At 56.2% G+C, this 57,671-nt stretch carries 52 protein-coding genes, 3 tRNA genes and 1 pseudogene (2 of these 56 cut by a window edge); 38 read left to right on the top strand and 18 right to left on the bottom strand.

Going from position 1 to position 57,671, the window contains the following annotated elements:
- The 4 genes from entS to fes all read right to left on the bottom strand — a co-directional run.
- Positions 1-850: the 5' portion of an enterobactin transporter EntS gene (gene entS, locus HC757_RS02275; protein WP_169562671.1), read on the bottom strand. The gene continues 485 nt to the left of window position 1, outside the view; only the first 850 of its 1,335 coding nucleotides appear in the window; it begins with the start codon at positions 848-850; the stop codon falls past the left edge of the window.
- A 129-nt stretch (positions 851-979) separates the two neighbouring features.
- On the bottom strand, positions 980-8,458 hold the full coding sequence (locus HC757_RS02270) for a non-ribosomal peptide synthetase (RefSeq protein ID WP_211164227.1): 7,479 nt from the start codon (positions 8,456-8,458) through the stop codon (positions 980-982).
- A gap of 99 nt (positions 8,459-8,557) precedes the next feature.
- The gene (locus HC757_RS19105; RefSeq protein ID WP_169562668.1) at positions 8,558-8,833 is read right to left on the bottom strand and encodes an MbtH family protein; all 276 of its coding nucleotides are present in this window, start codon (positions 8,831-8,833) and stop codon (positions 8,558-8,560) included.
- A gap of 77 nt (positions 8,834-8,910) precedes the next feature.
- Positions 8,911-10,260, bottom strand: coding sequence for an enterochelin esterase (gene fes, locus HC757_RS02260; RefSeq protein ID WP_169562667.1), 1,350 nt, complete (start codon positions 10,258-10,260; stop codon positions 8,911-8,913).
- A 311-nt stretch (positions 10,261-10,571) separates the two neighbouring features.
- On the opposite strand from fes, the gene HC757_RS02255 reads away from it, so the two are divergent.
- The 7 genes from HC757_RS02255 (at position 10,572) to dhbA (ending at position 19,451) form a co-directional block, all read left to right on the top strand.
- Positions 10,572-12,512, top strand: coding sequence for a TonB-dependent receptor domain-containing protein (locus HC757_RS02255; RefSeq protein ID WP_169562665.1), 1,941 nt, complete (start codon positions 10,572-10,574; stop codon positions 12,510-12,512).
- A 386-nt stretch (positions 12,513-12,898) separates the two neighbouring features.
- Positions 12,899-13,183, top strand: coding sequence for a hypothetical protein (locus tag HC757_RS02250; protein WP_169562663.1), 285 nt, complete (start codon positions 12,899-12,901; stop codon positions 13,181-13,183).
- Between the two features lie 5 nt (positions 13,184-13,188).
- Positions 13,189-14,856 carry a PepSY-associated TM helix domain-containing protein gene (locus tag HC757_RS02245; RefSeq protein WP_169562662.1) on the top strand — a complete coding sequence of 556 codons (1,668 nt, stop codon included), beginning with the start codon at positions 13,189-13,191 and terminating at the stop codon, positions 14,854-14,856.
- Between the two features lie 82 nt (positions 14,857-14,938).
- Positions 14,939-16,129 (top strand): isochorismate synthase, encoded by a 1,191-nt coding sequence (locus tag HC757_RS02240; RefSeq protein ID WP_169562660.1) that lies wholly within the window; start codon positions 14,939-14,941, stop codon positions 16,127-16,129.
- Positions 16,126-17,811 carry a (2,3-dihydroxybenzoyl)adenylate synthase gene (locus HC757_RS02235; protein ID WP_342343027.1) on the top strand — a complete coding sequence of 562 codons (1,686 nt, stop codon included), beginning with the start codon at positions 16,126-16,128 and terminating at the stop codon, positions 17,809-17,811. Before HC757_RS02240 ends, HC757_RS02235 begins: the two co-directional genes overlap by 4 nt.
- A 9-nt stretch (positions 17,812-17,820) precedes the next feature.
- Positions 17,821-18,699, top strand: a complete 879-nt coding sequence (locus HC757_RS02230) for an isochorismatase (protein ID WP_169562658.1) — start codon at positions 17,821-17,823, stop codon at positions 18,697-18,699.
- Positions 18,696-19,451, top strand: a complete 756-nt coding sequence (gene dhbA, locus HC757_RS02225) for a 2,3-dihydro-2,3-dihydroxybenzoate dehydrogenase (RefSeq protein ID WP_169562656.1) — start codon at positions 18,696-18,698, stop codon at positions 19,449-19,451. The genes HC757_RS02230 and dhbA overlap by 4 nt, the downstream gene beginning before the upstream one ends.
- 239 nt (positions 19,452-19,690) lie before the next feature.
- On the opposite strand, the gene HC757_RS02220 is transcribed toward dhbA, so the two are convergent.
- The 4 genes from HC757_RS02220 to HC757_RS02205 form a co-directional block, all read right to left on the bottom strand.
- Positions 19,691-20,047, bottom strand: coding sequence for an NfeD family protein (locus HC757_RS02220; protein ID WP_169562654.1), 357 nt, complete (start codon positions 20,045-20,047; stop codon positions 19,691-19,693).
- Between the two features lie 234 nt (positions 20,048-20,281).
- Positions 20,282-20,358 (bottom strand) — tRNA-Val (locus HC757_RS02215).
- 42 nt (positions 20,359-20,400) lie between these two features.
- Positions 20,401-20,477 (bottom strand) — tRNA-Val (locus HC757_RS02210).
- Between the two features lie 179 nt (positions 20,478-20,656).
- Positions 20,657-22,042 carry an MATE family efflux transporter gene (locus HC757_RS02205; RefSeq protein ID WP_169562653.1) on the bottom strand — a complete coding sequence of 462 codons (1,386 nt, stop codon included), beginning with the start codon at positions 22,040-22,042 and terminating at the stop codon, positions 20,657-20,659.
- A gap of 565 nt (positions 22,043-22,607) precedes the next feature.
- Between HC757_RS02205 and HC757_RS02200 the strand changes: the two genes are divergently transcribed.
- The 5 genes and pseudogenes from HC757_RS02200 to HC757_RS02180 all read left to right on the top strand — a co-directional run bounded on the left by HC757_RS02200 (position 22,608) and on the right by HC757_RS02180 (position 24,891).
- Positions 22,608-22,901: a DUF2933 domain-containing protein gene (locus tag HC757_RS02200; protein ID WP_169562651.1), complete on the top strand. Its 294-nt coding sequence runs from the start codon at positions 22,608-22,610 to the stop codon at positions 22,899-22,901.
- Positions 22,901-23,545 (top strand): annotated as a pseudogene (locus HC757_RS02195) (methyltransferase family protein). The gene HC757_RS02200 and the pseudogene HC757_RS02195 overlap by 1 nt, the downstream one beginning before the upstream one ends.
- A 14-nt stretch (positions 23,546-23,559) precedes the next feature.
- Positions 23,560-24,039: a hypothetical protein gene (locus HC757_RS02190; protein ID WP_169562649.1), complete on the top strand. Its 480-nt coding sequence runs from the start codon at positions 23,560-23,562 to the stop codon at positions 24,037-24,039.
- Between the two features lie 93 nt (positions 24,040-24,132).
- A complete protein-coding gene (locus HC757_RS02185) occupies positions 24,133-24,501 on the top strand; it encodes a cation transporter (RefSeq protein ID WP_169562647.1) in 369 nt (122 codons plus the stop codon).
- Between the two features lie 135 nt (positions 24,502-24,636).
- Entirely contained in the window at positions 24,637-24,891 is a 255-nt protein-coding gene (locus tag HC757_RS02180) for a DUF5676 family membrane protein (RefSeq protein WP_169562645.1), read from the top strand.
- Between the two features lie 158 nt (positions 24,892-25,049).
- Here HC757_RS02180 and HC757_RS02175 read toward each other — a convergent pair whose 3' ends face one another.
- The gene (locus HC757_RS02175) at positions 25,050-25,250 is read right to left on the bottom strand and encodes a CPXCG motif-containing cysteine-rich protein (RefSeq protein WP_169562643.1); all 201 of its coding nucleotides are present in this window, start codon (positions 25,248-25,250) and stop codon (positions 25,050-25,052) included.
- Between the two features lie 217 nt (positions 25,251-25,467).
- Here HC757_RS02175 and HC757_RS02170 point away from each other — a divergent pair, with 217 nt between their 5' ends.
- On the top strand, positions 25,468-25,644 hold the full coding sequence (locus tag HC757_RS02170) for a hypothetical protein (RefSeq protein WP_169562641.1): 177 nt from the start codon (positions 25,468-25,470) through the stop codon (positions 25,642-25,644).
- A 7-nt stretch (positions 25,645-25,651) separates the two neighbouring features.
- Here HC757_RS02170 and HC757_RS02165 read toward each other — a convergent pair whose 3' ends face one another.
- A complete protein-coding gene (locus tag HC757_RS02165) occupies positions 25,652-25,882 on the bottom strand; it encodes a hypothetical protein (RefSeq protein WP_169562640.1) in 231 nt (76 codons plus the stop codon).
- A gap of 298 nt (positions 25,883-26,180) precedes the next feature.
- On the opposite strand from HC757_RS02165, the gene thrS reads away from it, so the two are divergent.
- From thrS to rplT, 4 genes are all read left to right on the top strand, one after another.
- Positions 26,181-28,109: a threonine--tRNA ligase gene (thrS, locus tag HC757_RS02160; RefSeq protein ID WP_169562638.1), complete on the top strand. Its 1,929-nt coding sequence runs from the start codon at positions 26,181-26,183 to the stop codon at positions 28,107-28,109.
- Between the two features lie 3 nt (positions 28,110-28,112).
- A complete protein-coding gene (infC, locus tag HC757_RS02155) occupies positions 28,113-28,655 on the top strand; it encodes a translation initiation factor IF-3 (RefSeq protein WP_169562812.1) in 543 nt (180 codons plus the stop codon).
- A gap of 85 nt (positions 28,656-28,740) precedes the next feature.
- Positions 28,741-28,935 carry a 50S ribosomal protein L35 gene (rpmI, locus tag HC757_RS02150; RefSeq protein WP_011496149.1) on the top strand — a complete coding sequence of 65 codons (195 nt, stop codon included), beginning with the start codon at positions 28,741-28,743 and terminating at the stop codon, positions 28,933-28,935.
- 16 nt (positions 28,936-28,951) lie between these two features.
- Complete coding sequence (rplT, locus tag HC757_RS02145) at positions 28,952-29,308, top strand: 50S ribosomal protein L20 (protein WP_006081652.1); 357 nt, start codon at positions 28,952-28,954, stop codon at positions 29,306-29,308.
- Between the two features lie 140 nt (positions 29,309-29,448).
- Here the strand turns inward: rplT and trxB are convergent, their stop codons facing one another.
- Both trxB and ald read right to left on the bottom strand, forming a co-directional pair.
- Complete coding sequence (gene trxB / locus HC757_RS02140) at positions 29,449-30,402, bottom strand: thioredoxin-disulfide reductase (RefSeq protein ID WP_169562636.1); 954 nt, start codon at positions 30,400-30,402, stop codon at positions 29,449-29,451.
- A 152-nt stretch (positions 30,403-30,554) separates the two neighbouring features.
- A complete protein-coding gene (gene ald, locus HC757_RS02135; protein ID WP_169562635.1) occupies positions 30,555-31,667 on the bottom strand; it encodes an alanine dehydrogenase in 1,113 nt (370 codons plus the stop codon).
- A 181-nt stretch (positions 31,668-31,848) separates the two neighbouring features.
- Between ald and lrp the strand changes: the two genes are divergently transcribed.
- The 7 genes from lrp to HC757_RS19100 all read left to right on the top strand — a co-directional run bounded on the left by lrp (position 31,849) and on the right by HC757_RS19100 (position 39,090).
- The gene (gene lrp, locus HC757_RS02130; RefSeq protein ID WP_169562633.1) at positions 31,849-32,361 is read left to right on the top strand and encodes a leucine-responsive transcriptional regulator Lrp; all 513 of its coding nucleotides are present in this window, start codon (positions 31,849-31,851) and stop codon (positions 32,359-32,361) included.
- 312 nt (positions 32,362-32,673) lie between these two features.
- Positions 32,674-35,274 (top strand): DNA translocase FtsK, encoded by a 2,601-nt coding sequence (locus tag HC757_RS02125; RefSeq protein WP_169562631.1) that lies wholly within the window; start codon positions 32,674-32,676, stop codon positions 35,272-35,274.
- Between the two features lie 15 nt (positions 35,275-35,289).
- Positions 35,290-35,949 (top strand): outer membrane lipoprotein periplasmic chaperone LolA, encoded by a 660-nt coding sequence (gene lolA, locus HC757_RS02120; protein ID WP_425313939.1) that lies wholly within the window; start codon positions 35,290-35,292, stop codon positions 35,947-35,949.
- On the top strand, positions 35,946-37,277 hold the full coding sequence (locus HC757_RS02115; protein WP_169562627.1) for an AAA family ATPase: 1,332 nt from the start codon (positions 35,946-35,948) through the stop codon (positions 37,275-37,277). The genes lolA and HC757_RS02115 overlap by 4 nt, the downstream gene beginning before the upstream one ends.
- Complete coding sequence (gene crcB, locus HC757_RS02110; RefSeq protein ID WP_169562625.1) at positions 37,270-37,644, top strand: fluoride efflux transporter CrcB; 375 nt, start codon at positions 37,270-37,272, stop codon at positions 37,642-37,644. The genes HC757_RS02115 and crcB overlap by 8 nt, the downstream gene beginning before the upstream one ends.
- A gap of 18 nt (positions 37,645-37,662) precedes the next feature.
- Positions 37,663-38,949 (top strand): serine--tRNA ligase, encoded by a 1,287-nt coding sequence (gene serS / locus HC757_RS02105; RefSeq protein WP_169562623.1) that lies wholly within the window; start codon positions 37,663-37,665, stop codon positions 38,947-38,949.
- Positions 38,950-38,967: 18 nt separating this feature from the next.
- On the top strand, positions 38,968-39,090 hold the full coding sequence (locus HC757_RS19100) for a hypothetical protein (RefSeq protein WP_280520970.1): 123 nt from the start codon (positions 38,968-38,970) through the stop codon (positions 39,088-39,090).
- Between the two features lie 82 nt (positions 39,091-39,172).
- On the opposite strand, the gene HC757_RS02100 is transcribed toward HC757_RS19100, so the two are convergent.
- The 6 genes from HC757_RS02100 to punR all read right to left on the bottom strand — a co-directional run bounded on the left by HC757_RS02100 (position 39,173) and on the right by punR (position 42,386).
- Entirely contained in the window at positions 39,173-39,520 is a 348-nt protein-coding gene (locus HC757_RS02100; protein ID WP_169562621.1) for a TusE/DsrC/DsvC family sulfur relay protein, read from the bottom strand.
- Positions 39,517-39,798, bottom strand: a complete 282-nt coding sequence (gene tusB, locus HC757_RS02095; RefSeq protein WP_169562619.1) for a sulfurtransferase complex subunit TusB — start codon at positions 39,796-39,798, stop codon at positions 39,517-39,519. Before tusB ends, HC757_RS02100 begins: the two co-directional genes overlap by 4 nt.
- A complete protein-coding gene (gene tusC / locus HC757_RS02090; protein WP_169562617.1) occupies positions 39,798-40,154 on the bottom strand; it encodes a sulfurtransferase complex subunit TusC in 357 nt (118 codons plus the stop codon). Before tusC ends, tusB begins: the two co-directional genes overlap by 1 nt.
- 1 nt (position 40,155) lies before the next feature.
- Entirely contained in the window at positions 40,156-40,545 is a 390-nt protein-coding gene (tusD, locus tag HC757_RS02085) for a sulfurtransferase complex subunit TusD (protein WP_169562616.1), read from the bottom strand.
- A 121-nt stretch (positions 40,546-40,666) separates the two neighbouring features.
- Positions 40,667-41,326 carry a Bax inhibitor-1/YccA family protein gene (locus HC757_RS02080; RefSeq protein ID WP_169562614.1) on the bottom strand — a complete coding sequence of 220 codons (660 nt, stop codon included), beginning with the start codon at positions 41,324-41,326 and terminating at the stop codon, positions 40,667-40,669.
- A gap of 157 nt (positions 41,327-41,483) precedes the next feature.
- Positions 41,484-42,386, bottom strand: coding sequence for a DNA-binding transcriptional activator PunR (gene punR / locus HC757_RS02075; RefSeq protein WP_169562612.1), 903 nt, complete (start codon positions 42,384-42,386; stop codon positions 41,484-41,486).
- Positions 42,387-42,528: 142 nt separating this feature from the next.
- Here punR and punC point away from each other — a divergent pair, with 142 nt between their 5' ends.
- The 14 genes from punC to HC757_RS02005 form a co-directional block, all read left to right on the top strand.
- Positions 42,529-43,740 (top strand): purine nucleoside transporter PunC, encoded by a 1,212-nt coding sequence (gene punC, locus HC757_RS02070; protein ID WP_244623001.1) that lies wholly within the window; start codon positions 42,529-42,531, stop codon positions 43,738-43,740.
- A 108-nt stretch (positions 43,741-43,848) separates the two neighbouring features.
- Positions 43,849-43,939 (top strand) — tRNA-Ser (locus tag HC757_RS02065).
- 490 nt (positions 43,940-44,429) lie between these two features.
- A complete protein-coding gene (locus HC757_RS02060; protein WP_169562610.1) occupies positions 44,430-45,089 on the top strand; it encodes a GntR family transcriptional regulator in 660 nt (219 codons plus the stop codon).
- Positions 45,090-45,134: 45 nt separating this feature from the next.
- Positions 45,135-46,013 carry a methylisocitrate lyase gene (gene prpB / locus HC757_RS02055; RefSeq protein ID WP_169562608.1) on the top strand — a complete coding sequence of 293 codons (879 nt, stop codon included), beginning with the start codon at positions 45,135-45,137 and terminating at the stop codon, positions 46,011-46,013.
- Positions 46,014-46,108: 95 nt separating this feature from the next.
- Positions 46,109-47,233 carry a bifunctional 2-methylcitrate synthase/citrate synthase gene (gene prpC, locus HC757_RS02050; protein WP_169562606.1) on the top strand — a complete coding sequence of 375 codons (1,125 nt, stop codon included), beginning with the start codon at positions 46,109-46,111 and terminating at the stop codon, positions 47,231-47,233.
- Between the two features lie 135 nt (positions 47,234-47,368).
- On the top strand, positions 47,369-49,978 hold the full coding sequence (gene acnD, locus HC757_RS02045) for a Fe/S-dependent 2-methylisocitrate dehydratase AcnD (protein ID WP_169562605.1): 2,610 nt from the start codon (positions 47,369-47,371) through the stop codon (positions 49,976-49,978).
- A gap of 99 nt (positions 49,979-50,077) precedes the next feature.
- On the top strand, positions 50,078-51,268 hold the full coding sequence (prpF, locus tag HC757_RS02040) for a 2-methylaconitate cis-trans isomerase PrpF (protein WP_169562603.1): 1,191 nt from the start codon (positions 50,078-50,080) through the stop codon (positions 51,266-51,268).
- A 252-nt stretch (positions 51,269-51,520) separates the two neighbouring features.
- Positions 51,521-52,078: an NAD/FAD-utilizing enzyme gene (locus HC757_RS02035; RefSeq protein WP_169562602.1), complete on the top strand. Its 558-nt coding sequence runs from the start codon at positions 51,521-51,523 to the stop codon at positions 52,076-52,078.
- A gap of 267 nt (positions 52,079-52,345) precedes the next feature.
- Complete coding sequence (locus HC757_RS02030) at positions 52,346-53,704, top strand: c-type cytochrome (protein WP_169562600.1); 1,359 nt, start codon at positions 52,346-52,348, stop codon at positions 53,702-53,704.
- 50 nt (positions 53,705-53,754) lie between these two features.
- Positions 53,755-55,554: a cytochrome c oxidase subunit I gene (locus HC757_RS02025; RefSeq protein WP_169562598.1), complete on the top strand. Its 1,800-nt coding sequence runs from the start codon at positions 53,755-53,757 to the stop codon at positions 55,552-55,554.
- Positions 55,538-56,218, top strand: coding sequence for a cytochrome c oxidase subunit 3 (locus HC757_RS02020; protein ID WP_169562596.1), 681 nt, complete (start codon positions 55,538-55,540; stop codon positions 56,216-56,218). The genes HC757_RS02025 and HC757_RS02020 overlap by 17 nt, the downstream gene beginning before the upstream one ends.
- An 8-nt stretch (positions 56,219-56,226) precedes the next feature.
- A complete protein-coding gene (locus HC757_RS02015; protein WP_169562594.1) occupies positions 56,227-56,904 on the top strand; it encodes a heme-copper oxidase subunit III family protein in 678 nt (225 codons plus the stop codon).
- An 8-nt stretch (positions 56,905-56,912) separates the two neighbouring features.
- Positions 56,913-57,233, top strand: coding sequence for a cytochrome C oxidase subunit IV family protein (locus HC757_RS02010; protein ID WP_169562593.1), 321 nt, complete (start codon positions 56,913-56,915; stop codon positions 57,231-57,233).
- Positions 57,234-57,290: 57 nt separating this feature from the next.
- Positions 57,291-57,671 carry the 5' portion of an SCO family protein gene (locus HC757_RS02005; protein WP_169562591.1) on the top strand. It continues 294 nt past the right edge of the window, so the window shows 381 of its 675 coding nt (coding positions 1-381); its start codon is at positions 57,291-57,293; its stop codon lies off the right edge, out of view.

Below are 57,671 nucleotides of genomic sequence, written 5' to 3'. Positions count from 1 at the left end.
CGGACATTCTGCCGCTGGTGAAGGCGAACAGGCTTGCTCCCAGAGGGACGGCCGAAAACAGCAGGCCTAATTCGAAGGCGCCGCCACCGAATTGGCCGATGGCGAGTGCCGGAAACAAGACTCGCACGCCTTTGCTCACGGCATCCAACAGGCCGATGGCCGCCACGCCGCAGACTAGGTTGTTGCCATAGATAAACGTCAGGCCACCGACGAAGGAGGCTAACGGCGACTCGCCCGCCACCTTGGGAGCTTGCATCTTGGGCAAACGCCGCAAGGGGATCAGAGTGAGAAAAGTTCCTATGGCGGCGGCCGTATAGTTCCAGCTTATGTCTGCCATGGCGATGATCATGCCGCCAATCAGGGGGGATACTACCGTCCCTATGCGCACCGTCAGCATGCTCAGGGCGCCGGCCTTAGCCAGGTTTTCCCGGCCAACCAGCAGGGGAATGGCGGCCATGAGTGCCGTGATGCCTATGGCGCCGAAGAAGCCGCTCCACAGCGAGAGCAGATAGAGCGCCAACAGTGAAGGGCTGGCGAAGTAGCAGTTGATGGCCAAGGCACTGAAACCCAGGGCGCAGGCGATACGGCCGGTGAGGATCAGTTGCCGCCGTTCATATCGGTCGGCCAACACGCCCCCGAGCAATAAGCCAACCAGCATGCCGGCACCGTCCAGCGCCAGTATGATGCCTACGTGAAAGTTTGACCCTGTGAGCGAGTGCACTTGCAGGGGCACTGCCACTGTGAGCATTCCAAGTGCGAGAAGGGAAAACAGCCTGGCGATAAACACCATGCGAAAGTATGGGTTGCTTTTCAGCAGGCTGACATCGACGAAAATAGTGTGTTTTTTCATAATTTCTATAACTAGCGCCTTAATAAGACTCGTTGTAAGGAGTGCCTTTGCAGCAAGGCCTTGCGGTGCCGGGTTTGCCGCCGTGGAACCGCGGCAAACCCGAAACCTTCATCTGGACACGGAGCCATCTCAGTCTTGATCTGGCCGCTCCTGCTGCGCTTCCATGCCGAGGGTATCCACCTCGGCCAAGATGGCGTTGAGCAGGGGGCCGAGCCGAGTGAGGGAGCCGGCCGAGAGTATGTCGTCGTGGGCAAAGGGCAAGCCATGCTGGACCAACTTGCCGACATAGGGTGCCCAGGACTGCGCCACATCCCACCCCGGCGGCAGGGATTTTTCGGCGACAAACAGCTCGACCCGGCCCGAATAGGCCGTGGTGCTGGCCTGTGACAACAGCCTCACTGTATCGTCATAGTTACCTAAGATGTCGTTGAACATCTTGGTCTGCTCCTCACGACTGGAGGCATCGGCAAAGTCTCCTTCTGCGGCGTTGAGGAACTGATGCCTTTCGCGTTCCACTTCGGCCATGGCTTCCTCCTTGGTGGGGCGTTTCCATTCCTGCCCCTCCGGCGGATAGGTATCGAGCAGACCGACGAAGGCGACGGTTTCTCCCCTGGCCGTCAATGTGGCCGCCAGGGCCATGGCAATGGTGCCGCCGAAGGAGTAACCCAGGAAATGGTACGGCCCTTGGGGTTGCACCCGTTTGAGCAACTCCAGGTAATGTTGCACCGCCTGCGTCATGTCGGCACTGACCGCGACGGCGCCATCCGGCCGCGGCGATTGCAGCCCTATGATGGGCCAGCGGCCCTCAAGGTATTTTGGCAGCCCTGTGTATTGCCAGGAGAAGCCCGAACCTGGATTGATGCACACCAAGGGCAGTCCCCGGCCGCGGCGAACAGGCAGTATCTGCCCGAAGCCCGCCTTGTCGGGATCGGCCCTGAGCCCTTCATCGCCGAGGATCGCCGCCAGCTCGGCGACCGTCGGAGACACCATTATCTGTCCGACGGATACCTGGAGCTGCAGGCTGCGGCGCAGCTCGGTGGCCAGTTGCATCGCCAACAGTGAATGGCCTCCCAGGTTGAAGAAGCTATCCTCGGCATTGACTGTGTTGACCCCGAGCAGCTTGGCGAACGCCGCGGCGATCCGGGTTTCCATGCCGGGCTTGGGCGCACGCCCCATGCGGTTTGAGTGGTTCCTGGGATCCGGCAGGGCCTTCCTATCCAGCTTGCCGTTGGCGCTCAGTGGGAAAGCCGCCACCTGCATCAAGACAGTGGGCACCATATGGGCCGGCAGCAAGCGTGAGACCTGGGTGAGCAGGCTTGCCAGCTCCAGTTCGGTTGCCGCCTGTCCGTCTGTGCCGGATTCATCGGCTATGACATAGCCAACCAGTTGCCGCTGGTCGCCGGTTTTGGCACCGGCTTTGACATCGGCGCCGCCCAGCACTCTGGCATGTACGGCCGCCTGTTGGACCGAGGGCAATTGCAGCAAGGCTTGCTCTATTTCACCTATTTCTATGCGTTGCCCGCGAATTTTCAACTGATCGTCGCTGCGGCCCAGGTATTCCAGGTTGCCGCAGGGCAACCAGCGGACCATGTCGCCGGTACGATACATGCGTTCGCCCGCGCTGAAAGGACTGGCGACGAAACGCTCGGCGGTTAAGGCGGGGCGGTGCAGATACCCTATGGCCAGCTGGGCGCCGCATAAGTACAGCTCTCCCGATACGCCTATGCCGACTTCACGCAACTGATGATCCAGCACCCGCACTTGGGTATTCCACACGGGTTTGCCTATGGGCACTCCGGCACCCTGGCGTACGATATCCGGCGCCGCTGACGCCGGCAGAGCCGTGGCCGGGAAGTAGGTCACATCGACGGCTGCCTCCGTGGGACCGTAGAGGTTATGCAGGGGAGCCGGGTAATAACGGCGGTAATCTGCGGCCAGTTCGGCCGACAGCGCCTCGCCACTGCAAAATACCCGCCTCAATCCCGTCCCTAAGCCAGTTCTTGGTGCCTGCTCTTTGGCCAGCGTCTCGGTATGCAACAGGAACGCCGCCAGCATGGAAGGCACAAAGTGCAAGGTGGTGACCCGATACTCTTCCATGAGCTGCAGCAAGAGTGCCGGATCTTTATGGGCCTCGGGCGGCGCCATGACGAGACAAGCCCCCTGGAGCAGGGGCCAGAAAAACTCCCACACCGACACGTCGAAACTGGCGGGGGTCTTCTGCAATATGACATCGTCATGGGCCAGGGGGTAGGCGTGCTGCATCCAGGCTAAACGATTCACTATCGCGCCATGGGACACCAAGACCCCCTTGGGACGGCCCGTTGAACCTGAGGTATAGATGAGATAGGCGGGATCGCTCGCCTTAAGTGTGCCGATGGGCTCGGCCTCGAGCGGCGCTGCGGCCCCTCGTCCGGGAGTGGCTCCCTGGATATCCGCCAACAGGCTGTCTATCGGCAAGATCTGCACCTGGATCGGCGCCGATTCAGCGGCAATCCGGGAAAAACGCGCCGCCTGGGATTGGCAGGTCAAGATGAGCTTGGGTCTGGCATCCTGCAACATGAAATCCAGGCGCGAGTCCGGGTTGCCGATATCCAGCGGCAGGTAGGCTGCCCCCGCTTCAATGGTCGCCTGCAGCGCCAGGCTCAGGCTGATGCTGCGCGGCAAGGCGATGGCAATGATGTCGCCCGCATTCACGGCATTCGCCCTGAGCACCTCGGCAAGCAGACGCACCTGGCGGCGCATCTCGCTGTAACTCAAAGCCTTGTCTGTGTCGCGCAGGGCTATCTGCCCCGGTGTTTTCCTGGCCTGGAGCTGCAGCAAGTCCCTCAAGGTTGGCGTTTGCCCCTTATGGCTGGGCAAGGCGCTGAAGGTGTGGTTCACCCGGGACAGCAAGTCGCGCTCGTCCAGCGTCTGCAGCTGGAGTCGACATAGGGGCGTGGCAGGCGCGCGCACCAGCTGCTCGAGCAGGCCTACGAAGCGCCGGGCGAGACGCTCTGGCTCAGGCACCTCGGCCCTGTACTCGAACAAGATGCGTATCCTGTCGCCAGGCAGCACCAGGATGGTCAAGGGGTAGTGGGTAAAGCCCCGATTTTGCACATCATTCAGGCGTAGCCCGGCATAATCCGCTCCAAGCAAGGCCTGAGTGGCAGGATAATTCTCCACCACGAGCAAGGTATCGAACAGTGTCTCTGTGCCGGCCAGGCGCTGAATTTCGCCCAGGCCAAGAGCATCATGTTCCAGCAGCGCTATCTGTTGCTGCTGTATCTGACTCAGCTGCTCGAGCAGCGAGATGTCCGGGCGCAAGCCGATCCTGACGGGCAGGGTATTGCTGAACAGGCCTATATGCTGCTCCAGGCCGTCGATGTCACTGAAGCGTCCGGATACTGGGCTGCCGAACACCACATCGTCGCGGCCCGTCATGGAACCCAGCAGCAGGGCCCAAACCCCTTGCATCAGAGTATTGAGGGTGAGGCCCTGGCGACGGCATAAACGGCCAAGCCCCTCCGAGAGCGACGCCTCGAGCCGCAATTTGAGCTCTCTCACCTCAGGCTGTCCGGCCGGCACAACCGCGCCGGCCTGGTCAAACACCAGGGTCGGGGCGACGCCCCGGAGCGCTTCCTGCCAGGCATCGCGGGCCGGTTGCAAGTCGCGCGCGGCGAGGCGGCTGACCACCCGGGCGTAACTCACCTCGGGGGGCATGAGTGCGGCCCTGCCCGAGGCATAGGCCTTGAGCAGATCCTGCAAGAGTATGGGGGTCGACCAGCCATCGATGATCAGATGGTGGGCGGTCAATAACAGGCTGTAGTGTGCGTCGCCTAAGCGCACGAGATGGGCATGGGCCAGTATGGATGCGCGCTTGCCCCGAATCACATCGTCGAAGCTGCGGCGACTTTCGCTCATTTCCAACCTATACAGGGCCTCGGCCTTGGCGGCCGCATCCAGGGCGCGCAGGTCGCTTGCTTGCCAAGGCCAGCGGTAACTCTGGCCCGCCACGGTCGCAGTCGATGACGGGATCAGCTGCAGCTGCGAGTCCGAGGTTTGCGTATCGAAGATCACTGAGAGCTGAGGATAGGCATCGAGCAGGGCTTCGAGTGCGAGCCTGAGCCTGGCGATATCCAGCCGACCGCTGAGGTCCAGCTTAGTGGTAAAGCTGTAGCTGGTCTGACTCTCGAGTTGGGCGTGGAACAGCAATCCCTGTTGCAGCGGCAACAAGGGCAAGATTGCCTGTATTTGACCATGTCTGGCCCGGAGTGCCTGCCGGTCGGCTGCGCTTATGTTCATCTGTGTCCCGGCGCGGGGCGCATCGCCAGGGAGGGCTGCTGGCGGGAGTGAGTTGCCCTTCACCTCTGTCGGCGCCAGTGGCCGCAACACTGCCAGCATGCCTCTTGGGGTACGCTTGGCAAAAATGTCCCTGGGTTTGAGTTCGACGCCCTGGCGATTGAGCCTGATGCTGAGCTGCATGGCGCCAATGCTGTCACCACCCAGATTGAAGAAGTCATCGTCGAGACCGACCCGTTCCAGGCCCAGAGTCTCGGCCATCTGCCGGCAGATAAGCCATTCCTCTGCCGTGGTTGGCACGGCAGCGGCGGCTCGCGACGCTGGCATGGGCTCCGGCATAGGCGTCGGCAGCGCCTGCTTGTCTATCTTGCCACTCACGGTCAGCGGCAGATCCGCGAGCAGCGTCAGCCTGGATGGCAGCATATAGTCGGGTAAGCGCTCCGAGAGCTGTGCCATCAAGCTTTGCTGGACGAGTGTGGGGTCTTGGTCGTTGAAGGGCGGCTTCAGGGTGCAGTAGCCGAGCAGGCGCTGGCCTTGGGCATGGGGCTGCACAATCACCGCCACTTCCTTTACCGCCGCCAGGGCGCTCAAGGCCGCTTCGACCTCACCCAACTCGATACGAAAGCCGCGGATCTTGACCTGGTTGTCACTGCGGCCGATGAACTCCAGATGTCCCTGAGGATCCCAGCGCACCAGATCGCCGCTCAGATACATGCGCTGCCCGCTGACGAAAGGATTGGCGACGAAGCGACTGGCGCTGCCAGCCGGGCGATTCAAGTAACCTAAGCTCATGTTATCGCCTGCCAGGTACAGCTCGCCGGTCACGCCTATGGGGACGGTCTGCAACTCATGGTCGAGCACATAGGCACAGGTATTGGCCAGTGGACGCCCTATGGTGGGCATGGCATTCCCGGGGCTGACTCTGGCGCTGGTCGCATAGACGGTAAACTCGGTCGGGCCGTAGATGTTGTAGGCATGCAGCTGTGGATACTGTTGCAGGCTATGCCATAAGGCAGGCGAGACGGCTTCGCCACAGATATTGAGCAACAGCGGCTGCCAAGCGCGTTCCATCATGCCGGCCGCCATCAACTGGGTGGCCAAGGAGGGTGCCACCGCCAAGGTGTCGATTCTATGCCTGTCTATGGCTTCGAGCAGGGCGTAGACATCACGCTTTATGTCCTCATCGAACAGATACAAGGTATTGCCGAGCAACATCTGCAGCAAGGGGTCCCAGGAGGTATCGAAGGAGAATGAGCCCGTCAGTGCCACCCTCAGCTGCGCTGGTGCCGCCCCGGCGGCCAGGCCCTGTGCCATGCTGCGGGCCTCATGCGCCGCCAGTGCCGCAGTGTAATGCTCCTGCTGCAAGGCCATCATCAGATTCACCAGGGCACCATGGGGCACCTTGACGCCTTTGGGTTTGCCGGTCGAGCCCGAGGTGTAGAACACATAGGCAAGCTGGTGTTTCTCTATGGCACTACCGAATTCCTCCGGCGCTATGGGGGCCGCCGACAGGCCGGCGCACGCCCGGATTAAGTGCTGCTCATCGAGACTGACTCTCCTGAGATCCCCGGGTAACCTGGCGATCACTTGGCTGTGAGTCAGCACCAGGGCCGGCATGGCATCGTCACAGATCATTTTCAGGCGTTCATCCGGGTGGCTCAAATCCAGCGGCAGGTAGGCGGCCCCCGTCTGTAAGATGGCAAAGATGGCGATGACAGACTCGGCGCTGCGCGGCAGTGCGGTCGCCACCAGCTTGCCGTCGGTGACACCGAGTGCCAGCAAGAAACGACTGAGCCTGTTGATACGCTCAGACAATGCCTGGAAGCTGAACCTCTGTTCCTGAAACACCAACGCCGGGCATTGGGCCCTTGCTGCGACTTGCCGGCTTAGCAGCGTCAATACGCTTGCCGGATCCCCAGAGCTGTCTCGCCTGGGGCCCTGTTGCCAAGCCTGGAGTTGCGCCAGCTCATCGGGACTCAGCACACTGAGCCTGGCCAGGGTCAGTTGTGGATCTTGCTGTAACTGGGCACAAATATGCTGTAAACGCGCGCAGTGCAAGGCCAATTCCGCTTGTTGGTAGCGGTCGGCATTGGCGGCCAGCTCCAGCCTCAATTCATCGGCGTTCAGATAGAGGCCAAACTCCATGTCCTCTATAGGCCCTGTGGCCAACTGATGGCTAGTGCCGGTATGAGTGTCGAAGTTAAGCCGATAGTCGAACAACTTGCAGTTGATGCTCGGGCCATAGAGGGCCCTTTGACTGCCAACAATGCCGAGATCCCTTTTGATCTGTTCCGCCTCATAGCCTTGGTGTTTCCTGAGTTTACGGATCTCCCAGGTGAGGGCCCGAACCACATCGGCCAGACGCATGCCGCTCTCCAGGGTTATTTGCAAGGGCAGGACATTCACGACACAGCCGCTCGAGGATAAGGCCACCGAGCCCATGCGGCGCATGAAGGGAAAACCGCAGGATATCTGGGTCTGACCGGTCATTTTTCCGAGATAGAGCAAGACGATAGCGATCGCCGTATCCGCCTTGGACACTCGGGGATCCTCAAGTCCGGCAACCAAGGCGCCCAGCGAGGGGATGAGCGCCTCTTGCCGCAGTACTCTGCCGCTTTGAAGCTTTGCCGGGCCACTCATTCTCGACAGGCTGATGGGCTGCACCAGGTTTGCCGCGTAATTCAGCCAGAATTGCTTATCGCTTTGATACTTATCGGAGCCGGCATAGGCCTGGTATTCCTCGACCACGGCGGCGTAGGGGGTCAATGCCGCCGCGGCTAGGGCGCGCCCTTGTTTCAGCGCCGTGTAGTGCTGCGCTATGCGTTGGGTCAGGGCGCTAAAGCTGAACCCGTCGACCATCAGGTGATGGTACCTCTGGTACCAAAACCAGCGGGGCCCGCCATGGGCCGAGGGCAATTTGATCAGCAGGTGGCGGTACAGTTGGCGACTGTCGGCGGCATTGCCGGCCTCGGCCAAGTCCTGTGCCATCAGCCCATGGGCCTGTGCCTCGGCTTCGGCCTCATTGGAGAGATCGATCAGGCTTGGCAATCCTATGTCCCCCGCGGCAGGCAAGGGCGGGATGAGCTGCAGCGGCCGCTCGCTGCCCAATCTGTATTGGCTGTGGACAGTATCTGCCTCGCTCAGCCCGATTTGTATCGCCCGCTGCAGCAAGTCTATGTCTATGCTGCCCTCGATCACTACATATTGGGCGACTGAGAAGAGGTTTTGAACCGGGGAAATTTGCTCCGCCAGCCAAATGCCCAGCTGTGGGCCGACCAGGGGCAGTTCGAGCATGGGTTGACGGGCGAGTGCCGGAGACGTTTGTTGCACAATATTCATCCTTTAGAGAGTTGCAGCTGGGCTGCGGATAACGACTTTTAGCCTTCATGGCTGTTGGCATGACATGGAGCCTCGTTGAGCCCATAGGCGTCAGGCAAAAGCCCCCGACTCAATCTGCTCCAGGCAGTGGTTTCGCGCCTGAGGCCCGAAGACGGGGCGCCAACCCGCAGGCACTGCGGCAAACTCCGGCCAGAGGCTGAGTTGTTGTTCTTCGTTGATGAGCACCAGAAAGAGGTGACCCGGATCATCGAATGGATTGAGGTATTGACTCGAGTCTTTGCCTGTTTCCACGCTCGGCGTTGCCACAGCCCTGGTTGGCAAATCCGCAGTTGGCGAGCCAGAATCCTGTATCTCTGAGTCAAACATAATTTCTCCCGTTAAATGAGTTGCTAGTGTTAGTTTCATTGCTTTCAGGCGTCTTTCGACGCCGGAACTTCCTGTGTTTAAAATACGTCCTGAGCCAGAAAATGCCGTAATCCCTGGAGTAAACCGCCACGCCAACACAACTTGTCGTGGCCCCCCTTATAGACACGGTAAGTCACCTCGTGCCCGGCCTGTTTCAGGGTGTGATACAGCTCCTGGTTGGCGCTGCGTATGGCGGTTTCCCGGCTGCCGGCCTCCATGAAGATCCGGATGCGGGACTCGGGTAGGCGCCGTTCCGCCAATTGCTCTGTCAGCCAGCCGCGCCTGGGAATGTTGCCGGCGGCAGTTGGGGAAGCGGCCGGATGCGACAGCGCCGCGGCATGGGGCCACCAGAAAGAACCCGACTGGCTGAGCACGCAGCCAAAGCGCTGCGGCCAGTGCAGGCCGGCGAACAGGGCGCTTAGCCCGCCATAACTCTGGCCGACCAGGAGTGTCTTCTGTGGCAGACGCGAGTGGGGGGCGAGGCGGTGAATTTGTGGCATCAGCTCCTGCTGCACCGCCAACCAGAATGGCGCATGACAGGGCAGCTCCCGAGCGCGGTTTTGCGGGCCGAGTGAATCGATCAACACATAAACGGCAGCGGGCAGGCCTTGCCTGGTCTCATGATCCAGGGCGGAGAAAATCGGCATGGACTGGGCCCACACCTCACCGTCGAGCAAGAGCACGAGAGGGCGCTGCTGCGGCGCCTGAGCATCTATGCCGCCCTGGGGTTCATATAACCAGACCGGCCGCTCTGTGCCCAAGATGGCACTATGCCAGGTGAATAACTGCCGTTTCCCCTGAGCCAACTTGGCCAAGCCCTGGCTGGCAGGCCCATTATCCAAGGCCTGCCAAGCCGTCTGCGCCGGCGCGGCCTTGAGGTGTATGGCCGACAATTGTTCCCGCCAGCTTCCCAGCTTGGGGCCAGCGAGATTGAGGGGATCGGCACGCTTATGCGGCAGAAGCGAACGCCACCAGGCTCTTTGCTGTGCTTGACGTCGTAATGGATCTGCGTCCGGGGAGGGCGGCAACTGGTCTCGCGTAATGGCGAGGTAACAGTAACTGCCACGCCAGTCGGCATCCAAGCGGCATTGCCAATGCCATACATCTGTATTGACAACCCGGTTGAGAGACTGGGGCGAGAAGCTGTGGTGATCCGTTACGCAGTTGATATCCAGGTAAACGGCCACGATAGGGGATTGCGCCGCAAGCCCATGGGGATCCCGCCAGAGAAAATGCAGCGTGACTGACTCTGGCGCGTCGGGATGCTCTACACAGACGGGCGTGCCTGCTTCTTCGATGCCAGACCACCAGTCCTGGCTGCCTATCTCGGCCGAGCCTGTCGGGTGCCGGCTTATCCCGGGTAACTTATCCATGTAATCGCTGGCCATTGATGCTGTCCCTAGGGCATACATGTTTCACCCCATAGCTCTCCTGGGTATGAATGCCTCAATCCTGTTATATCCAATGCAAATCTGTATCTGTTTTGGCTGAACATTGAATCTTGTCAGCCCTTCACCTCAGCAGCTGCGCCAGCAGAGTGCACAGATGTCACCTGGGTTCTTGTCGAAGTAGCAACAAGATAACCCGGTACAAATAAGATTGCAATTGATAATCATTCCCATTATTATTTATTCGTTTTTTGGAACAAGATTGCTTAATACACTTTGATTTATATTGCATTTCGTTAGAGGGGAGTTTGATGAAGGATTATTTACCCGCGGCAGCAGCGACTGAATTGCGTCGTTTCAAGCCAGGTGCGCTGGCTGGCATCCTGGGTTTGCTGATGACAGGTTACGGCGTCGCGGCCGAGCAGGCTGAAATGGACAGAATGGTGGTGACTGCGACGGGAAGCGAGCATTTGTTAGCCACCGCGCCTGCATCCATTTCTATTATCACAGCCGAAGAAGTGACTCAGTACCCCATCAAAGATTTAGGTGACGTACTTAAAACCTTGCCTGGCGTGAGCATCTCCAGCTGGGCTGGGGGGCGTAACGGCATCAATTTGCGTGGTTTGGATGAAAATTATGTGCTCATGCTGGTCAATGGCAAGCGCGTGTCTTCCAGCAATGGGCTCTGGCGTGCCGGTAACTTCGATACGACCTCGATCCCCTTGGAGTTGATCGATCATGTTGAAGTCATTCGCGGTCCCATGTCGGCCCTGTATGGCTCGGATGCCGTGGGAGGGGTCATCAACATCATCACCCGCAGGCCTCAGGACGATTGGGAGTCGACCTTGAGCCTGGATGCCAGCTTCATGGATAAGGGCACGGGCGGTGATAGATATCGTGCCAGCCTCTATACCACAGGCAAGTTAACGGACAATCTGGGCCTGGTATTCAGCGCCGAGAAAGCCGATCAGGACATTTGGGTAAACCGGGAGGTGACCCCCAAGTTTGACACCATAGAAGGGCGGGAAACCTTGAAATTTGCCTCCACCCTGAGCTGGCAAATCGATGACAGCCAGTCCCTGGAGCTGGATTTGGCCAGCGATCGAGACGATGTGCCCCTGACGACCTATGGCGCCTATAGGGAGCAGTCCATCGACAGGATCACTGTCGGCCTGACCCATAACGGCAACTGGCAGTGGGGCAAGACCCAATTGCTGGCGAATCTGTCTAGTGCCGATATCTATGACTACAACTCCCGCTATAACCTGCAGCCGCCCTTGGGCCGGGATCTTGAAGAGATCAACACCACCCTGAGAGGCACGGTTTTCCTGGACTACGGCTACAACAATATCACCTTGGGTGGCGAATACCTGAAGACGCAAGTCAACGACCCTGTCCAGTATCCCGTCAGTGGCGGAGACAGTCAGAGCCTCGCCTCCTTGTTTATTCAGGATGAGATCGGCCTGAGTGACAGCTTAATCGCCACCCTGGGGGTGCGGGGCGAGGACAGTGGCAGTTACGGCACCCATGTCAGCCCGAGACTCTACCTATCCTATTCACTGAATGATGACATAGTGCTCAAAGGCGGCGTTGGCACCGCATTTCGGGCCCCCAGCCTCTTCGAATCCTCACCCGAGTTTCATTCTGTCAGCTGTAAGGGCGCCTGCAGCATCTCGGGCAACCCGGATCTGCAGGAAGAAACCAGCGTCAGTACCGAATTGGCACTGCTGGTCAATAAGGACCTGTGGTCGGCGTCAGTCACAGTATTCCACAACAAGGTGGAGAATCTGATCACAGTCGAGAGCTGGGATGGCACCAGCCCAGTACGTAGATACTTCAACGAAGCCGATGTCACCATCAAAGGTGTGGAAGCGACCGCGAGTATCCAAGTGACGGACGACGTTTCGTTTGCAATGAATTACACCTATCTGGACACCCAGAATACCCAAGGTAAATCCCTGAGTTATCGCCCGGAGAACACTGTGAATGCCAAGTTCGATTGGCAAGTCATAGACGATCTTAATCTGTATGCCCAGCTGAATTACTACGGCGAGCATCTCGGCAATAGGGGACAGGAGTTGTCGGGTTACAGCCGCATAGATCTGGGTGGCAATTACTTCGTTACCTCCGCCCTTAAATTAAAGTTGGGCCTGACCAACCTCACCGACGAGCAGCCGGTATTGGATGAGCCGACATCGGACATGATACTGCAGGGAAGGGCCTTGTTCGTCGGTGCCAGCTATAGCTTCTAGGCGTGAGTCGCGATGTGACACAGGTAGAGGCGGCAAGCTTGTCGCCTTTATTTTCAATCTGAATGTATGCCTTTGACACCGACAGAACACGGGCCTGTGTCGAAGGCGGTAAGGATAAACAGTGCAAGCCTTATTGTTAATACTGCTGGGTGGCGGCTGTAGCTTGGTTTACCTCAGCCATAAGAATCAGGGATGGTTAAACAAGAAGTTGGCGTCCAGGTATTGGTGCTGGCTGGGTTACGGCCTGACGCTATTGGCATTATTGGGTTGGCTGAGCATTTTCAGTCTCGCCCCCGCGCTGATGACCTGGACTGTGTCTCTGATGCTGTTCTTTGGCATTTTCCCTTTTTTAGCCTTACTCCGGGCGCCAAGGAGGTCGGCAAGAGATGAATAGCAAGCAGAAAATCCAAGCGGATTGGTGGAGCAAGAGCCTGATCGGCGGCGTCTTGGGTTTTAGCCTGGCGCTGGCGCTGAGCAGCCTCTTGACTGCCATCACACCCGGCGGCATGGACGGACAGAGCAAGGTGCAATTCAACATGTGGATGGTCGCGCCTATCTGGATGTTTATTTTCAGCTTCAGCTATCTATTCCGTTCCGGACTCAGTGCCATGAGCTGGTTGACGGGACTGAACCTGCTGAGTTACAGCCTACTCCTCATGGTATTAAGGTAAGCCGGATGAAAATTAGAAGCGATGTGATGCGGATATATCAGTCCATGCATATTTGGACTGGAATAGTGACGTCCCTGGTCTTGTTTATCGGTTTTTATGCCGGCTCCCTGACCCTGTTCAAGCCCCAGTTGGATAGCTGGTTAACACCACCCGGGCAAGTGCTGCCACAGATCCCGACAGCTCAGTTGGATCAACTGGTCGGCCAAGTGCTTGACCAACATGAGAGTGCCAAAGCCGGCTTTAGCTTGTATTTGCAAGACGCTGCGACGTCACACTCACCCATCCAATGGTTTGCCACTGACCTGGGGCGTGAGCTGCATTTGGATGCACGCCTATGGCAGGGCACACTGGATGAAAACGGACAGCAGCAGACTCTCCAGGTGTTGCCCTCTGTGGTGGCCGAGCTCGTCGATTATCTGCATAGAACGGCAGGCATTCCCGGCACCCTGGGCCACGAACATATAGGCATTTATGTCCTTGGGGTTGCGGCCGTGCTCTACTTTCTGGCGCTGGTTTCAGGGGTCATAGTTCTGCTGCCGAGTCTGGTTAAAACCTGGTTTGCCCTGCGGCGTCAAAAGGGAGAACGGCGTTTCTGGCTGGATGCCCATAATATTGCCGGCATCACAGCTTTGCCCTTTCATCTGGTCATCAGCCTGACCGTGATAGTGTTCGCGTTTCACGACCAGATCTACGCCGGCTTAGCGCAGATCTTGGATGATGATACCCAGATCAGCCGCCAAGCCCCCCCACGCCTAACTAAGACCTATGAGTTACAGCAATTGCTGCCTGTCGGTCGCTTGCTTGAGACAGCCCACGACCTGGCGCCTGAATTCAAGGTCACGGAAATGGCTTACATGGGACTGCAGGGGCCAAAGCCTATGGTGCGCCTGGCGTTGTTCAACCCGGACCGGCTGATGCGCGGCCCGATAAGCGATTACGCCTTCATCCACCCCTACAGCGGCCAGCTACTCAACAGCACCCTCTCACCTGGGGAGGCCGGCCTGTGGGGACGCCTGGTCGCCAGCTTCTTCGCCCTGCATTTCGGCAGTTACGGCGGTGATTGGGTGCGCTGGGCCTATTTCGTCCTCGGGTTTGGCGGGGCCTTCCTCTTCTATTCGGGCAATCTCTTATGGCTCGAGTCCAGGCGCAAGAAACGCACCAAGGAGATGGGCATGGCAGAGGTTCCCACCCAGAGTCGCTCCTGCAGGGTGCTGGCCAATCTCACTGTCGGTGTCTGCCTGGGATCTATGGCGGGGGTCGCAGTCACTATGGTGACGGGAAAACTGTTATATGCCAGGGTCGACAACATCAATCATGTGTCTATGGCCGTTTATTACAGCGTGTTCCTGGGCGCCATTGCCTGGGGATTTTTACTTGGGCCGGCGCGGGCAGCAATCCACTTGTTGCATATGTGCGCCTTGTCCACGCTGGCCATTCCCATGCTGACACTCCTGGCCATCTTGCTGCCTGACTCAGGGCTGTGGCCATCCACTGCGCCGGGCACCCTGGGGGTCGATCTCGTGGCTCTTGTCTGCGCCTCATGCTTTGGTTATTTCGCCAAAATCGCCAGGAAACGCGGCTTGGAAGGCCCGCGGGATAGCCTATGGTCACTTCATTCCGGCCCGAAAGCCCCATGCTTAACAAGCTCAAACCGGGTCGGCTCACGGCAATAACACAGACGATTGATATGAAATCATATTTTTTGATGTAACCCACATCTTACTTAGCCTAAACCTTACCGAGTGCGAGGATAAAATGGATTTATACCGGACCAGCACAGACAAATCACAGCCTACCCAGGCCGACAAGCAAGCTTCCTTATTCAGTTCGGCTCACAAGCGTATTCATGCCACGGGCGTATTCACCCGTGTTGCCGAGCCGGCCTTGGGTGGCGGTATGGGCAATGGCGTGTTTCAACACGCCATCAAGGCGGCCTTCAGCCGAGCCAGGCAAGTCGGGATCACAGCGCCCATCATCATGGGCGCAGTGCCCTTCGATGTCACTCAAGTGTCCAACCTCTATATACCTCAATCCTATGAGTTCGTTGAGGCGACGGCCCCATTCCCCGGAGGCCGGGCAAGCGGGTTCCAGCCTGTCGCCCTCAAGCAGATGCAGAGTCAACCGAACGAGCAGCGTTTCAAGCAAGGCGTCGCCCAGGCAGTGGCGAACTTTAACTTGAGCGACATTAAGAAAGCCGTACTGTCCAGGATCTTGGAGTTGGAGTTCTCCGCCGGGGTCGATGTCGACACTCTGCTGGCCAACTTGATAAGCCAAAATCCCAACGGATACCATTTCAGGATCCCCATGGCGGACGGTGGCGAGCTGCTGGGGGTTAGCCCAGAGCTGCTGATCCGCAAGCAAGGCGAGCGTATTTTCTCCAATCCGCTGGCGGGTTCAGCCAAGCGCCAAACGGATGCGGCAGAAGATCTTATCGTCGGTCAAAATCTGAAAAAGTCCTCGAAGGACAGCTATGAGCACAGCTTGGTCATAGAGGCTATTCGACACATTTTGACTCCTGTGTGCCGGCGGCTCGACATTCCCGCCGGCCCAGAGTTGATCAGTACTGCCGCCATGTGGCATCTGTCGACCAAGATAGCGGCACAGTTACGCGATCCCGGCATGTCCGCCTTACAACTCGCCTGTTTACTGCATCCAACACCGGCAGTCTGTGGTTCGCCGGCCGGAGAGGCGCATAAACTCATCAAGCTGGTCGAAGCCTTCGATCGCGGCCTCTTCAGCGGCATGGTGGGTTGGTGCAATGAGGCGGGGGACGGTGAATGGGCCGTGACCATTCGCTGTGCCACAGTCAAAGACCAGCGGGTGCGCCTCTTTGCCGGTGCCGGCATAGTCAAGGAGTCCTGTCCTGAATCTGAGTGGCTGGAAACCCAGGCCAAGTTGGGCACCATGCTCAATGCCCTTGGCGTCCGTCAGTTGGTGGAGGCATGATGGCAATTGAATTTACCCCTTGGCCCGAAGATCTGGCACACCTGTATCGGCAGAAAGGCTATTGGCAGGATAGGCCGCTGTCGACCATCTTGCAGCAACAATCCCAGGCAAGGCCTGAGGCTATTGCCATCATATGTAATGAGCGTCATCTGAGCTATGCCGAGTTGGATGCTTTGTCCAGCCGGCTCGCCCAGGCATTGCTGGCGCGCGGCATAGAGCAACATGACACGGCCCTGGTGCAGCTGCCCAACTGCGCCGAGTTTTATATCCTCTTCTTCGCCTTGCTGAAAATAGGTGTCGCCCCGGTCAACGCCTTATTCAATCATCAACGCCATGAATTGGTGGAATATGCCAGGCAACTGCAGCCATCCCTGTTCATAGCTGCGACCAGCCACGCCCTGTTTCGGGATGGACAATTTGTGACTCAATTGCGTCGGCAACACGCCAGCCTGAGCACTGTGCTGTTGCTGCAAGACGAGCCTGCCTCCCCCCACAGTTGGGACTTTGCCACTCATGGCGCCGAGGATTTCTGGACCTGCTTAACGGCAACGCCTGTCGGGGACCCAGAGGGCGCAAAGGCCGAGTCGTTATTGACCCCATCGGCGGCCGGGCAGGTAGCGTTTTTCCAATTATCCGGCGGCAGCACGGGCACGCCTAAGCTGATCCCACGCACCCATAATGACTATCTCTACAGTGTCAGGCGCAGCGCCGAAATTTGTCGCTTGTCGAGTGACACCCGATTCCTGTGTGCCTTACCCGTTGGTCACAATTTTGCCCTCAGTTCTCCCGGCGCCTTGGGGGTGTTTCATGCCGGCGGCACCCTGGTGTTGGCAGCCAACCCTGAGCCCTTGAGTTGCTTTCACCTGATCGCCAAGCATAGAGTCAACATGACGGCACTGGTGCCGCCCGCCGTGTCCCTGTGGTTAAAGCTCGCCGAGACCCATGGAGCGCAACTCGTTTCACTCGAGCTGTTGCAGGTCGGTGGTGCCAACTTCAGCCCGGCCTTGGCAACACAGGTTCAGGCGAAGCTCGGCTGTAAATTACAGCAGGTCTTCGGCATGGCCGAAGGCCTGGTTAATTACACCCGGCTGGACGATCCCGAGTCACTGGTGATTAACACTCAGGGTAAACCCATGTGTGACGATGACGAGCTCCGCATCCTGGATGAAGCGGGCAATGAGGTCGCCCCTGGGGAAGTCGGCACCTTGTTTACCCGCGGCCCATACACCATTCGCGGCTATTACCTGAGTGAACAGCATAATAGCGCAGCATTCGATCCCCAGGGGTATTACTGCACGGGCGATTTGGTCCGGATGACGCCGCAGGGCTATCTGTGCGTGGTTGGACGGGGAAAAGATCAGATTAATCGTGGCGGAGAGAAAATTGCCGCCGAAGAGATAGAAGCCCTGCTGGTGCAGCATAAGGGCGTCAGGCACGCGGCCCTGATCCCCATAGCCGATGCCCTCATGGGTGAGAAAAGCTGCGCCTTCATAGTGTCGGCGACCACCCAGCCTAAGGGACCCGAGTTGCGCAAATTCCTCAGGACCCTGGGCGTCGCAGACTACAAGATCCCGGACAGATTCGAATTCGTCGATACCTTGCCGTTGACTGCCGTTGGCAAAATCGACAAGAGAAAACTCAAGCAACTTACCCAGACTGGCGCCAACGCAGCACGCATTTAAGGAAACAACATGGCCATTCCCTCACTCGCATCCTACCCACTGCCACCAAAGGCATCCTTACCCGCCAACAGGGTCGATTGGCAAGCAGACCCAAACAAAGCCGTCTTGCTGATCCATGACATGCAAGAGTATTTCGTCCGCTTTTATGGTGATGACAGTCAGCTGATAGAGCAAGTCCAAAGCAATATAGCCGCGCTGCGTCTGTGGGCAAAAGCATCCGGTGTGCCTGTCGTCTATACAGCGCAACCCGTAGAACAGACGCAGGCACAAAGGGCACTGCTGAACGACATGTGGGGGCCGGGACTGACGGGCGCGGATCCCGAACTCAGGCAGATAGTGCCTTCGTTGGCGCCCGACGGGGACGATCTGGTATTGGTTAAATGGCGTTACAGTGCGTTCCTGCGCACCTCATTGCAGGCCTTCATGCAAGAGCAGCAGCGAGATCAATTGTTGATCTGCGGGGTCTATGCCCACATAGGCTGTCTGACCACGGCACTCGACGCCTTCATGCTGGATATCAAGCCCTTCATGATCGCCGATGCGGTGGCAGATTTCTCTGAGGCCGAACATCAGATGGCGCTGAATTATGTCACCGGCCGCTGCGGAAAAGTCGTCAGCCTGGCCGAGATCCTGGCGTTGAAGCCGGCAAAAGCAAAACTCAGTCTGGAGCGACTCAATGCCAGCCTGGCGACCCTGCTGCATGACGACATAACCGAGATGGATCCCGATGATAACTTATTGGATTATGGGCTGGATTCGGTTCAGGTGATGACCTTGGTCGCCGAGTGGGAAGCGGCAGGTGTCAGAGTCCAATTCGAAGAGCTGGCGCGCCTGCCGACCCTGAACGCATGGTGGGCGCTCATAGCCGCCCGGCAGGAGGCGGTATGACCCAAATCCAATTCAAGAATCGATGGGTCTGGGTAACAGGTGCGGGGCAGGGAATAGGCCGGCACCTTGCCTGTGCCTTCACCGAGCTGGGCGCCAATGTCATCGGCTTGGATAGGCACTTTCCCCAAGATACCTATCCCTATCGGACTCAGGTGTTGGACATCAGTCAGCCGGAGGATGTCGAGAACCTATGCCAACAGTTACTGGCAGTCCAACCTAGATTGGATATCCTGGTGAATGTGGCCGGGATCTTATGCCTTGGAGAATTGGAGACCCTGTCCACCGAGGATTGGCGCCGCTGTTTCGAGGTGAATGTCTCTGGGGCCTTCTATCTGTTGCGTCAGCTTATCCCTGTGTTTAAACGCCAAAGAAGCGGCACTCTGGTGACGGTCGCCTCGAATGCGGCCCATGTCCCGCGCGTCGGGATGGCCGCCTATGGCGCATCGAAAGCGGCACTCGTGAGTCTGAGTCACAGCGTCGGGCTCGAACTCGCCCCCTTCGGTGTCCGCAGCAATGTGGTATCACCGGGCTCGACCTATACCCCCATGCTGAGGAGTATGCTTGAAGACTCAGAGGCTGCCAATCGACTCATTCAAGGATTGCCGGAGCAGTATAAATTAGGGATCCCGCTGGGGAAAATCGCCACCGAGGAAGATATCAGCAACACCATCTTATTTCTGGCATCGGATTTAGCCGGGCATATTACCCTGCAGGACATAGTCGTCGATGGCGGCGCCACCCTGGGGGCCTAACGCACTGGAGCCTCGCGCATAGCGGGCCTGGCGCATCTGTTACCAGCCCCTTTGGTTAATCCCATGGGGGCTTATTGTGCCGGCTGGCAACCAACATGCACACAGAGACCAAAATACTGACAAACCAAGAGCTTATCTTGGTTTTCATGACATTTCTCGAACCCTGGAAACCAGCAAAGCAGGGGTACCCAGTCTCTTGTTACAGTGGGCAAATCACCAGGCCCTCGGTGAACCTGGGTTTACATTTTGCCTGATTTCGCCATGGAAGCCCGCTTGACCTTCAGGGTTACCCCTTGCATCGAGACGACCTCCACCCGCTCCCCGGGTTGCATATCCTCATCCGAACGGGCATTCCAGAGCTCATTTTGCAGCCGAACCCGATAATTGCCAGCTTGTCTGTCGATGATCACACCCAACTGATGAACCAGGGCTTCGGGCCCTGTCACCACAGGCAGGCGCATGGCGCGAATCGCAAGCAGGTAGATGGCAATGGAAAGAATCAAAATAACGCCGTAAACGGGGACGGCGACAGCCTGTGGGAGCAACCAAAACAGCGGCAGTGCCAGGAAGGGGAGAACCAACAGAATATGACACATAACGACTCAGCCCCTATTGACAGCCTCTTAAGGAAGAGTCTAGTTCCCTGCCTGAGTCGGGGCAAGCATGCCGCCTATGAGGTGATGAGTGGCGTAAAGGAATCGTCGCTCATAGGTGAAGAGCGTGGCGGCGTCAGGGCTGAGGCAAGATAGGCTCGTTTGCCAAATTTCAGACATAAAAAAACCAGCTTGCGCTGGCCTGACTTCAATCTTAATGCTGTATTAAAAGAGAAGTGGTACACCCGAGTGGACTCGAACCACCGACCCCTACCATGTCAAGGTAGTGCTCTAACCAGCTGAGCTACGGGTGTATTGTCTGTTAAATCATTCAATGTTTAGACTCTTTGAAAGAGTGGTACACCCGAGTGGACTCGAACCACCGACCCCTACCATGTCAAGGTAGTGCTCTAACCAGCTGAGCTACGGGTGTATCGTTTATTGCTGTGTCTTCGGCAGTCGCCTTGGAACGAGCGCTATATTATGGCTATGGGTCATTGCTTGCAAGCAAAAAAATACATTTTATTACCGAATGGTGATTTGCTGTGCAACTTGCTATGTCTTTAGGCAAATCATTGAAAAAACCGCCAGTTAAGCCGGCGGTATCTCTCCCTATGCCTGATGTGCGTCTTGGGGACTTTGGAGTAACTGCGCCTCGATCCCCCGTTTCTGGATATGCTTGAGCCTGATGGCGAAGAGCAGGGCAGCCGTGGTTAAGCCGGCGATCAGTCCGGTCCAGAAGCCATGCACCCCCATGGCGGGCACCAACCAATCCGTATAGGCCAAGGTGTAACCCAGGCTCATGCCTATGGCCCAGTAAGACACCAGCGTGATATAGAAGGCGCTGCGGGTATCCTTGTAGCCCCGCAGGGCGCCGGCTGCCACCACCTGGATGGAGTCGGATAATTGGTACAGGGCCGCCATCAGCATCAGGCTCCCGGCCAAGGCCACCACTTGCGGATCCCTGTTATAGAGTTCGGCTATGTCGAAGCGAAATAGCACTGTCACTATCGCGGTACAGAGCGCCAGCGACAGGGACAAGCCCAGACCGACCCTGGCGACCATGGCGGAAATGTCGGCCCTGTCCCGTCCCAGGTAATAACCTATGCGTATGGACACCGCGATACCGACGGACAAGGGCAGCATGAAGACGATGGCGGAGAAGTTCAGGGCTATCTGATGACTGGCGACCACGTTGGCGCCCAGGGGAGCCAGCAACAAGGCGATGATGGCAAACAGGCTCACCTCGAAGAATAGCGCCATGGCAATCGGCATCCCCAGCTTGGTCATGGCCCAGATGGTTGCCGGCTGCGGCCGATGAAAATGCTTGAAGGGAGCCAGTTCGGCAAACTTCTTGTGGAAGTTCATATACAAGGCCATGGCGATGAACATGGCCCAGAACACCAGGGCGGTGGCGACACCACAGCCCGCGCCGCCCATGGCGGGCATGCCAAAATGGCCATAGATGAAGATGTAGTTGGCGGGAATATTGACCGCCAGACCGACGAAGCCTATGACCATGGTGGGCAGGGTGTAGGATATCCCCTCGCTGCAGCCTCGCAGCACTTGGTATAAGACAAAGGCCGGTGCGCCCCAGAGTATGGCGTCGACATAGCCCAGGGTCAGGCGTTCCAGCGCCGGTTCCAGCTGCATCAGGCTGAAGATGAAGGAGGATGCGCCGAGGAATAGCATCACCCCCAAGGCTCCTATGATGGCGATATAGGCGGCCTGGAAGATCAAGGGTTGGATGGCCGTTTGATTGCCGGCCCCATGGTGATGGGCGAATATCGGGGTGAAGGCCATCAGCAAGCCCTGCACGAACAAGATGGCCGGCAACCAGAGACTGGTGCCTATGGCGACGGCCGCCATGTCGACGGCGCTGACCCGGCCGGCCATGACGGTATCTATGAAGCCCATCATGGTTTGAGTGATCTGGGCGATGAGCACAGGCAGCGCGAGCTGAATGAGACGTTTGGCCTGAAAGCCTGAATGATGCATGGATACAACCTTAACTGCTGTGGAACGGGGAATACAACTCACCTGAGCTCAGTCTCGCGACCTAATCAATAGGTTTGATGACCTGGGAAGTGGCGATCCGGGCAGCCGCCAATGCCACCTATATGGCAGGCTTGTTAACCCGAGGGTCGATGATAGTTTTTTTCCCCGGAAAGTGGAAGAGACACAGGTGTTAATCCCAGCGCCGTCGCCCGCCATTGGCAATAAACTCATACGCTAACCCCTGAGACTCGAAGGAGGCTCGCAGCCGCCTTGTCCCGCTTTGCACCACCATGGCCAAGCCGGTTACGCCGCTGCGCGCCCCTCCAGCCGGGATGGCTCATATGCCCTGAGTCTGAGCGTTAAGTGATTCACGCCAATCGAATGGCATGACTATACTTAATCTTGAGCTGAGGCTTAACCTTGAGCAGAGGCGTTGACTTAGCCACTAGTCAGAACGGCTTGGAACAGCGGCAGCACTATGACCCAAGCCAGTGGTGCCAGCCTGCGTAAGTGGCTGGCGTAGGGAAGGCGACTCGGGTGGGTCTCCAATAATGTGAGTCGAGACATGAAGAGAAAACATGCATTTTGGTTCAGTCTGCAGGGCTTGGCCAGCATAGGATTCATAGGGGCGGTAAGCTATTTCTTGCTGGTTGAACATAGACAGCATTTATTTGCTTTGTTGCCATACTTGATTCTATTGGCCTGCCCCCTGATGCATGTCTTACATGGCAGACACCATCACGGCGAAGCCAAAGCCGCGGCTGAAGCGCACTTAACGCCAAGCAAGGATGATAAAGAATCCAAGCCGAGGGCTAAAGGCAAACCGCAGACAAGGGAAGGGAACTCTGATGCACGCTGATGCACGCTGATGCGTCCTATGGCCTCTGGCCCTTGGTTATCATCAATTCTGCGCTATTTATTTTTTTTGCGTTCAGCTTTGTAAAACCCAAGAGGCCCACAGACTGGCGTAGTCTGGGAGCATTTTCAGCCTTTATCGTCGCGTTATTCTCCGAAATGTACGGCTTTCCGCTGACCATTTACTTTCTTTCCGGCTGGTTGACCAAACATTACCCGGGAGTGGATTTTTTTGCCCATGAGAATGGCCATCTATTGCATACCCTGCTGGGATTCAAAGGTGATGCACACTGGGACCCATTACATATAGCCAGTAATATCTTGATCATATTTGGTTTATTTATGCTTGCCTCGGCTTGGCATGTATTGCATCAGGCGCAGCAGATGCATTTCCTGGCAACAAGCGGCTGATATGCACGCTGCCGTCATCCACAATATCTCGCCTTCATCATCATAATGTTCGGTTTTCTGTTGCAATGGCCGACGATTCTGACACTCGTGATGTTCCCGATATTAGTGCTCGTCTATGTGCGTCTGGCAACACACGAAGAACGCCTGGCTCTCGATGAGTTCGGTGACAGTTACCTCGACTATAAGCAGAGAACACCGGCCTGGTTTCCCAGACTTTTCACAACACAAGCTAAGTAATTAACGGAGTTAAGATGAAAACATTTCTCAATGCACTCACCCTTGCCACTGTGCTGGCACTGCCTGCGTCTGCCGTTGCGCAAGAGGATGCCAACGCAGGGACGCCCTGCAATAGGATGAGCCAGGAGCAGGTGATGGGCATGCAGCAGCATATGCAGGGAATGCAGGCGCTGATGCACCAGATCCAACAGGAAAAAAATCCCAAGCACCATGCCGAGTTGATGCAACAACATATGAATGGCCTCATGAAAGGCATGCAGATGATGAACGGCGGCCAAGGGGGCATGTCGATGATGAATGATGGCAAGGGTGGCATGCAGATGATGCGTGACGCCAAGAAGGGGCAGATGGCGAACGGTGAAAAGGCGATGCCCATGAGCATGGACGAGCGCCTCCATATGATGGAACTGCGTATGGGAATGATGCAGCAGATGATGCAGCAGATGATGCAGCAGATGATGCAGCAGATGCTCGAACACAGCAGCGAGAAGTAGCAGTCATTGGTAGGCGGAGGACTGCAAAGAGGGCTGCAACAGGGGACTCCACCCTAGGCACTATTAGGCCTATAACCCATTGGAGAAGCTAGCATGAGCGATTTGGATCATAGAGCCGGCGTCAAAGAAGCGAGCCTGGTGGTTCGTCATCTGAAGCTGGAAGGCATGAATGAAAGTAATAAGACGGAGGTTATCGCGGCGGTCGATCAAAGCTTTGGCATTGACAGTGTCAGTTATGATGAAAAGTCCAATATCCTCAATCTAGCCTACGATGCAACACATTGTGATCTCGATGGCATCGAAGACATATTGAAAACTCATGATGTCTATGTGGCCCATGATTGGTGGACACATTTTAAAGAAGGCTACTATAAATTTGTCGATGAAAATGTCAAAGACAATGCGGTGCGTGAACCTTGGAGTTGCCACAAGCCCCCATCTGGGTCAGGCAAGAAACGTTAACTTCTTTTAAATGAGGTAGTCAGGCTGGCTATCTCATTTAAAACAGCCAAGAGCGGAGCCGGATTAGCGTGTCGGCACCTTTTGATGTGCGCGCCAACGCTCTGGGTATCAACACTCATATTCGAGAGGTGAAACATGAAATTGGATGCAATCAAATTCGGCTTGGCTTCGGCTATCGCTTTCGCACTGGCCTGGATAGTATGCAGTCTGTTGGTGTGGGCCATGCCAGGGATGATGATGGATATGACGGGCCATATGGTACATGGTGACTGGTCGCAAATGGGCTGGCAGCTGACGTTTACTGGGGTATTCTTAGGCCTGCTTGGCTGGTCCGTGATTGCGGGTCTGTGTGGATGGTTGCTGGCTGCAATCTATAACGCCATCCTCTAGCCATAGCGTCACGACGGAAATAGCCAGCGTCTCCATGAGCTGGGGCGTTTGGCTGGCTGCTACCTGGACCTTGCATACCTGTTGTAAAAGCTGTGAAAGTTGAGGTATGGCATTTGCCAACGCACAGGCAAAATGCCAACAATCACAACAGGGTCAGATCAATAGATCTGCTCGTCATCCGAGTCAATAAACAACTCTATCTTGTGGTGTTGTTCGTCCAGATGCAAACGCATGTGGATGGGATTACAGCAAACGCGGCAGTCATCGTAATAGTCCTGATCGCCATAACTGGCATCTATGTCTATGTGCTGATGATGTCCGCAATGGGGACAACATATGGTTTGGGACATGAATTTCATCTCTGACTCCTGCTAAAGCCGCCAGTCGAATAAGACACAGGGCGTGGCCCTATTGGCTGCCTGCCGCTGTGCGTTGCCCTGATGTCAAACTTTGGCTTTCCCTTTTGCACCTCGCCTGTGTCTAAGTGTAGTGTATTCCATGCCGAATGGCGCCCGGGCCCAAGGCGCTGAGGCATAGCAGGGAGCAACAGACATAAGCTCAGTAGACAGAATTTCAATGGACAGCAAGATAGGCGAGGCGTTTGCCTGGCTGCCACAGGCAGCAGCGGCTTTATCCTGCAAATTAATTCACAGACAAATGGATTTTGTCAGCAGATATTGGAAGGAACACCTTTATTTTACAATTTTTGCAGTGAGCCAGATTCACATCAACCCCAGCGGCTCGACAGCTTAAGCTAAATTCAATGTCCAGACTGAGACTCGGCGCTGGCCAGCTTCATTGACTCGGGCAGGCCGGTATCAAGATGCCCATGGCTCAGACCCCGGGACACTTCCTCAGTCAGCTGCAGTCGCTGTTGCTCCAGGCTGGTTTGCAATTCATGCACCAGAGTCTGGTTATCGAAATCTGACGCCATTGGCGTCGGCGTCGGGCCTTGTGCCAGTCCTGCGATCATTATCAATACCGTTAACATCCCCATGTCCTTCATTAGTTAAAGTCTCAAAAACTGCGCCTAGCTTAGGCAGGAATGATGACGAAAAAATTACCGCCAGACGTCAAAATCATGAATATAATCAAACATCGAATGCCCATTTAGAACGCCACTCCATGACTAATTGGCTTGCACTGCTGACGGCGAGTCACGTAAACTAGGGCGCTGCGGCGCACGGCGGCTAAGACTCCTGTAATGACTTAAAGCCTGCGTTTGCCTTTTATCTTACTTAATCACCATGTGGCCCTGCGTGTGGGTCACCACTGGACAAGGAAATTTCATGCCTGTAATTACACTTCCCGATGGTAGCAAACGCGAGTTTGCCAATCCTGTATCTACTCTCGATGTTGCCGCCGATATCGGTCCCGGTCTGGCGAAAGCCTGTATCGCCGGCCGTGTTAACGGTGAATTGAAAGATGCCAGTGACCTTATCGCCACAGATGCAGAGCTCGCCATCATTACCGCCAAAGACGAAGAAGGTGTTGAAATTCTTCGCCACTCTTGCGCTCACTTATTGGGTCATGCGATCAAGCAGATGTGGCCTGAAACCAAGATGGCGATCGGTCCAATCATAGATAACGGCTTCTATTATGATGTCGATCTCGAGCATAAGCTGACCGATGACGACATAGCGGCATTAGAGCAGCGTATGTTGGATCTGGCCAAGACTAACTATGACGTGGTCAAGCGTGTGGTTAGCTGGCAAGAGGCCAGAGATGCCTTCGCTGCGCGCGGTGAAGACTACAAGATTGCCATTCTGGATGAGAATATCAGTCGGGATGCAACGCCGGCGCTGTATCATCACGAAGAATACACAGACATGTGCCGTGGCCCGCACGTGCCGAATATGCGTTTCTGTCAGAATTTCAAGCTGATGAGCGTGGCCGGTGCCTACTGGCGTGGCAACTCCGAGAATAAGATGCTGCAACGCATCTATGGTACCGCCTGGGCCGACAAGAAGGCCCTGAAGACCCATTTGACTCGTCTGGAAGAAGCGGCCAAACGCGATCACCGTAAAATCGGCAAGCAGCTGGATCTCTATCATATGCAGGAAGAAGCCCCCGGCATGGTGTTCTGGCATAACGATGGCTGGAGCCTATTCCTGGAGCTGGAGAAGTTTATTCGCCGTAAACTCGGCCAATATACCTACCAGGAAGTGAAAGGTCCGCTGATGATGGACCGCGTCTTGTGGGAGCGCTCGGGTCACTGGGATAAATACTCAGAAGCCATGTTCACCACCAACAGCGAAAACCGCGAGTACGCCATCAAGCCGATGAACTGCCCCGGCCATGTGCAGATCTTCAACCAAGGGTTGAAATCTTACCGTGACCTGCCGCTGCGGATGGCCGAATTCGGTTGTTGTCACCGTAACGAGCCTTCGGGTTCACTGCATGGCCTGATGCGAGTGCGCGGTTTTACCCAGGATGATGCCCATATCTTCTGTACCGACGACCAGGTTCAGGACGAAGTCAGCGCCTGCATCCAGATGGTATACGACACCTATGCGACTTTCGGCTTCGAAAACATAGTGGTTAAGCTGTCGACTCGTCCCGAGAAGCGCATAGGTGATGACGCCATGTGGGACAGGGCAGAGGAAGCATTGAAACAAGCCCTGCGTGCCAATGATATCGAATTCGAGATCCTGCCGGGCGAAGGCGCCTTCTACGGCCCCAAGATCGAATTTACTTTGCATGACTGTTTGGACCGTGCCTGGCAATGTGGTACTGTGCAGCTCGACTATGCACTGCCAAGCCGCTTGGGTGCAACTTATGTCGCCGAAGACAACAGCCGTCAAACGCCTGTGATGATCCATAGGGCCATTTTAGGTTCTTTGGAACGTTTCCTCGGTATCTTGATCGAAGAATATGCCGGTCGTTTCCCAACCTGGTTGGCGCCGATGCAAGTCGTGGTGATGAACATTACCGACAAGCAAGCCGATTATGTTGAAGAAGTGGTCAATTTCTTCAAAGAACAAGGTATTCGGGCCTCTAAAGACTTGAGGAATGAGAAAATAGGCTTTAAAATACGCGAGCACACCTTAAGGCGTGTTCCTTATTTGTTGGTCGTTGGCGATCAGGAAATGGAAAATAAGGAAGTAGCGGTGCGTACCCGTGATGGGATAGATTTAGGTAAGATGCGGATCGAAGATTTCGCCACTAAAATCCATCAACAGATTTCGCTCCGTAGTCTCAAATTGTTGGAGGAATAGGTCATAAAGATCAAAAAAACAGCAGGGCGTCAGCCGGCCCCTAATAGAATCAATGAAGAAATAACAGGCGTACCAGAAGTACGTTTAACCGGCATTGATGGTGAAGCTATTGGTGTGGTAAGCATCAAAGATGCTCAGAATTTGGCCGACGAGGCGGGAGTCGATCTCGTTGAAATCAGTCCAAATGCTGAACCTCCAGTCTGTCGTATAATGGACTACGGTAAGTATCTTTTTGATAAGGCGAAAGCCCAGAAAGAACAAAAGAAGAAGCAAAAACAGGTTCAGGTTAAGGAAATCAAATTCCGTCCTGGAACTGACGAAAACGACTATCAGGTAAAACTACGCAACCTGATACGTTTTCTGGAAGACGGGGACAAAGCGAAAATCACGCTGCGTTTCCGAGGTCGCGAAATGGCACACCAAAACCTGGGTATGGCTCTGTTGAACCGTATCAAGGCCGATTTGGAAGAATGTGCGGTTGTTGAATCTTTCCCGAAAATGGAAGGTCGACAAGCAATCATGGTGTTAGCGCCTAAAAAGAAATAGTAGGGCAAACCTAAAGTAGCAAAGGCCACTCGTGGCCTTTGCTCGCCTTACGTTTTATTAATATCCCAATGCGGAGTTTTAGCAAATGCCTAAAATGAAAACAGACAAGGGTGTAGCGAAGCGTTTTAAGAAAACCGCCAATGGTTTCAAGCGTAAGCAAGCACATTTACGTCACATTTTGACCAAGAAAAGCACTAAGCGTAAGCGTCACTTACGTGCAAAATGTTTAGTTGCTAAGTCTGACGTTCCAGCAATCGCGCGTCAGTTACCATACGCTTAATTTAGGAGATTAGAAAATGCCAAGAGTTAAGCGTGGTGTAACCGCTCGTGCTCGTCACAAGAAAGTTTTAAAACTAGCCAAAGGTTATTATGGCGCTCGTAGCCGTACTTACCGTGTTGCTGTTCAGGCAGTAACTAAAGCTGGTCAATATGCTTACCGTGACCGTCGTCAGAAAAAACGTCAATTCCGTCAACTGTGGATTGCACGTATCAACGCAGCGGCTCGTCAAAATGGTCTGTCTTACAGCCGTTTCATCAACGGTCTGAAGAAGGCGTCTATCGAAATTGATCGTAAGATTTTGGCAGACATAGCTGTTTTCGACAAAGTTGTATTCGCAACTTTAGTTGAAAAAGCAAAAGAAGCTTTGAACTAAGAAATTAGTGATGTGCTTTAAAGAAGGGACCGAATGGTCCCTTTTTTTGTGGCCAAAAATGGCGATCGGCAACGGCCATTTGGCAGGGCTAAAAAAATAGCAGGCCAGCGCCTGCTATCGTTAACCATAGGTTCTAGGTATTACTTCTGGGCATCCAGGTAACGTTCGGCATCCAACGCCGCCATACAACCCGTGCCGGCAGAAGTGATGGCCTGACGGTAATGCTGGTCCATCACATCGCCACAGGCGTATACGCCTTCGATGCTGGCTTGAGTCGCATTGCCGTTGAGGCCGCTCTGAACCTTGATATAGCCATGGTTCATATCCAACTGACCCTCGAAGATCCCTGTGTTGGGGCTATGGCCTATGGCCACAAACACCCCGGCGACGTCCAGCTCAGTGATGGCGCCGTCCTTGGTGCTCTTCATCTTGAGTCCCGTCACCCCCATGTTGTCACCCAGCACTTCGTCCAGGGTGTTATCCAGGTGCAGTATGATGTTACCGTTGGCGACCTTGTCCATCAGACGATTGATGAGGATCTTCTCCGAGCGGAAGGTGTCACGACGATGGATGAGATGCACTTCAGAGGCGATGTTGCTCAGGTACAGGGCTTCTTCGACGGCTGTGTTACCGCCGCCTATGACGGCAACCTTTTGGTTGCGATAGAAGAAACCGTCACAGGTAGCGCAGGCAGATACGCCGCGGCCCTTGAATGCTTCTTCCGACTCCAGGCCCAGGTACTTGGCCGAGGCACCCGTGGCTATGATGAGGGCATCACAAGTGTATTCGCCATTATCGCCCTTGAGGCGGAAAGGGCGTTCAGTCAGGGTCACTTCGTTGATGTGATCGAACAGGATTTCTGTGTCAAACTTCTCAGCATGCTTCTGCATACGTTCCATCAGCGCCGGGCCTGTGAGGTCATCGGCATCGCCTGGCCAGTTCTCAACTTCCGTGGTGGTGGTCAACTGACCGCCTTGCTGCATGCCTGTGATCATCACAGGTTTAAGGTTGGCACGGGCAGCATAAACGGCCGCTGTGTAGCCCGCCGGGCCCGAGCCCAAAATTAATAAGTTACTGTGTCTGGCTTGGCTCATCTTGTTTCTCCGCCTTTGCAAATTGCAGCGATTTTAGAGAATTTACCTGTAGGGGTAAAGCGCTGTCTTGTCGTTATTTTAGATTGCTCTAATCGAAAACCCGATCGAAAAAAAGGGAGCTCGAGAGCTCCCTTCACTTGATCTGTATTGGGTTACAGTAGTGCAGTGGGGGCCGTGTAGTCAAGGCTCAGCGCTTCGGCAACTTCTTTACAGGTCAGCTTACCGTGCATCACGTTAAGACCGTTCAGGAGATGCTTGTCGCTCAACAGGGCCGCCTTATAACCTTGGTTCGCCAACTTGATGATGTATGGCAGAGTGGCGTTATTCAGGGCGAAGGTCGAAGTACGGGCAACCGCACCCGGCATGTTAGCCACACAGTAATGCACTACCTCATCGACGATATAGGTAGGATCTTGGTGTGTCGTCGCATGGGAAGTTTCGACACAACCGCCTTGGTCTATGGCCACGTCAACGATGGCGCTGCCTGGCTTCATGCGGCGGATCATTTCCTTGGTCACCAGTTTAGGTGCTGCAGCACCTGGTACCAAGACGCCACCGATAACCAAGTCGGCTTCGATAACGTGACGCTCGATGGCATCGGCAGTCGAGTAGATGGCCTTAACGGCCGAACCGAACTGGACGTTCAGGCGACGCAGTGCGTCTATGCTGCGATCCAGTACTACGACATCTGCGCCCATGCCAACAGCCATTTGCGCCGCGTTGGTGCCCACCATGCCGCCACCTATGATGACAACTTTGGCTGGTTCAACACCCGGGACACCGCCGAGCAACATACCGCGGCCGCCCATGGATTTTTCCAGCGCCATGGCACCGGCCTGGATAGACATACGACCGGCCACTTCAGACATAGGCGCCAACAGGGGCAGGCCGCCACGGTCATCGGTGACTGTTTCATAGGCGATACAAACTGCACCGCTCTTGAGCAAATCTTCAGTTTGGGGTAAATCTGGCGCCAAATGCAGATAAGTAAACAGGATCTGGTCGTGACGCAACATAGCGCGTTCAACTGCCTGGGGCTCCTTTACTTTGACTATCATATCGGCTTTGGCAAACACTTCCGCCGCAGTGGCTAAGATCTGTGCGCCTGCATCGATATAATCCTGGTCGGTAAAACCGATACCAGTGCCTGCATTTGTTTCAACAAAAACCTCATGGCCTTTCAGGGTCAGTTCGCGAACGCTGGAAGGTACCATGCCAACACGGTATTCGTGGTTTTTGATTTCCTTAGGAACACCAATTATCATCTTTCGAGCCTCAGTTGCTTGAAAACCCAGTAAATATGGGCATATTTGTTATTTTATCGTGGCCTGAACGTGATTAATTCAGGGATATCTAGTATAGTATCCCGGATGCAGTTTATGCTGCTGAACTTTCGACATACGAAGAAGAAAATGTTGTTTTAGTAATAAAACAAGGTCAAATATAATGGCATATAATAAAAAGAGTCCTGTAAAAGACTTGGATCGCATCGATCGTAACATTCTTAACGAACTTCAACTTGATGGTCGCATTTCAAATGTCGAATTGTCAAAAAGGGTAGGGCTTAGTCCAACCCCTTGTTTGGAAAGGGTAAAACGACTCGAAAAGCAAGGATACATCAATGGCTACACCGCCTTGGTCAATCCCCATTTCTTGGGCGCATCACTCCTGGTATTCGTCGAGATCACCTTAAGCCGTGATACTCCCGAAGTCTTCGACAAATTTAACCGCGCAGTGCAATTCCTGGACGACATTCAAGAATGTCATCTGGTCTCGGGTGACTTTGACTACTTGCTGAAAACCCGTGTTTCAGACATGTCAGCCTATCGTCGCCTGTTGGGAGAAACACTGTTGAAGTTACCTGCCGTCTCAGACACCCGTACCTATGTCGTCATGGAAGAAGTCAAACAAACCAGCAGGGTCGCTATAAACCAGTTATCAGAAGCCACAAGCGCCTGATAATCAGGTTTATAAATATGGGGCCCTGGGCCCCTTATTTTTTTGTGTTTTTACAGCCTGGCATCCGGGTTATCCGCGCCAATACCCAGACTAAAGAGTGAAAGCATACGGCAGCGGCTTTCGAGGCAAGCGCCGGGAAATCACTGTCTGACAAGCCTTTTAGCGCCCATCCCCCGATCGCAAATTGACTAAAACCCAATTTTCCCGCTTGATACCCCTGATTTGTCGTGAACACAAGTTAATTCGCTGCACATTCACTAAGATTCTGGTATCGTTACGACACCTGTTTTCATCATTTTATGGATTCTTCGTTTGTCTCAGGAAAATAGTGTATCTACGCTCAGCGGACTGCAGCGCCTGCTGGAAGGCGGCCTCATTTTATGTTGCATGGTGGCGACTTATATCCTTTTGGCCCTGACCAGTTTCGATCCTGTCGACCCGGGCTGGAGTCAGTCACACTTTCAAGGCGAGATTAAAAATCTCACTGGGGCCGTCGGTGCCTGGCTGGCCGATGTGTTGCTGTATTTCTTCGGTTTTACTGCCTATCTGATCCCCATGATCACCGCCGCCACCGGCTGGCTCATCTTCAAACGTGCCCATAAGCTACTGGAAATTGACTATTTTTCCGTGGGTTTACGTTTAATAGGTTTCCTCTTGGTGGTGCTCAGCCTGGCGGCGTTGGCGAGCATGAACGCCAACGATATCTACGAGTTCTCCGCCGGCGGAGTTGCCGGAGATGTGATAGGCCAGGCCATGTTGCCTTACTTCAATCAGCTGGGCACAACCTTGCTGCTGCTATGCTTCGTCGGCGCCGGTTTCACCCTGCTGACGGGCATCAGCTGGGTCACAGTCGTCGAGTTGACCGGGTTCGCCGCCATCCGGGGCTTTCGCTTCCTGCGCCGTATCCCGGGTTATTTCAGGCGGCCGGCCGAGACTGAGGATACCCGTGGCTTCATGTCCGTGGTCGATAAATTCCGTCAGCATCGCCATAGCCAAACGCAGGTAGCAGACGGCGGCTATGAGGCGGATGATGAGGTCTATGACGAAGCGGCTGAAACGCAGGACATTCAGGACAGTGCTGACAAGCCCAGATCCGGCATTCGCGAGCTCTTGTCTGTCAACCGCCTGAAGCAGAACCTCAGGATAGAACCCAAGTTGGAACCCAAGCCTGAGTTTAGTCCCGAGTCGGCAACAGGGTCCACGCCTCCCTGGACCGCCCGCGATGAGGGCGCAGATTATGATGACGATGAGGTCATCACAGACATAGATTTCGATACCAAGGCATCGACCGGTGCCGTCAGTCTGGCGCAGCGCAGCAAGCAAGTTGCCAAGCCCCAGGAAACCAAAGCCAAGATAGTCGACGGCATAGTGGTATTGCCCAACCAGGGCGAGCTCCAGAGCCGCAGCGAGCCCATGGAACCTCTGCCGAGCATCAACTTGCTCGACGTGCCGGATCGCAAGAAGAATCCCATCAGCCAGGCCGAGCTGGATCTGGTCGCCCGTTTGGTCGAAACCAAGCTGGCCGATTTTAATATCATAGCCAACGTGGTCGGCGTCTATCCAGGCCCAGTGATCACCCGTTTCGAACTCGAATTGGCCCCCGGGGTGAAGGCGTCCAAGATTTCCAACCTCTCCAAGGATTTGGCCCGCTCTCTGCTGGCCGAGAGTGTGCGGGTGGTCGAAGTGATCCCGGGCAAGGCCTATGTGGGTCTGGAGTTGCCGAACAAGTTCCGTGAAACCGTGTATATGCGTGATGTACTCGACTGCGACGCCTTCACCGAGAATAAGTCGAATCTGACCATGGTGTTGGGGCAGGACATTTCCGGCGATCCCGTGGTGGTCGACCTCGGCAAGATGCCGCACCTCTTGGTGGCGGGTACCACGGGCTCGGGCAAGTCGGTCGGGGTCAACGTGATGATCACCAGCCTGCTGTATAAGTCCGGCCCGGAAGATGTGCGCTTCATCATGATAGATCCCAAGATGCTGGAGCTGTCTGTGTACGAAGGCATTCCCCATCTTCTGTGTGAAGTGGTGACCGACATGAAGGAAGCCGCCAATGCACTGCGTTGGTGTGTGGGGGAGATGGAGCGGCGCTACAAGCTGATGTCGGCGCTCGGTGTGCGTAACCTCAAGGGCTACAATGCGAAAATCGCCGAGGCCAAGGCCCGCGGCGAAGCCATACTGGATCCGCTGTGGAAGTCTTCGGACAGCATGGAGCCGGAAGCCCCAGAGCTGGACAAACTGCCATCGATAGTGGTGGTGGTCGATGAGTTTGCCGACATGATGATGATCGTCGGCAAGAAGGTCGAAGAGCTCATCGCCCGTATCGCCCAGAAGGCCCGTGCCGCCGGCATACATCTGATCCTGGCGACCCAGAGACCTTCGGTGGATGTGATCACCGGCCTCATCAAGGCCAACATTCCCACCCGCATGGCCTTCCAGGTATCCTCACGGATAGACTCTCGCACCATATTGGATCAACAGGGTGCCGAGACACTGCTGGGCATGGGCGACATGCTCTACCTGCCGCCGGGCACCAGTGTTCCCACCCGGGTGCATGGCGCCTTCATCGACGACCATGAAGTGCATAAGGTCGTCGCCGACTGGCATGCCCGCGGCAAGCCCCAGTACATAGAGGATATATTGCAGGGAGCCAACGATGGCGAGCAAGTGCTGTTGCCGGGTGAAGCCGCCGAAGGGGACGATGAGTTGGACCCCCTCTACGACGAGGCCGTCGCCTTCGTCACCGAGACCCGCAGAGGCTCGATTTCCAGCGTGCAGCGTAAATTCAAGATAGGCTATAACAGGGCGGCCCGTATCATAGAGCAGATGGAAATGCAGGGCATAGTCAGCTCCCAGGGGCACAACGGTAACCGTGAAGTGCTGGCACCGCCGCCACCTAAAAATTTTTAACGACTGAGGTTGAGAGTGACTAAATTATTCAAAGCATTAGTATTCGCAATTCCCCTTATGACCCAGACATACGTCTGGGCCGACGATGCCGAGCTGCTCAGAGCCAGGCTGACGGATATGTCCTCCCTGCGGGCCGAGTTCCAGCAGACGGTAATGGACGTCAATCAGAAGCTGATCCAACAGGGCAGCGGTGTGTTCGCCCTGGCTTATCCCAACCAGTTTTACTGGCACCTGACGGCCCCGGATGAGTCTTTGATCGTCGCCGATGGCACAGAACTGTGGATCTATAATCCCTTCGCCGAAGAAGTCACTCTGATGGACATGGATCAGGCGATACAGGCTTCGCCCATCGCCTTGCTGGTACACAGGGATGCGCAAACCTGGGCGCAATATGATGTCAGCCGTGACGTGTCTGACGATGATCCGGCCCACGAGTGTTTCGCCATTCGTCCCAAGGCGACCGATACCAGTGTGCAGGCGGTCAACCTGTGTTTCGAGGCCAAGTTGTTGACGGATTTTCGTATCGAGGATGAACAGGGCAACCTGAGCCGTTTCCGGCTCAGCGAGCAACGTCCCATGCAAGACAGCGAGATGGCGCTATTCCACTTCAGTGCGCCGGCGGATGTCGACATAGACGATCAACGCCGGAACCCCGAGGTTCAGGTAAAGCAGTGAGCAGCTTAAGTTTCGATTTTGCCCCCGACTTTCGTCCCCTGGCCGCAAGAATGCGCCCCAGGGTATTGGAGGAATACATAGGCCAGGCCCATTTGCTTGGCCAGGGACAACCCTTGCGCCAGGCGCTCGAGGCCGGCCGGGCGCACTCCATGTTGCTGTGGGGACCTCCTGGTACCGGCAAGACCACACTGGCGGAATTGGTGGCCCATTATGCCAATGCCCATGTCGAACGCATCTCGGCGGTCAGCTCCGGGGTGAAAGAAATACGCGCGGCGATTGAGCAGGCCAAAGCCGTGGCCCAATCCCGCGGACAGCGCACCTTGCTGTTCGTCGACGAGGTCCACAGGTTTAACAAGAGCCAACAGGACGCCTTTCTGCCCTTCATCGAAGACGGCACGGTGATCTTCGTTGGCGCCACCACGGAAAACCCCTCGTTCGAGCTCAACAACGCCTTGTTATCCAGGGCGCGGGTCTATCTGATTAAACGCCTGGGTAAGGACGAGATCACCCGGATAGTGGCCCAGGCCTTGGCCGATGCCGATCGGGGACTGGGCCAGCGCTGCCTGTCCATGCCGGGGGAGGTGAGCGAAAAACTCGCTAAGTTATGCGATGGCGATGCGCGCAAGGCGCTCAACCTCATCGAGCTGATGAGTGACATGCTGCCCGATGGCGGCGAGTTCGAGGTTAGCCACCTGTCCCAGGTGGCCGGCCATCAACTGGCGGGCTTCGATAAGAATGGCGATCAGTTCTACGATCTGATCTCGGCGGTGCATAAGTCCATCCGCGGCTCGGCGCCGGACGCCGCCCTGTACTGGTATTGCCGCATTCTCGAAGGCGGCGGCGATCCCCTGTATGTCGCCCGACGCCTGCTGGCCATCGCCTCGGAAGATGTCGGCAACGCAGATCCCGCCGCCATGACCATAGCCCTCAACGCCTGGGATTGTTTCCATCGAGTCGGCCCGGCCGAAGGCGAGCGGGCCATAGCCCAGGCCATCGTCTATCTCGCCAGTGCCCCCAAGAGCAATGCCGTGTATACCGCCTTCAAGGCCGCCCGCGCCCTGGCGCGGGAAACGGGTCAGGAAGCCGTGCCGCTGCACCTGCGCAACGCGCCGACCAAGTTGATGCAGGAGCTGGGCATGGGAGAGGGCTACCGTTATGCCCACGATGAACCCCATGCCTATGCCAGTGGTGAAAACTATTTTCCACCTGCGCTGCAGGAGGCGCGTTTCTACTATCCGACCGAGCGCGGTTTCGAGAAGCGTATCAGGGATAAATTGGCACAATTGGCGCAGTGGGACAGCGACAGCGAGACAAAACGTTATGATTAATTTGCTTTTTGTCGCGCTTGGCGGTTCGATCGGTGCGGTTTTGCGCTATCTTGTTTCAATATTGATGTTTCAGCTATTTGGCAGTGGTTTTCCTTTTGGTACACTGTTGGTCAATATCTTAGGCTCATTTTCAATGGGCATGATTTATGCCTTGGGGCAGGCAACACATGTCAGCCCGGAATTGAAAGCCTTAGTCGGTGTCGGCCTGCTCGGTGCCCTGACGACGTTTTCCACTTTCTCCAACGAGACCTTGCTGCTGATGCAGGAGGGCCAGTTGTTGAAAGCGATTATGAATGTAGTGCTTAACCTGAGTCTGTGTCTATTCATGGTGTACTTGGGTCAACAACTGATTTTTTCGCGCCTTTAACCATAAAGAATATAAAACATGTTAGATCCTAAATACTTACGTAACGAACTCGAAGCCACGGCCGCCCGACTTGCCAGCCGGGGCTTTACTCTCGATGTTGAACGCTTGCAGAAGCTGGAAGAGCAGCGTAAATCGCTGCAAGTCACCACCGAAGAATTGCAGGCCTCGCGCAACGCCATCTCCAAGTCCATAGGTCAGGCGAAGGCCCGCGGCGAAGACGTTGCCGCCATCATGGCCCAGGTCGGGGATCTCGGTTCACAGCTGGACGCCAAGAAGCACGAACTGGCGGCGCTGCTGGAAGAGATCAACGCCATCGCCATGAGCATGCCCAACCTGCCGGACGAGTCGGCGCCACTGGGTGCAGACGAGAACGACAATGTCGAAGTGCGCCGCTGGGGCACGCCGCGCAGCTTCGATTTCGAGGTGAAAGATCATCTGGATCTCGGCGAGGCCCTGCAAGGTTTGGACTTCAAGAGTGCGGTGAAGATCACCGGCTCGCGTTTCATCGTGATGAAAGGCCAGATTGCCCGCCTGAACCGTGCCATAGGCCAGTTCATGCTGGATCTGCATACAGAGCAGCATGGATACCGGGAAACTTATGTGCCCCTGTTAGTCAATGCCGACAGCCTGTTGGGCACGGGTCAGCTTCCCAAGTTCGGTGAAGATCTCTTCCACACCCAACCCGCTACCGAAGAGGGTCAGGGCCTGAGCCTGATCCCGACCGCCGAAGTGCCGCTGACCAACCTGGTACGCGACACCATAGTGGATGAAGACGAACTGCCGATAAAAATGACCGCGCTGACCGCCTGTTTCCGCAGCGAAGCCGGCTCATATGGTAAAGACACCCGGGGTCTGATACGTCAACACCAGTTCGACAAGGTGGAACTGGTGCAACTGGTTAAGCCCGAAGATTCCATGGCCGCCCTGGACGCCTTGACCGGTCACGCAGAGAAAGTGCTGCAGCTGCTCGGCCTGCCTTACCGCACAGTGATCTTATGCACGGGCGACATGGGCTTCGGTGCCAGCAAGACGTTCGATATTGAGGTCTGGTTGCCGGCGCAGAATACCTACAGGGAAATCTCCTCCTGTTCCAACATGAAAGATTTCCAGGCCCGCAGAATGCAGGCGCGGTATCGCAACAAGGCGGATAACAAGCCGGCCTTGCTCCATACCCTCAACGGTTCGGGTCTGGCGGTCGGCCGCACCCTGGTGGCCATACTGGAAAACTATCAGAATGCCGACGGCAGCATCACAGTGCCAGAGGTACTGCGTCCTTACATGGGCGGCATCGATAAGATCGGCTAAGGAGTTGATTGATATTCGATGGACAAGGGTCAGCGTTATCTTCGCTGGCTTTCCTATGTCGTCATCATAAGCCTGTTTTCAGGGGTCATGTTGACGACCTTAGGCAAAGCGCTCTGGCTGGTGCTGCAACACCTCTACTAAAAAAGCGCCGACACGAGTTCGGCGCTTTTTTTATCTCAATTTGCCTTGCCTGCCGCCGTTGCCTGACCCATGGAGATCAGGGCTAGAGGCACTTGGCCGGTTTCGGCAGGCCGGCAATCTTGGTCGCTTGTTTCGCCGGACCGATAGGGAACAGGGTGTAGAGGTATTTGGAGTTGCCCTTATCCGGCCCCAATGCCTGGCCCAGCGCCTTGACCAACACACGGATCGCCGGGCTGGTCTTGTATTCCAGGTAGAAGTTACGCACGAAATGTATCACTTCCCAATGGGCCGGGGTGAGCTCTATGTCTTCGGCCGCCGCAATAACCTCGGCAACTTGTTCATTCCAGTCGGCAACATTCTTCAGGTAACCCTGGGGATCCGTGGCTATCTGTTTGCCTTGATATTCGATATAACTCTCTGTATGACTCACCAGCTGATCACCTTGGTATGACTGAGTGACAGATCGACGAAGTCGGCATAGTCTATCTGCGTAAAATCCTTCAACAGCTCGCCCAGGCCGCGGGCCTGCACATCCTGTTGCAGCAACATGAGCTTGAAGGGTGACAGCGCCATGGCCCACTGACGTTGCAACAGGGCAGTGACGCCATTGCCCGCCAGCAGAATAGTGTCTTCCTTGCGGGCATAACGCAGGCATAGCTTGAGCGCGCTGTCGTTATTCGGGGACGTTTGAATATGGTGGAGTATCATCAGAAGACCAGGACCTCATCTGCCTGAGCCAAATGGCCGGCTATTTGCTCGTGATTGAACACAGTCACAGGAATGGACAGCAGACCTGCGCTCAAGCCCAATTCAGCCAGAGACTGCTTGCACACAAGCACTGTCTCGACATCATACAGGGGCAGGGCCTTGAAGGTGGCTATGTAGTCCTTGGCGCCTATGAGTTCGGGCTGCTGCTGTTTCAACAGGTTCAGAACACCTTCGTCCATGAAGATCAAGCTCACTTCCTGCTCGAAGCTGGCGCTGAGCAGCGCCAGATCCAGTCCCTCACGGCCATGGGCGGTGCCATGGGGAGCGCGGCGAAACACTATGCATAATTTCTTCATACTAGAAACTCACCACTCTGTCGGCCTGTTCTATGCCTGTCACCAGCTCGCCCAGTCCGCCCATGACGAAGGGCGACGCCAGGTTCCAGTGTTCCCTGGCATTCTCGCGGGCATCCTGCTCGGAGAGAATGCCGCGCCTGAGCGCCGCCGAGACGCAATTGACCAGTTCGAGCCCCGTGTCATTGGCCAGTTCGGTCCAGGCCCGGGTCAGGTCAAACTCATCCGAAGCCGGGCAGTTGAGTGCATTGCTGTTAAACACGCCGTCCTGGTAGAAAAACACCCGGATGACGCTGTGGCCCTGCGCCTGCGCCGCCTTGGTGAAGCGATAGGCATTCATACTCGCGGCCGAGCCATAGGCGGGCGAGTTCACCTGCACGATAAATTTACTCATGGCAACACTCTTGGACTTTCTGTCATAAACACTCTGCCTTGAAATCTGGGGGCATGAAATCATCTGCCATAAAAAATGGCCCTCAAGCGGGCCATTTTAGCGCAAATTTAGTGATTTGGGATCAATCATCACCGCCTATGCCCATCAAGTGCAGGATACTGATGAACAGGTTGAGGAAGTCCAGATACAGGGAGATGGTTGCACGGATATAATTGGTCTCGCCACCGTTAACTATGCGGCTGGTATCGAACAGGATGAAGGCGGTCATCAGCAACGCCACGCCGGCATTGATGGCCATGAACACCACGCCACTGCCGATGAATAAGTTAAGCACGGCGGCGGCGATAACCACTATCAGGCCGGCGAACAGGAAACCGCGCAGGAAAGAGAAGTCTTTCTTGGTGGTTAAGGCATAGGCCGACAGGGCAACGAAGATCACCGAGGTCAATCCCAGCGCCTGCATTATCAGTGCCGGGCCATTGGCCATGCCGGCATAATGATTGAGGATATACCCCAAAGAGGCGCCTTCCATACCGGTAAAGGCAAACACCCAGAAAATACCTGCGGCAGATTCTGCCTTGCGCAAGGTCACGAATAGCAGCACCAGGCCACCGATAGACAGGCCCAGCGACATCATGGGGCTGATCTGCAGTGCCATGGCGAGGCCGGCACACAGGGCGGAAAAGGCCAGTGTCATGGACAGCAACATATAAGTATTTTTCAGCAGCTTGTTCACTTCCAGTGTGGACGCGCGGCCGGCATAAAGTGTTTCTTGGGTCATGATTCTCTCCGTTGACACAGCTAAGGTTGACAGCCGGGAAGCCGCCATGGATTTGATCCAATGGCTCAACGCACCCTCGGCTAGATACAGACTCGATAATACCCGAGTACGCATGCTTGTTAAAGCGCCGCCATTAATTTCAGTCAGTTAATATGCTTTAAGCCAGCCACTCACGATGCAACTTGTCGGTATCGCCCAGGTAGTCGAGCACCCAGGCCAGTGCCGGTGACATCTTGTCGGCATTCCAGGCCAGGCAGCAGGGACTGACGGCGAGTGGTCGTTCCAGCTGTTTTTCCACCAGGGCGCCGGCCTTGATGAAAGCGCTCGCCAGATGAGCCGGCATATAGCCGACACCCAGGCCTTCACGGAAGCAGTTTATCGCGCGGATCCAGTCGGGTACCACCAAGCGGCGTTGATTGTCCAGCAACCAGGTGAGCCGCTTGGGGATCTCCCGCGAGGTGTCTTCCAGGCAGATGGAAGGGAAGGGCCGCAGTTCATCGTCCGTCAGCGGCCTGTCTATCTCTGCCAGGGGATGGTGCTTGCTGACCAGGAAGGCCCACTCTATCTCGCCCATGTCCTTATACTGGTACACGCCACCCACGGGGATGGCGGTGGTCGCACCTATGGCGACATCGCTGCGGCCCGTGGCCAGGGCCTCCCACACGCCGTTAAACACTTCTATGCGTATGATGAGCTCTATGTCCTGGAAGTGACGGTAGAAATCGGCGATCAGCACGCTGATACGATCCGCCCGCACTATGTTATCCAGGGCGATGGACAGGGTTGGTTGCCAGCCGTTGGCGACTCTCTGGGTGCCGCGCTTGATCTCATCCAAATGTTGCAGCACGGCACGGGACTCCCTGACGAAGTGTTCACCGGCCGGGGTCAGGCTGACGCTGCGATGATGGCGGATGAAGAGCATCACCCCCAGTTCTTCCTCTATCTGTTTGATCGCATAGCTGACGGCCGAAGGCACCTTATGCAGCTTGTTCGCCGCCGCGGTGAAACTGCCGACCCGGGCAACTATGTCTATGAGTTCCAGTGCTTGTTCTGAGAGCATATGCCGCCTTCCATTGCCATGAGAATATTTGATTGCAGTCATCAAAAATAAACGTTTCCCATGGCTTTGGCAAGTTATTAGACTGCAGAGCTATTTTGCCAAACCAGCACTCTTGCTGCCGAATTTAACGAGCGATACCGTAATGAATATGAAATTTTTTATCTTTCTCTGCTACCTGGCATTGCTGAGCATGCTGGGATTCATTGCTACAGACATGTATTTACCAGCATTCAAAGCAATTGAAGGCACATTCGATGCCAGCCCGTCACAAGTGGCCATGTCCCTGACTTGCTTCCTGGCGGGGCTGGCTATCGGCCAGTTGCTCTATGGTCCCCTGGTGCATAGATTCGGGAAGCGCACCGCTCTGATCGGCGGTTTAGTCCTGTTTGCCCTGGCCAGCCTGGCGATTGCCAACAGCGAATCCATCCTCATGCTCAACCTGGGTCGCTTCTTCCAGGCACTCGGCGCCTGCAGCGCCGCCGTCATCTGGCAAGCCATAGTGATAGAGCAGTATGATGCCGACAAGGCTCAGGGGATCTTCAGCAACATAATGCCACTGGTGGCCCTATCGCCGGCACTGGCCCCGATCGTCGGTGCCAGCATATTGAATGCCTTCGATTGGCGCAGCATCTTCATCGCCCTGTGTGCCATCGCCCTCCTGCTGGTGCTCTTGACCTGGTATCTGGTGCCCGCACGCAAGGCGCACCATGGGGAGAAACCCGCGAGTGTCGGCTACCTGCAGATGCTGGCAAACCGCGCCTATCTCGGCAATGTGATCATCTTCGGTGCCTGTTCGGCGGCCTTCTTCGCCTACCTGACCCTCTGGCCCATAGTGATGGAACAGCATGGCTATCAGGCGACTGAAATCGGCCTGAGCTTCATCCCCCAGACCATAATGTTCATCGTCGGTGGCTACGCCAGCAAATCTCTGATCAAGCGGATCGGTGCCGACAAGACCCTGAGCATACTCCTGGCCATCTTCGGCAGCTGTGTTGCCGCCATAGTGATTTTTACCCTGTTGCTGCCGACGGCAAGCATTTTCCCGCTGCTGATCGCCTTCTCTGTATTGGCCGCCGCCAACGGCGCTACTTATCCTATCGTGGTCAACAATGCGCTGCAGCAATTTACTCAGTCTGCCGCCAAGGCCGCCGGGTTACAAAACTTCCTGCAGATCAGCATCGCCTTCGGCGCCTCCAGTCTGGTCGCCGTCTGGGCAGAGCAGGGCGAACGCACCATAGGCCTGGGGATCTTGGGTTGTGCCTTGTTGGTGTTGCTGGGTTTCATGCTCAAAGAGAAGGCTAAAAGTGTCGCCAATCTGCCGCTACAGGGCTGCAGCGCCGACCTGGGTGCCTGACAAACCAGGCTAAGGGGGCGCCTATTGCACATAAGTTAAGCAGTCGGCGCCGATTTATAAAATACTGCTTTACAGTGGCGCGCCTTACTTATAATATGCGCCTCGTTCGGAGGGGTGGCAGAGTGGTTGAATGCACCGGTCTTGAAAACCGGCATGGGTTTATAGCCCATCCAGGGTTCAAATCCCTGCTCCTCCGCCATATTCAACGAGAAAGGCCGTCAGCAATGACGGCCTTTTTTGTATGTGAATCTTAAAGCAGACCTTAAAGCAGGCATGGGTTTATAGCACCTTCATGCAGGCTTTAAATCCTGCTGCTCCGCCATATTCAACGACTGTATTCAACGAGAAGGGCCGTCAGCAATGACGGCCCTTCTCGTATGCGAACCTCAAGGCCCAAGAGCCAGGGCCACCAGCAGGGCGCCTCTCTGCGTTTGAAACCTGGCAGGCGAGATCTGCGAGCCGGCATATAAAGACCCGATAACCAATGTCTTATACGAAAGCAGCGCTTTCCTCAGTATGGGTCCATGGCTGCCATGCGTTTAGTCTCCTGCCGCAACCGGCCGGTCTGTGAGTCTGTACATCGACTGTTACACTCACTTTGTCGACAATATCCCGGGTTTATACTTGACCAATCGCCAATATGCGCCTACATTGTCGACAACCTTGTTAATTAAATGATGAACTTCCGTATGACATTTGCGAGTGAACAGCCGGTTACCGCGGCGGACAAGACCTTTATTCAGCTGCGAACCGATATTGTCGAAGGTGTCATCCAGGCGGGAACCAAGCTGAGCGAAACCGAGTTGTCGACAAAATATGCCGTCAGCCGCGCCATCATTCGCGAAGCCATCAATCGCCTGGCGTCCTGCCGCATAGTGGAACGCAAGGCCAATATCGGCGCCAGGGTCGTGGCCTTGACGCCCGAGGGGTTGGATCAGCTGTATCAGGTGCGGGAATCCCTGGAAGGCATGGCGGCGAGACTCGCGGCCCAAAACATGACGGATCAGGAAATTGCCGATCTCAATAGCCTGCTCAGTTCCCATTTCGATGAAGTGAAAACCGGCGAGTCCTACTATCAAGAGGCGGGTGACGTCGACTTCCACTATCGCATCATTCTCGGCAGCAAGAACAGTCACCTCATTTCCCTGTTATTCGATGGCATCTACCATCTGGTGCGCATGTACCGGGTACAGCTGGGAATGGCTGGGCCCAGGGTCACCACGGCATTCGATGAACATAAACACATAGTGCAGGCCATTTCCAACCGGGATGCCGAACTGGCAGAAATGTTGATGCGGCGGCACATCTGGTATTCGAAGAGCAATATCGAAAGAAAGTTAGTTAACTAGCGGGCTAGCCCCAATCCCCAAATCACCGACAGAAGAGAGGAATATATGAGCGCAGGCAAGAAATTCCGTCAGGCATTGGCCGACAACAAGCCGTTACAGATCCTTGGCACCATAAACGCATACACGGCCATGATGGCCAAGCAAATAGGTCACAAGGCCATCTATTTATCCGGTGGCGGGGTCGCCAACGCCTCCTACGGCCTGCCGGATCTGGGCATGACCTCGCTCAACGATGTCTTGGTTGACGTGCAGCGCATTACCTCTGCCTGTGATCTGCCGCTGATGGTCGACATAGACACAGGTTGGGGCGGGGCATTCAACATCGCCAAGGCCATACGCGACATGGAGAAAGCCGGCGCCGCCGCGGTGCACCTGGAAGATCAGGTGGCTCAGAAGCGCTGCGGCCATAGACCCAACAAGGAAATCGTTTCTGTCGAGGAGATGGTCGACCGTATCAAGGCGGCCGTCGATGCCCGTACGGATCCCGATTTCTTCATCATGGCCCGTACCGATGCCTTCGCCCAGGAAGGCCTGGACGCCGCCATAGCACGCGCCAAGGCCTATGTTGCCGCCGGTGCCGACGGTATCTTCGCCGAAGCTGTGCAAACCGAAGAGCACTACCGCGCCTTTGCCGAGGCGTTGAATGTGCCCATCCTGGCCAACATCACAGAATTCGGCCAGACGGAGCTGTGGAATACTAAGCAGTTGGGCGAGTGGGGCGTTGACATGGTGCTCTACCCCCTGAGCGCCTTTCGCGCCATGAATAAGGCCGCCGAAACTGTCTATAAGGCTATCCTTGAAAACGGTGATCAAAAAGCCGTGCTCGATAGCATGCAAACAAGAATGGAACTCTACGATTACCTGGGTTACCACGAGTATGAGCGCAAACTCGACAGCCTGTTTGCCGAAGGCAAGAACAAGTAGCCTGACACTAAAGCGTCACGACAAACTATTAGCTTAAAAATCCCTACGCCCGGGTTTTCTGAACCCGGGCCCAGAAACAAGAAAAGGAATGCATTATGGTAGATAAGAAACTCAGTGGTGCCGGTCTTCGTGGCCAGAGCGCCGGTGAAACGGCCCTGTGTACCGTAGGTAAATCCGGCTCAGGCCTGACCTATCGTGGTTACGACGTGTCGGATCTGGCCGACAACGCCAGCTTCGAAGAAGTGGCCTATCTGCTGTTCAACGGCGAATTGCCCAATCAGGCACAATTGACTGCCTACAAGACAGAACTCAAGGCCCAGCGCGACTTGCCACAGGCGTTGAAAGAGGTGCTCAAACTCATTCCCGCCAGCGCCCATCCCATGGATGTGATGCGTACCGGTTGTTCCTTCCTGGGGAACCTGGAGCCGGAAACCGACTTCGCCATGCAAAACCAGGCGGCCAACCGTCTGTTGGCCGCCTTCCCGGCGATCATGTGTTACTGGTATCGCTTCAGCCATGACGGCGTCGAAATCGACTGCAACACGGATGAAGATTCCTTGGGCGGCCACTTCCTGACGCTGCTCAATGGCGTGACGCCATCGGATCTGCACCGCAGAGTGATGGACGTGTCGCTGATCTTGTACGCAGAGCACGAGTTCAATGCCTCCACCTTCACCGCCAGGGTATGCGCCTCGACCCTGTCCGACATGTTCTCCTGCGTCACGGGTGCCATAGGCTCCTTGCGTGGCCCGCTGCATGGCGGCGCCAACGAGGCGGCCATGGACATGATCCAGAAGTTCGACTCGCCCGAGGATGCCAAGGTACAGATGGCCGGCATGCTGGAGCGCAAGGAGAAGATCATGGGCTTCGGTCACGCCATCTACCGCGAGTCGGATCCCCGCAACGTGATCATCAAGGCCTGGTCCGAGAAGCTGGCCAAGGAATTCGGCAACACCTCCCTGTATGACATCTCGGTCGCCTGTGAAGAGTTCATGTGGGATGCCAAGAAGCTGTTCTGTAACGCCGACTTCTTCCACGCCAGCGCCTATCACTTCATGGGTATTCCCACCAAGCTGTTCACCCCCATCTTCGTGTGTTCACGGGTGACAGGCTGGTCGGCCCACGTGATGGAGCAACGTGCCAACAACCGCATCATACGTCCGAGCGCCGACTATATTGGCCCAGAGCCAAGAAAAGTCGTCCCAATAGGCGCCAGATAGTCGCCAAAGCGCTGGACAGACCCAGAGATGCGACTATGAGTGCCGGCTCAGGACGGGTAGCCCAAGGCTGCCCGTCCTTGCACGTACAGCCATGACCCATGGCGCATTTCCCGAACCTATTCTGTGGATGAGTTTATGAATACCGAATACCGCAAGGCCTTACCCGGCACTGAGCTGGATTACTTCGATACCCGCGCCGCGGTCGATGCCATCAAGCCGGGCGCCTACGCTGGCCTGCCTTATACCTCAAGGGTGCTGGCGGAGAACCTGGTGCGCCGCTGCGATCCCGCCATGCTTAAGCCTGCGCTGGAGCAGCTGATAGAGCGCAGGCGCGACCTGGACTTCCCCTGGTTCCCGGCCCGCGTCGTGTGTCACGACATCCTTGGCCAGACGGCCTTGGTGGATCTCGCCGGTCTGCGCGACGCCATCGCCGGCAAGGGCGGCGATCCGTCCCAGGTCAACCCCGTGGTGCCGACCCAGCTGATCGTCGATCACTCGCTGGCGGTGGAACACGGCGGCTTCGAGGCGGACGCCTTCGAGAAGAACCGCGCCATAGAAGACAGACGCAACGAAGACAGATTTCATTTCATCAACTGGACCAAGACGGCGTTCAAGAATGTCGACGTGATCCAGCCGGGCAACGGCATAATGCACCAGATCAACCTGGAGAAGATGTCGCCGGTGATCCATGCCCAGAAGGATGAGAACGGCCGTGGCATCGCCTTCCCGGATACTCTGGTGGGCACAGACAGCCACACACCACACGTGGATGCGCTCGGCGTCATCGCAGTCGGTGTCGGCGGCCTGGAAGCCGAGAGTGTGATGCTGGGCCGCGCCTCCTACATGCGCCTGCCGGACATCATAGGGGTCGAGCTCACGGGCAAGCCGCAACCCGGGATCACCGCAACCGACATAGTGCTGGCACTGACAGAATACCTGCGCGCCCAGAAGGTAGTATCTTCCTATCTGGAGTTCTTCGGCGAGGGCGCCGCCCACCTGACTCTGGGCGATCGGGCCACCATCTCCAACATGACGCCTGAATACGGCGCCACCGCGGCCATGTTCTACATAGACAAGCAGACCATAGACTATCTGCGCCTCACCGGTCGTGACGACAAGCAGGTCAAGCTGGTTGAGACCTATGCCAAGGAGGCGGGCCTGTGGGCCGACAGCCTGAAACACGCCGAATACGAACGCACTCTGAGCTTCGACTTGTCAAGCGTGGTGCGCACCATAGCGGGACCGTCCAACCCTCACGCCAGGGTACCTACCAGTGAGCTTGCCGCGCGCGGCATCTCGGGTGTGGTGGAGAACGAGCCCGGCCTGATGCCGGACGGCGCCTGCATCATAGCCGCCATCACCAGCTGCACCAACACCAGCAACCCGCGCAACGTGATTGCCGCCGCCCTGCTGGCGCGCAACGCCAATGCCAAAGGTCTCACCCGCAAGCCCTGGGTCAAGACCTCCCTGGCCCCCGGCTCCAAGGCGGTGCAGCTGTATCTGGAAGAGTCCAAGCTGCTGCCTGAGCTGGAACAGCTGGGCTTTGGCATAGTGGGTTTCGCCTGCACTACCTGTAACGGCATGAGCGGCGCCCTGGATCCTGCCATACAAAAAGAAGTGGTCGAGCGCGACTTGTATGCCACCGCCGTGCTGTCCGGTAACCGCAACTTCGACGGCCGCATCCATCCCTATGCCAAGCAGGCCTTCCTGGCCTCGCCGCCATTGGTAGTGGCCTACGCCATCGCAGGCACCATAAGGTTCGACATAGAAAAAGACGTGCTGGGCCTGGATAAAGAAGGCAATCCAGTGACCCTCAAGGACATCTGGCCAGACGATGCCGAGATAGATGCTGTGATCGAGAGCAGCGTCAAGCCGGAGCAGTTCCGCAAGGTGTACGAGCCCATGTTCAACCTGAGCGTCGACTATGGCGACAAGGTCAATCCGCTGTACGACTGGCGTCCACAGAGCACTTACATTCGCCGTCCGCCCTACTGGGAAGGGGCACTGGCAGGTGAGCGCACCATGAAGGGCATGCGCCCGCTGGCGGTACTGGGTGACAACATCACCACAGATCATTTGTCGCCATCGAACGCCATCATGCTCGACAGCGCCGCCGGTGAATACCTGCACAAGATGGGCCTGCCGGAGGAAGACTTCAACTCCTACGCCACCCACAGGGGCGATCACCTGACGGCCCAGCGTGCCACCTTCGCCAACCCCAAGCTGTTCAACGAGATGGTGCGTAAAGACGACGGCAGCGTGCGCCAGGGATCCCTGGCGCGTATCGAGCCAGAGGGCAAGGTAGTGCGCATGTGGGAAGCCATAGAGACCTACATGGAGCGCAAGCAGCCGCTCATCATCATAGCCGGCGCCGATTATGGCCAGGGTTCCAGCCGTGACTGGGCCGCCAAGGGCGTGCGTCTGGCCGGGGTGGAAGTGATAGTCGCCGAAGGCTTTGAGCGCATTCACAGAACCAACCTGGTGGGCATGGGCGTGTTGCCGTTGGAGTTCAAGCCCGGAGTCAATCGCAACACCCTGGAAATCGATGGCACCGAGACTTTCGATGTCGAAGGCAAGCCGACGCCGGGTGCCACATTGACACTGGTTATCCATCGCCAAAACGGTGAGCGTGTCGAAGTGAGCGTGACCTGTCGCCTGGATACCGCCGAGGAAGTGTCTATCTATGACGCCGGCGGCGTGTTGCAGCGTTTCGCCCAGGACTTCCTCGAGGCCAACGGTCAATAGACACTAGTGTCAATAAGCGTCACTCAATGACAGTGACAAGGACATTGGCGGTATAGGGATATACCGCCATGTTTTTGTAACAGAATACAGGGGAAATTTATGCCTCATACACCACAAATCAAGATCCCCGCCACTTACATGCGTGGCGGCACCAGCAAGGGCGTGTTCTTCCGGTTGCAGGACCTGCCCGAGGCGGCGCAGATGCCAGGGCCTGCCCGGGATGCGCTGCTGCTGCGGGTCATAGGCAGCCCGGATCCCTACGGCAAGCAGACAGACGGCATGGGCGGCGCCACCTCGTCGACCTCCAAGACAGTGATACTGTCCAAGAGCGACAAGGCGGATCACGACGTCGACTACCTCTTCGGTCAGGTCGCCATCGACAAGCCCTTCGTCGACTGGAGCGGCAACTGCGGCAACCTGAGCGCCGCCGTCGGCTCCTTCGCCATCGCCAACGGCCTGGTGGACGAGGCCAGACTGCCGGCAAATGGCATGGCCAAGGTCCGCATCTGGCAGGCCAACATAGGCAAGACCATCATAGCCCATGTGCCCATGACAGACGGCGAGGTGCAGGAAACCGGCGACTTCGAGCTCGACGGCGTCACCTTTCCCGCCGCCGAGGTGCAGCTGGAGTTCATGGATCCCGCCGACGGCGAGGGTGCCATGTTCCCCACGGGGCATCTGGTAGAAGAGCTGACAGTACCGGAAGAGGTCGTCGCCGGCGGTAGGCTCAGGGTCACAATGATCAACGCAGGCATTCCCACCATCTTCGTCAATGCCGCCGATCTGGGCTACACAGGCACAGAGCTGCAGGATGACATCAACAACGACGAGGTGGCGCTGGCGAGATTCGAGGCCATACGGACCCACGGCGCGCTGCAGATGGGGCTAATCAGCCATCTGGAAGAGGCGGCAAGCCGCCAGCACACGCCAAAAGTGGCGTTTGTGGCCCCGAGTTCGGCCTATGTGGCCTCCAGTGGCAAGCCGATAGCGGCAGAAGACACAGATCTGCTGGTGCGCGCCCTGTCCATGGGCAAATTGCATCACGCCATGATGGGCACCTGTGCCGTGGCCATAGGCACGGCGGCGGCCGTGCCCGGTACTCTGGTCAATCTCGCCGCCGGTGGCGGTCAGCCGAGCGCGGTGCGTTTCGGCCATCCGTCCGGTACCCTGAGAGTCGGCGCCGAGGCGGCGCTCACAGACGGCCAATGGACTGTGACCAAGGCCATCATGAGCCGCTCGGCCCGAGTGCTGATGGAAGGTTGGGTGCGGGTGCCGGGGGATGCGTTTTAAGCTTCCCGGCCAACAGACTTTTCGTCTCACATTTTTCGACTCATATTTCTCGACTCATAAAGCCGGCGGCGATTAAAATCCCGCCGGCTTTATTTTGCCCGGATGCCGGCCGGAGCAAGGCGGGGCAAGCAACTGCTATACTCTTTATACGAGTTAGCCGAGCCGACCGACATAGCCGCAGTTCCTCGTTACATCACTCGGACGCAGGCAGGGAAATGTTGATTTCAAGGCTCAGGAGAGTTGGAGCACGTCATGTTAAGGTACTATTACGTCACTGACGATCTTGATGATCTGGAAAAGGTAGAACAAGAGTTGGAGGCGGAGGGCATTACCGAGCCACAGATACATATACTGAGCGAGAAAGATGGCGATGTGGAGACCCATCGCCTGCACGAAGTCGAACCCGTGTTGAAACAGGATGTGGTGCACTCCACCGAAATAGGCGCCGTCATAGGCACCATAGGCGCGGCCCTGGTCCTGTTTGTCGCCTTTGCCTTGGGTTGGACCGAGAGCGCCGCCGGTTGGCTGCCGTTCATCTTCCTGGCGGTTGTCGTCCTGGGCTTCTGTACCTGGGAGGGGGGCTTCATCGGCATTCAGATCCCCAATGTTAACTTCAAGCGTTTTCAGAACATGCTCCATAAGGGCCGGCACGTTTTTTTTGTCGACGTGGATCCCGAGCAGGAGCCTTCCTTCACCCGGGTCATCCTGGCCCATCCCCACCTGCATGCAGTAGGCACAGGTTCTGCCACCCCAAGATGGGTCGTTCGTTGGCAGGATATCTACCACAACTTCATGAAGCGCATGCCCTAAGCGGTTTAAGGCACCTGTCACGGGTGCCTTATTTTTCCTTGGCGTTTGGAAAACCCGCCGTTTATGACCTATCTTAATACTAGTTTTCCAACAAAAACCACATGCATTTCAGTGGCTTTGTACTGAGCGAAACTGAGCATTCCGGCGTTGCCAATGTATTGTTTTCCAACACCTTCCAAGACGAAGATGAGGGTAGTGGCAAGGTCCTTCCATAACTTGGTCACTGCTCATCACGATTGGCTTCGTCTTCTCATAGGGATGGATGTTATGGCAATAGCAATAGTGATCCTCTTACTCGTGGCAGGCTCACTGATCTTTCACTTTGCCAGTCCCTGGTGGTTCACTCCCTTGGCCTCGAATTGGGGCACCATAGACGACACCATAGAGATCACTTTCTGGGTAACAGGCATTGTCTTCGTCGCCGTCAATGTCTTTCTCGCCTATGCGGTTTACCGTTATCGCTTCCACAAAGATCAACGCGCCGATTATGAGCCGGAAAATAAGCGACTCGAGGGCTGGCTGGTATTGGGAACCACCCTGGGGGTGGCGGCCATGCTGGCGCCCGGATTATTTGTCTGGGCCAAGTTTGTCACTGTGCCTGAGGATGCAAGGCTGTTTGAAGCCGTCGGCCAGCAGTGGTTCTGGAGCTTCAGGCTGCCGGGCAAAGACGGCGTACTGGGGCAAACCTCGACCGAATTGATCGATGAAAAGAACCCTTTCGGCATCAATCCCAAGGACAGTGCCGGGATGGACGATATACTGATCAGCAGCAATGAGATGCATATTCCGGCTTACCATCCGGTCAAGGTAGTGCTCAGATCCAAGGACGTACTGCACGACTTTTCCGTGCCCCAGTTCAGGGTAAAAATGGATCTGGTACCCGGCATAGTCTCCTACCTCTGGTTCACGCCGACCCGGATAGGTCGCTTCGAACTCATGTGCCAGGAACTCTGTGGCATGGCGCATTACACCATGCGCGGTCATATAGTGGTCGACTCTCAGGAGGACTACCAGGCCTGGTTGGCGCAGCAAGTCACCTTCGCCCAGTCCATGCAGGCTCCCGCAGGCGATCTGGCGCTGGGCAAGCAAGTGTACAAGGTCTGCGGCGCGTGCCATGGCAGCGAAGGCGAAGGGAATGACAACTTGAGTGCCCCTAAGCTGGCGGGGCAGCACGCCTGGTATCTCAAGCGCCAACTTGGCTATTTCAGGAACAAGGTGCGGGGGGCCACTGAAAAAGATCCCTATGGCCAACAAATGGCCGCGATGGCCGCGACTTTGACCGATGCCAACATCCAAGATGTCTCTGCCTATATCGCCTCCCTGCCGGCGCCGGCCAATGGCGCTTCACCGTCCATGGCTAACGACAGAGGCCAGCAGCTGTACCACAACTGCGCCTATTGCCACGGCGACCAGGGGGAGGGCAAGTTCGCCCTCAATGCACCGGCGTTGTCGGGGCAGCAACCGGCCTATCTCAAGCGCCAACTGAAGCATTTTCAGCAGCAGATCCGCGGCGCCCATCAGCAAGATACCTATGGCAACCAGATGGTGTTGATGTCGCGGTTACTGCAGGACGAACAGGCCGTCGAGGCAGTGGCGGCCTACTTGAATAGCTTGCCGGCCCCTTAACGGATAACAGCAGGCATTCGCCGCTTTCATGGGATTTAGAGGTGACTCAGATGAATTACACCGCCATTGCCGATCGGCCCGATGAATCGCATCATCCGACGACATTCGTGACCAAGTATATCTGGAGCCAAGATCATAAGGTGATCGCCATCCAGTATGCCGGCACGGCGATCTTCGTCGGCCTGATCGCCTTGGTCCTCTCGGGTATGATGCGTCTGCAACTTGGGTTCCCCGACAGCTTCTCCTTCATCAATCCCAGCGACTATCTGCAGTTTGTGACCATGCATGGGATGATCATGGTGATCTACCTGCTGACGGCACTCTTGCTGGGAGGCTTCGGTAATTACCTGATCCCCTTGATGCTCGGCGCCCGGGACATGGTCTTTCCCTACCTGAACATGCTCAGCTACTGGACCTATTTGTTGTCCGTGATAGTGCTGCTGGCCAGTTTCTTTGTTCCCGGCGGCCCGGCGGGGGCTGGCTGGACCTTGTACCCGCCGCAATCCATATTGCAAGGCACTCCGGGGAATGATATGGGTATCATAATGATGCTGGCTTCCCTGGGCATATTCATCGTCGCCTTCACCATGGGCGGACTCAATTACGTCACCACTGTGTTGCAGGCCAGGGCCAAAGGCATGACTCTGATGCGCATGCCCTTGACCATCTGGGGGATATTCGTCGCCACCATACTCGGCCTGCTGGCATTTCCGGCACTCCTGGTGAGCGCCATCATGATGCTGCTGGATAAGCTCGTCGGCACCAGCTTCTTCATGCCTGCCCTGGTGTCACTGGGCGAACCGCTGAGCTACCAGGGCGGCAGCCCCATACTATTCCAGCATCTATTCTGGTTCTTCGGTCACCCCGAAGTTTACATAGTCGCGCTGCCGGCCTTCGGCATGGTGTCGGATGTGATCGCCACCCATGCCAGAAAAAATATCTTCGGCTACCGCATGATGGTGTGGGCCATAGTCGCCATCGGCGGCCTGAGTTTCCTGGTCTGGGCGCATCACATGTATGTCAGCGGCATGAATCCCTATTTCGGCTTCTTCTTCGCCACTACGACCCTCATCATCGCCGTGCCGACGGCGCTGAAAGTCTACAACTGGGTGCTGACCCTGTGGCGCGGCAATATCCACATGACGCTGCCCATGATGTTCGCCATAGGCTTCATCTTCACCTTCACCCATGGCGGGCTGACAGGGCTGTTTCTCGGCAATGTGGTGGTTGACTTGCCCCTGTCTGACACCTACTTTGTGGTCGGCCATTTCCACATGGTGATGGGCGTGTCGCCTATCATGGTATTGTTTGCCGCCATCTATCACTGGTTTCCCAAGATCACCGGCCGCTTCCTGAATACCAGTTTGGGCAAGCTGCATTTCTGGATCACTTTCCTCGGCACCTACGCCATCTATTTGCCCATGCATTACCTGGGATTTTTAGGGGTACCCAGACGCTACTTTGCCATGGGAGCAGACTATATCCCCGAGTCGGCCCAGACGCTCAATGCCAGCATCACAGTATCGGCGCTGATCGTCGGACTGGCACAGCTGGTCTTTATCGCCAACCTGCTCTGGAGCATCTTCAGGGGGCAGCCCGCCGGCGACAACCCCTGGAATGCGACCACGCTGGAGTGGCAAACGGCCACCACGCCACCCGGCCATGGAAACTGGGGCGCCGAGTTGCCTGTGGTTTACCGCTGGGCCTATGACTACAGCGTGCCTGGGGTGAAGGCAGATTTCATTCCGCAAAATTGCCCCCAGTCGGCCGTTGAGTTGGTGGCGGATGAGCGCGCCGCAGCCGATGTGAGTGGCGAGAGAGGAGGGCCATACAATGAACCTACTGCATAAATTAACCGAGAAGCCCTGGCTGGCCCAGCCGGAAGGAGCAGAACTGGCGCTGGCGGAGGACACCAGTCTCAGGTTTCCCGCCAGGACGGCGCTGAAATTTTTCATCGCCATAGTGTCGGTGCTCTTCTTCCTCTTCAGCATCACCTTTCTTTCCCGCTCCCAGTTCCCCAATTTCCAGGCGCTGGCCGGCGAGCCCTGGCTGCCACTGAGCCATCCGAGTCAACTCTGGTTCAACTCTGGTCTGTTGCTGCTGGCAAGTGTCGGGCTGGAACTGGCCAAACGTCAGGCCGCCAGACAAAGAGTCAATGGACTGGTTCTGGCACTGGGGTTTGCCGTGATTTGCTCCATCGGCTTCGTCATAGGCCAGTATCTTGTCTGGCTTCAGCTCAGTGGCATGGGGTTCACCATCAGCGCCAACCCGGCCAACAGCTACTTCTATCTCCTGACTGCGGTGCATGCACTGCACCTCCTCGGGGGATTGCTGGCGCTGGCGCGGCTGATATACCTGTTTGGTGAGCGGCCAAACCTGGCGTCGCTGCAACAAAATCTCTCCCTGTGTGCCCTCTACTGGCACTACTTGTTGTTGCTGTGGCTATTCCTCTTTACTCTACTCGCAGCCCCCGCCGATGCCTATCGGGCGATCGCTGCCTTTTGCGGTCTCTAGGAGGCGCCATGACTGTCAAGGACAATAAGGCTCAACAAACCGACGACTGGTCAGGTGTTGTCCATGATTGGGGGGCGGATAAACAGGCCTTCGACATGCCCTGGGGCAAGTTGATGATGTGGATCTTCCTGCTCAGCGACACCTTCATTTTCAGCATCTTTCTGACGGGTTACATGAATGTGCGCATGTCGAGCCTGGATACCTGGCCCAATCCCAGTGAGGTATTCGCCCTGAACATAGCCGGGCACCACATCCCCCTGGTGCTGATTGCCATCATGACCTTCATACTGATCACCAGCAGCGGCACCATGGCGATGGCGGTCAACTTCGCCTACCGCGGCGACAAACGCAAGACGGTTTACCTGATGGCGGCGACGGCGCTCCTGGGGGGCAGCTTTGTCGGCATGCAGGCCTTCGAGTGGACCAAGCTCATTCTCGACGAAGGTGTCCGTCCCTGGGGTAACCCCATGGGGGCCGCCCAGTTCGGCTCATCCTTCTTCATGATCACAGGTTTCCATGGCCTGCATGTCAGCGCCGGGGTGATCTATCTGTCGATCATCGCCAGGCGGGTAGCGCGTGGCCATTATGAGCACAAGGGTTATCAGATAGTCGAAATCACCGGCCTGTACTGGCACTTCGTCGATCTGGTGTGGGTGTTTATTTTCGCACTATTTTACTTGTGGTGAGGTGAGCTATGAACCCGGCATTGGGACAACAACATCCTATCAGTCTGTACCTCAAGATCTGGGCCATACTCTTTGTGCTCAGCACCATGTCCTACCTGGTGGATTATTTTCAACTCCATGGCGCACTGCGCTGGAGCTTGATCTTGCTGTTCATGCTGCTCAAGGCCAGCTTGATCATCTCCGTCTTCATGCACGTCGCCTGGGAGCGACTGGCACTCAAGTTAGTGCTCTTCATGCCGCCACTGACGATAGTCGTACTCGTCTCCCTGATGGCGATAGAGGGCGACTATACCTTCCTCAATCGCGTCGTCGCCTTCATGTCGCCATGAGGCGCCCAGGCCCAACGGAACGCTGCCTGGCCTGGTTTGCCGCAATGGAATCGATAAATGACTAACAAGACGCGTTTTTTCCTGACGTTGTTGGCCCTGATTTTAGCCAGTGCCGCCCTGGTATTGGCCATGACGGCAGGGCAGAGAAGGGTGCCCAGACTCAACTCGGGCGTCATCCTGGTGCCGGCCGAACCGTTACCGGATTTCGAACTCGTCAGCGACAGCAAAGGGCCCTATACCAAGGCGGATCTGCGCGGCAAGTGGCATCTACTCTCGTACGGCTATACCTATTGCCCGGACGTATGCCCGACCACCTTGCTCACCCTGACGCAACTGGGGCATAGGCTGGATAAATTCGGCCGGTACCAAGATCTGAATTTCCTCTTCTATACCATAGATCCCAACAGAGATACCCAGGACAAACTGGCCGAGTATGTG

This window comes from Shewanella salipaludis (assembly GCF_012911865.1).
GTDB classification, from domain to species: Bacteria; Pseudomonadota; Gammaproteobacteria; order Enterobacterales; family Shewanellaceae; genus Shewanella; species Shewanella salipaludis.
This window is presented reverse-complemented; position numbering and strand designations above follow the sequence as displayed.

Coding starts and splice junctions, on each gene's coding strand:
- HC757_RS19105 (WP_169562668.1), bottom strand. CDS start 8,833: ATGTTTGACTCAGAGATACAGGATTCTGGCTCGCCAACTGCGGATTTG.
- fes (WP_169562667.1), bottom strand. CDS start 10,260: ATGGCCAGCGATTACATGGATAAGTTACCCGGGATAAGCCGGCACCCG.
- HC757_RS02255 (WP_169562665.1), top strand. CDS start 10,572: ATGAAGGATTATTTACCCGCGGCAGCAGCGACTGAATTGCGTCGTTTC.
- HC757_RS02250 (WP_169562663.1), top strand. CDS start 12,899: ATGAATAGCAAGCAGAAAATCCAAGCGGATTGGTGGAGCAAGAGCCTG.
- HC757_RS02245 (WP_169562662.1), top strand. CDS start 13,189: ATGAAAATTAGAAGCGATGTGATGCGGATATATCAGTCCATGCATATT.
- HC757_RS02240 (WP_169562660.1), top strand. CDS start 14,939: ATGGATTTATACCGGACCAGCACAGACAAATCACAGCCTACCCAGGCC.
- HC757_RS02235 (WP_342343027.1), top strand. CDS start 16,126: ATGATGGCAATTGAATTTACCCCTTGGCCCGAAGATCTGGCACACCTG.
- HC757_RS02230 (WP_169562658.1), top strand. CDS start 17,821: ATGGCCATTCCCTCACTCGCATCCTACCCACTGCCACCAAAGGCATCC.
- dhbA (WP_169562656.1), top strand. CDS start 18,696: ATGACCCAAATCCAATTCAAGAATCGATGGGTCTGGGTAACAGGTGCG.
- HC757_RS02220 (WP_169562654.1), bottom strand. CDS start 20,047: ATGTGTCATATTCTGTTGGTTCTCCCCTTCCTGGCACTGCCGCTGTTT.
- HC757_RS02205 (WP_169562653.1), bottom strand. CDS start 22,042: ATGCATCATTCAGGCTTTCAGGCCAAACGTCTCATTCAGCTCGCGCTG.
- HC757_RS02200 (WP_169562651.1), top strand. CDS start 22,608: ATGAAGAGAAAACATGCATTTTGGTTCAGTCTGCAGGGCTTGGCCAGC.
- HC757_RS02190 (WP_169562649.1), top strand. CDS start 23,560: ATGAAAACATTTCTCAATGCACTCACCCTTGCCACTGTGCTGGCACTG.
- HC757_RS02185 (WP_169562647.1), top strand. CDS start 24,133: ATGAGCGATTTGGATCATAGAGCCGGCGTCAAAGAAGCGAGCCTGGTG.
- HC757_RS02180 (WP_169562645.1), top strand. CDS start 24,637: ATGAAATTGGATGCAATCAAATTCGGCTTGGCTTCGGCTATCGCTTTC.
- HC757_RS02175 (WP_169562643.1), bottom strand. CDS start 25,250: ATGAAATTCATGTCCCAAACCATATGTTGTCCCCATTGCGGACATCAT.
- HC757_RS02170 (WP_169562641.1), top strand. CDS start 25,468: ATGGACAGCAAGATAGGCGAGGCGTTTGCCTGGCTGCCACAGGCAGCA.
- HC757_RS02165 (WP_169562640.1), bottom strand. CDS start 25,882: ATGTTAACGGTATTGATAATGATCGCAGGACTGGCACAAGGCCCGACG.
- thrS (WP_169562638.1), top strand. CDS start 26,181: ATGCCTGTAATTACACTTCCCGATGGTAGCAAACGCGAGTTTGCCAAT.
- rpmI (WP_011496149.1), top strand. CDS start 28,741: ATGCCTAAAATGAAAACAGACAAGGGTGTAGCGAAGCGTTTTAAGAAA.
- rplT (WP_006081652.1), top strand. CDS start 28,952: ATGCCAAGAGTTAAGCGTGGTGTAACCGCTCGTGCTCGTCACAAGAAA.
- trxB (WP_169562636.1), bottom strand. CDS start 30,402: ATGAGCCAAGCCAGACACAGTAACTTATTAATTTTGGGCTCGGGCCCG.
- ald (WP_169562635.1), bottom strand. CDS start 31,667: ATGATAATTGGTGTTCCTAAGGAAATCAAAAACCACGAATACCGTGTT.
- lrp (WP_169562633.1), top strand. CDS start 31,849: ATGGCATATAATAAAAAGAGTCCTGTAAAAGACTTGGATCGCATCGAT.
- crcB (WP_169562625.1), top strand. CDS start 37,270: ATGATTAATTTGCTTTTTGTCGCGCTTGGCGGTTCGATCGGTGCGGTT.
- serS (WP_169562623.1), top strand. CDS start 37,663: ATGTTAGATCCTAAATACTTACGTAACGAACTCGAAGCCACGGCCGCC.
- HC757_RS19100 (WP_280520970.1), top strand. CDS start 38,968: ATGGACAAGGGTCAGCGTTATCTTCGCTGGCTTTCCTATGTCGTCATC.
- tusB (WP_169562619.1), bottom strand. CDS start 39,798: ATGATACTCCACCATATTCAAACGTCCCCGAATAACGACAGCGCGCTC.
- tusC (WP_169562617.1), bottom strand. CDS start 40,154: ATGAAGAAATTATGCATAGTGTTTCGCCGCGCTCCCCATGGCACCGCC.
- tusD (WP_169562616.1), bottom strand. CDS start 40,545: ATGAGTAAATTTATCGTGCAGGTGAACTCGCCCGCCTATGGCTCGGCC.
- HC757_RS02080 (WP_169562614.1), bottom strand. CDS start 41,326: ATGACCCAAGAAACACTTTATGCCGGCCGCGCGTCCACACTGGAAGTG.
- punR (WP_169562612.1), bottom strand. CDS start 42,386: ATGCTCTCAGAACAAGCACTGGAACTCATAGACATAGTTGCCCGGGTC.
- punC (WP_244623001.1), top strand. CDS start 42,529: ATGAATATGAAATTTTTTATCTTTCTCTGCTACCTGGCATTGCTGAGC.
- HC757_RS02060 (WP_169562610.1), top strand. CDS start 44,430: ATGACATTTGCGAGTGAACAGCCGGTTACCGCGGCGGACAAGACCTTT.
- prpB (WP_169562608.1), top strand. CDS start 45,135: ATGAGCGCAGGCAAGAAATTCCGTCAGGCATTGGCCGACAACAAGCCG.
- prpC (WP_169562606.1), top strand. CDS start 46,109: ATGGTAGATAAGAAACTCAGTGGTGCCGGTCTTCGTGGCCAGAGCGCC.
- acnD (WP_169562605.1), top strand. CDS start 47,369: ATGAATACCGAATACCGCAAGGCCTTACCCGGCACTGAGCTGGATTAC.
- prpF (WP_169562603.1), top strand. CDS start 50,078: ATGCCTCATACACCACAAATCAAGATCCCCGCCACTTACATGCGTGGC.
- HC757_RS02035 (WP_169562602.1), top strand. CDS start 51,521: ATGTTAAGGTACTATTACGTCACTGACGATCTTGATGATCTGGAAAAG.
- HC757_RS02030 (WP_169562600.1), top strand. CDS start 52,346: ATGGCAATAGCAATAGTGATCCTCTTACTCGTGGCAGGCTCACTGATC.
- HC757_RS02025 (WP_169562598.1), top strand. CDS start 53,755: ATGAATTACACCGCCATTGCCGATCGGCCCGATGAATCGCATCATCCG.
- HC757_RS02020 (WP_169562596.1), top strand. CDS start 55,538: ATGAACCTACTGCATAAATTAACCGAGAAGCCCTGGCTGGCCCAGCCG.
- HC757_RS02015 (WP_169562594.1), top strand. CDS start 56,227: ATGACTGTCAAGGACAATAAGGCTCAACAAACCGACGACTGGTCAGGT.
- HC757_RS02010 (WP_169562593.1), top strand. CDS start 56,913: ATGAACCCGGCATTGGGACAACAACATCCTATCAGTCTGTACCTCAAG.